54 protein-coding genes, 2 tRNA genes and 1 pseudogene (2 of these 57 running past the window's edge) are annotated in these 55,918 nt (G+C 62.6%); 26 read left to right on the plus strand and 31 right to left on the minus strand.

The window, feature by feature from the left end; genetic code table 11:
- Positions 1-473 carry the end of a murein L,D-transpeptidase gene (locus FJ428_RS16445; protein ID WP_140584421.1) on the plus strand. Its footprint begins 1,423 nt before the window's first position, so the window shows 473 of its 1,896 coding nt (coding positions 1,424-1,896); its start codon lies off the left edge, out of view; its stop codon occupies positions 471-473.
- Positions 474-477: 4 nt separating this feature from the next.
- On the opposite strand, the gene FJ428_RS16450 is transcribed toward FJ428_RS16445, so the two are convergent.
- On the minus strand, positions 478-954 hold the full coding sequence (locus FJ428_RS16450) for a hypothetical protein (protein ID WP_140584420.1): 477 nt from the start codon (positions 952-954) through the stop codon (positions 478-480).
- Positions 955-1,115: 161 nt separating this feature from the next.
- A complete protein-coding gene (locus FJ428_RS16455; RefSeq protein ID WP_140879794.1) occupies positions 1,116-1,373 on the minus strand; it encodes a PepSY domain-containing protein in 258 nt (85 codons plus the stop codon).
- 114 nt (positions 1,374-1,487) lie between these two features.
- Here FJ428_RS16455 and FJ428_RS16460 point away from each other — a divergent pair.
- Positions 1,488-1,648 (plus strand): annotated as a pseudogene (locus FJ428_RS16460) (glutathione S-transferase N-terminal domain-containing protein); the annotation flags it as partial.
- 30 nt (positions 1,649-1,678) lie between these two features.
- Here the strand turns inward: FJ428_RS16460 and FJ428_RS30290 are convergent.
- The 3 genes from FJ428_RS30290 to FJ428_RS16470 all read right to left on the minus strand — a co-directional run bounded on the left by FJ428_RS30290 (position 1,679) and on the right by FJ428_RS16470 (position 3,181).
- Positions 1,679-1,852, minus strand: a complete 174-nt coding sequence (locus FJ428_RS30290) for a hypothetical protein (protein ID WP_181165341.1) — start codon at positions 1,850-1,852, stop codon at positions 1,679-1,681.
- Positions 1,853-2,048: 196 nt separating this feature from the next.
- A tRNA-Val gene (locus tag FJ428_RS16465) sits at positions 2,049-2,123 on the minus strand.
- Between the two features lie 374 nt (positions 2,124-2,497).
- Positions 2,498-3,181, minus strand: a complete 684-nt coding sequence (locus FJ428_RS16470) for a phosphoglycolate phosphatase (protein ID WP_140498617.1) — start codon at positions 3,179-3,181, stop codon at positions 2,498-2,500.
- A 387-nt stretch (positions 3,182-3,568) separates the two neighbouring features.
- On the opposite strand from FJ428_RS16470, the gene rpiA reads away from it, so the two are divergent.
- The 3 genes from rpiA (at position 3,569) to gor (ending at position 6,393) form a co-directional block, all read left to right on the plus strand.
- Positions 3,569-4,264: a ribose-5-phosphate isomerase RpiA gene (gene rpiA, locus FJ428_RS16475; RefSeq protein ID WP_140879795.1), complete on the plus strand. Its 696-nt coding sequence runs from the start codon at positions 3,569-3,571 to the stop codon at positions 4,262-4,264.
- Positions 4,265-4,286: 22 nt separating this feature from the next.
- Positions 4,287-4,883, plus strand: coding sequence for a DUF2059 domain-containing protein (locus tag FJ428_RS16480; RefSeq protein WP_140515392.1), 597 nt, complete (start codon positions 4,287-4,289; stop codon positions 4,881-4,883).
- Positions 4,884-5,001: 118 nt separating this feature from the next.
- Positions 5,002-6,393 carry a glutathione-disulfide reductase gene (gene gor, locus FJ428_RS16485; protein WP_140879796.1) on the plus strand — a complete coding sequence of 464 codons (1,392 nt, stop codon included), beginning with the start codon at positions 5,002-5,004 and terminating at the stop codon, positions 6,391-6,393.
- Positions 6,394-6,445: 52 nt separating this feature from the next.
- Here gor and mgtE read toward each other — a convergent pair whose 3' ends face one another.
- The 4 genes from mgtE to FJ428_RS16505 form a co-directional block, all read right to left on the minus strand.
- Complete coding sequence (gene mgtE, locus FJ428_RS16490; protein WP_140879797.1) at positions 6,446-7,810, minus strand: magnesium transporter; 1,365 nt, start codon at positions 7,808-7,810, stop codon at positions 6,446-6,448.
- 290 nt (positions 7,811-8,100) lie between these two features.
- Positions 8,101-10,005, minus strand: coding sequence for an ABC transporter ATP-binding protein/permease (locus tag FJ428_RS16495; RefSeq protein WP_181167317.1), 1,905 nt, complete (start codon positions 10,003-10,005; stop codon positions 8,101-8,103).
- Positions 10,006-10,621: 616 nt separating this feature from the next.
- Positions 10,622-11,302, minus strand: coding sequence for a DsbA family protein (locus FJ428_RS16500; RefSeq protein ID WP_140879799.1), 681 nt, complete (start codon positions 11,300-11,302; stop codon positions 10,622-10,624).
- A gap of 71 nt (positions 11,303-11,373) precedes the next feature.
- The gene (locus FJ428_RS16505) at positions 11,374-13,194 is read right to left on the minus strand and encodes an extracellular solute-binding protein (RefSeq protein WP_140879800.1); all 1,821 of its coding nucleotides are present in this window, start codon (positions 13,192-13,194) and stop codon (positions 11,374-11,376) included.
- A gap of 225 nt (positions 13,195-13,419) precedes the next feature.
- On the opposite strand from FJ428_RS16505, the gene FJ428_RS16510 reads away from it, so the two are divergent.
- A complete protein-coding gene (locus FJ428_RS16510) occupies positions 13,420-14,049 on the plus strand; it encodes an invasion associated locus B family protein (protein WP_140498608.1) in 630 nt (209 codons plus the stop codon).
- A 92-nt stretch (positions 14,050-14,141) separates the two neighbouring features.
- Here the strand turns inward: FJ428_RS16510 and hspQ are convergent, their stop codons facing one another.
- Both hspQ and FJ428_RS16520 read right to left on the minus strand, forming a co-directional pair.
- Positions 14,142-14,465, minus strand: a complete 324-nt coding sequence (gene hspQ / locus FJ428_RS16515; RefSeq protein WP_181165343.1) for a heat shock protein HspQ — start codon at positions 14,463-14,465, stop codon at positions 14,142-14,144.
- 159 nt (positions 14,466-14,624) lie between these two features.
- The gene (locus FJ428_RS16520; RefSeq protein WP_140879801.1) at positions 14,625-15,839 is read right to left on the minus strand and encodes a UbiH/UbiF family hydroxylase; all 1,215 of its coding nucleotides are present in this window, start codon (positions 15,837-15,839) and stop codon (positions 14,625-14,627) included.
- Between the two features lie 112 nt (positions 15,840-15,951).
- Between FJ428_RS16520 and FJ428_RS16525 the strand changes: the two genes are divergently transcribed.
- The 8 genes from FJ428_RS16525 to FJ428_RS16560 all read left to right on the plus strand — a co-directional run bounded on the left by FJ428_RS16525 (position 15,952) and on the right by FJ428_RS16560 (position 24,256).
- Positions 15,952-16,848 carry a DUF2182 domain-containing protein gene (locus FJ428_RS16525; protein ID WP_181167318.1) on the plus strand — a complete coding sequence of 299 codons (897 nt, stop codon included), beginning with the start codon at positions 15,952-15,954 and terminating at the stop codon, positions 16,846-16,848.
- A gap of 14 nt (positions 16,849-16,862) precedes the next feature.
- Positions 16,863-17,477: a DUF1326 domain-containing protein gene (locus FJ428_RS16530; protein ID WP_140515399.1), complete on the plus strand. Its 615-nt coding sequence runs from the start codon at positions 16,863-16,865 to the stop codon at positions 17,475-17,477.
- Positions 17,474-18,292, plus strand: coding sequence for a phosphatidylcholine synthase (gene pcsA, locus FJ428_RS16535; protein WP_140498605.1), 819 nt, complete (start codon positions 17,474-17,476; stop codon positions 18,290-18,292). The genes FJ428_RS16530 and pcsA overlap by 4 nt, the downstream gene beginning before the upstream one ends.
- 27 nt (positions 18,293-18,319) lie before the next feature.
- Entirely contained in the window at positions 18,320-19,297 is a 978-nt protein-coding gene (locus FJ428_RS16540; RefSeq protein WP_140498604.1) for a quinone oxidoreductase, read from the plus strand.
- A 215-nt stretch (positions 19,298-19,512) separates the two neighbouring features.
- Positions 19,513-21,090, plus strand: coding sequence for an ABC transporter ATP-binding protein (locus tag FJ428_RS16545; protein WP_181165345.1), 1,578 nt, complete (start codon positions 19,513-19,515; stop codon positions 21,088-21,090).
- Positions 21,087-22,217: an ABC transporter permease gene (locus FJ428_RS16550; protein ID WP_140879802.1), complete on the plus strand. Its 1,131-nt coding sequence runs from the start codon at positions 21,087-21,089 to the stop codon at positions 22,215-22,217. Before FJ428_RS16545 ends, FJ428_RS16550 begins: the two co-directional genes overlap by 4 nt.
- Positions 22,217-23,137, plus strand: coding sequence for an ABC transporter permease (locus tag FJ428_RS16555; protein ID WP_140498601.1), 921 nt, complete (start codon positions 22,217-22,219; stop codon positions 23,135-23,137). The genes FJ428_RS16550 and FJ428_RS16555 overlap by 1 nt, the downstream gene beginning before the upstream one ends.
- 51 nt (positions 23,138-23,188) lie before the next feature.
- Positions 23,189-24,256 carry a BMP family ABC transporter substrate-binding protein gene (locus FJ428_RS16560; protein ID WP_140498600.1) on the plus strand — a complete coding sequence of 356 codons (1,068 nt, stop codon included), beginning with the start codon at positions 23,189-23,191 and terminating at the stop codon, positions 24,254-24,256.
- 45 nt (positions 24,257-24,301) lie between these two features.
- Here the strand turns inward: FJ428_RS16560 and FJ428_RS16565 are convergent, their stop codons facing one another.
- Positions 24,302-25,408, minus strand: a complete 1,107-nt coding sequence (locus FJ428_RS16565) for an acyltransferase (RefSeq protein WP_140498599.1) — start codon at positions 25,406-25,408, stop codon at positions 24,302-24,304.
- Positions 25,409-25,506: 98 nt separating this feature from the next.
- Entirely contained in the window at positions 25,507-26,820 is a 1,314-nt protein-coding gene (gene rimO / locus FJ428_RS16570; protein ID WP_140498598.1) for a 30S ribosomal protein S12 methylthiotransferase RimO, read from the minus strand.
- A gap of 311 nt (positions 26,821-27,131) precedes the next feature.
- On the opposite strand from rimO, the gene FJ428_RS16575 reads away from it, so the two are divergent.
- Complete coding sequence (locus FJ428_RS16575) at positions 27,132-27,557, plus strand: hypothetical protein (RefSeq protein WP_140658205.1); 426 nt, start codon at positions 27,132-27,134, stop codon at positions 27,555-27,557.
- A gap of 29 nt (positions 27,558-27,586) precedes the next feature.
- On the opposite strand, the gene FJ428_RS16580 is transcribed toward FJ428_RS16575, so the two are convergent.
- From FJ428_RS16580 to FJ428_RS16605, 6 genes are all read right to left on the minus strand, one after another.
- Entirely contained in the window at positions 27,587-28,273 is a 687-nt protein-coding gene (locus FJ428_RS16580) for a TerC family protein (RefSeq protein WP_140498596.1), read from the minus strand.
- A gap of 185 nt (positions 28,274-28,458) precedes the next feature.
- On the minus strand, positions 28,459-28,866 hold the full coding sequence (locus FJ428_RS16585) for a DUF930 domain-containing protein (protein WP_140498595.1): 408 nt from the start codon (positions 28,864-28,866) through the stop codon (positions 28,459-28,461).
- A gap of 45 nt (positions 28,867-28,911) precedes the next feature.
- Entirely contained in the window at positions 28,912-29,610 is a 699-nt protein-coding gene (locus tag FJ428_RS16590; protein ID WP_140557216.1) for a DUF2161 family putative PD-(D/E)XK-type phosphodiesterase, read from the minus strand.
- A 48-nt stretch (positions 29,611-29,658) separates the two neighbouring features.
- Positions 29,659-31,233, minus strand: coding sequence for an FAD-dependent monooxygenase (locus FJ428_RS16595; RefSeq protein ID WP_140879803.1), 1,575 nt, complete (start codon positions 31,231-31,233; stop codon positions 29,659-29,661).
- A 389-nt stretch (positions 31,234-31,622) separates the two neighbouring features.
- Positions 31,623-32,453: a glycosyltransferase family 25 protein gene (locus FJ428_RS16600; RefSeq protein ID WP_140879804.1), complete on the minus strand. Its 831-nt coding sequence runs from the start codon at positions 32,451-32,453 to the stop codon at positions 31,623-31,625.
- A gap of 499 nt (positions 32,454-32,952) precedes the next feature.
- Positions 32,953-33,042: transfer RNA gene (locus FJ428_RS16605), tRNA-Ser, on the minus strand.
- Between the two features lie 328 nt (positions 33,043-33,370).
- On the opposite strand from FJ428_RS16605, the gene FJ428_RS16610 reads away from it, so the two are divergent.
- From FJ428_RS16610 to FJ428_RS16645, 8 genes are all read left to right on the plus strand, one after another.
- Positions 33,371-34,588: a septal ring lytic transglycosylase RlpA family protein gene (locus FJ428_RS16610; protein WP_140625143.1), complete on the plus strand. Its 1,218-nt coding sequence runs from the start codon at positions 33,371-33,373 to the stop codon at positions 34,586-34,588.
- An 83-nt stretch (positions 34,589-34,671) separates the two neighbouring features.
- Positions 34,672-35,838, plus strand: coding sequence for a D-alanyl-D-alanine carboxypeptidase family protein (locus FJ428_RS16615; RefSeq protein WP_140879805.1), 1,167 nt, complete (start codon positions 34,672-34,674; stop codon positions 35,836-35,838).
- Positions 35,839-36,021: 183 nt separating this feature from the next.
- Positions 36,022-36,696 (plus strand): dTMP kinase, encoded by a 675-nt coding sequence (gene tmk, locus FJ428_RS16620; RefSeq protein WP_140561191.1) that lies wholly within the window; start codon positions 36,022-36,024, stop codon positions 36,694-36,696.
- A complete protein-coding gene (locus tag FJ428_RS16625) occupies positions 36,693-37,748 on the plus strand; it encodes a DNA polymerase III subunit delta' (RefSeq protein WP_140879806.1) in 1,056 nt (351 codons plus the stop codon). Before tmk ends, FJ428_RS16625 begins: the two co-directional genes overlap by 4 nt.
- Before the next feature lie 83 nt (positions 37,749-37,831).
- A complete protein-coding gene (metG, locus tag FJ428_RS16630; protein WP_140879807.1) occupies positions 37,832-39,385 on the plus strand; it encodes a methionine--tRNA ligase in 1,554 nt (517 codons plus the stop codon).
- The gene (locus FJ428_RS16635; RefSeq protein ID WP_140879808.1) at positions 39,385-40,185 is read left to right on the plus strand and encodes a TatD family hydrolase; all 801 of its coding nucleotides are present in this window, start codon (positions 39,385-39,387) and stop codon (positions 40,183-40,185) included. Before metG ends, FJ428_RS16635 begins: the two co-directional genes overlap by 1 nt.
- Positions 40,182-41,003 carry an MBL fold metallo-hydrolase gene (locus tag FJ428_RS16640; RefSeq protein ID WP_140632737.1) on the plus strand — a complete coding sequence of 274 codons (822 nt, stop codon included), beginning with the start codon at positions 40,182-40,184 and terminating at the stop codon, positions 41,001-41,003. Before FJ428_RS16635 ends, FJ428_RS16640 begins: the two co-directional genes overlap by 4 nt.
- A gap of 280 nt (positions 41,004-41,283) precedes the next feature.
- Complete coding sequence (locus FJ428_RS16645) at positions 41,284-41,769, plus strand: heme-binding protein (protein ID WP_140498580.1); 486 nt, start codon at positions 41,284-41,286, stop codon at positions 41,767-41,769.
- A 377-nt stretch (positions 41,770-42,146) separates the two neighbouring features.
- On the opposite strand, the gene FJ428_RS16650 is transcribed toward FJ428_RS16645, so the two are convergent.
- Together FJ428_RS16650 and FJ428_RS16655 are read right to left on the minus strand one after the other, a co-directional pair.
- Positions 42,147-42,914 carry a putative nucleotide-diphospho-sugar transferase gene (locus FJ428_RS16650; protein ID WP_210239466.1) on the minus strand — a complete coding sequence of 256 codons (768 nt, stop codon included), beginning with the start codon at positions 42,912-42,914 and terminating at the stop codon, positions 42,147-42,149.
- Between the two features lie 358 nt (positions 42,915-43,272).
- The gene (locus tag FJ428_RS16655; RefSeq protein WP_181167320.1) at positions 43,273-43,533 is read right to left on the minus strand and encodes a DUF1127 domain-containing protein; all 261 of its coding nucleotides are present in this window, start codon (positions 43,531-43,533) and stop codon (positions 43,273-43,275) included.
- Positions 43,534-43,668: 135 nt separating this feature from the next.
- Between FJ428_RS16655 and FJ428_RS16660 the strand changes: the two genes are divergently transcribed.
- On the plus strand, positions 43,669-45,186 hold the full coding sequence (locus tag FJ428_RS16660) for a winged helix-turn-helix domain-containing tetratricopeptide repeat protein (protein WP_181167321.1): 1,518 nt from the start codon (positions 43,669-43,671) through the stop codon (positions 45,184-45,186).
- Positions 45,187-45,234: 48 nt separating this feature from the next.
- Here FJ428_RS16660 and FJ428_RS16665 read toward each other — a convergent pair whose 3' ends face one another.
- The 5 genes from FJ428_RS16665 to FJ428_RS16685 form a co-directional block, all read right to left on the minus strand.
- Positions 45,235-45,627, minus strand: a complete 393-nt coding sequence (locus tag FJ428_RS16665; protein WP_140498579.1) for a GFA family protein — start codon at positions 45,625-45,627, stop codon at positions 45,235-45,237.
- A gap of 78 nt (positions 45,628-45,705) precedes the next feature.
- Positions 45,706-46,590, minus strand: coding sequence for an aldose 1-epimerase family protein (locus FJ428_RS16670; RefSeq protein WP_140879809.1), 885 nt, complete (start codon positions 46,588-46,590; stop codon positions 45,706-45,708).
- 205 nt (positions 46,591-46,795) lie between these two features.
- Entirely contained in the window at positions 46,796-47,512 is a 717-nt protein-coding gene (locus tag FJ428_RS16675) for a Bax inhibitor-1/YccA family protein (RefSeq protein WP_140498577.1), read from the minus strand.
- Positions 47,513-47,535: 23 nt separating this feature from the next.
- Complete coding sequence (locus FJ428_RS16680; protein ID WP_140818728.1) at positions 47,536-48,309, minus strand: anti-sigma factor; 774 nt, start codon at positions 48,307-48,309, stop codon at positions 47,536-47,538.
- A complete protein-coding gene (locus FJ428_RS16685; RefSeq protein WP_246675104.1) occupies positions 48,306-48,827 on the minus strand; it encodes a sigma-70 family RNA polymerase sigma factor in 522 nt (173 codons plus the stop codon). Before FJ428_RS16685 ends, FJ428_RS16680 begins: the two co-directional genes overlap by 4 nt.
- A 205-nt stretch (positions 48,828-49,032) precedes the next feature.
- On the opposite strand from FJ428_RS16685, the gene FJ428_RS16690 reads away from it, so the two are divergent.
- Together FJ428_RS16690 and mazG are read left to right on the plus strand one after the other, a co-directional pair.
- Complete coding sequence (locus tag FJ428_RS16690) at positions 49,033-50,217, plus strand: amino acid aminotransferase (protein WP_140879810.1); 1,185 nt, start codon at positions 49,033-49,035, stop codon at positions 50,215-50,217.
- An 89-nt stretch (positions 50,218-50,306) separates the two neighbouring features.
- Positions 50,307-51,131, plus strand: coding sequence for a nucleoside triphosphate pyrophosphohydrolase (mazG, locus tag FJ428_RS16695; RefSeq protein WP_140557241.1), 825 nt, complete (start codon positions 50,307-50,309; stop codon positions 51,129-51,131).
- Between the two features lie 6 nt (positions 51,132-51,137).
- On the opposite strand, the gene hflX is transcribed toward mazG, so the two are convergent.
- From hflX to FJ428_RS16720, 5 genes are all read right to left on the minus strand, one after another.
- The gene (hflX, locus tag FJ428_RS16700) at positions 51,138-52,526 is read right to left on the minus strand and encodes a GTPase HflX (RefSeq protein WP_140561174.1); all 1,389 of its coding nucleotides are present in this window, start codon (positions 52,524-52,526) and stop codon (positions 51,138-51,140) included.
- On the minus strand, positions 52,527-52,772 hold the full coding sequence (gene hfq / locus FJ428_RS16705; protein ID WP_006202172.1) for an RNA chaperone Hfq: 246 nt from the start codon (positions 52,770-52,772) through the stop codon (positions 52,527-52,529). It lies immediately after the preceding gene.
- Between the two features lie 145 nt (positions 52,773-52,917).
- Positions 52,918-53,781, minus strand: a complete 864-nt coding sequence (locus FJ428_RS16710; RefSeq protein ID WP_140686439.1) for a D-amino-acid transaminase — start codon at positions 53,779-53,781, stop codon at positions 52,918-52,920.
- A gap of 184 nt (positions 53,782-53,965) precedes the next feature.
- Positions 53,966-55,327 carry a sigma-54 dependent transcriptional regulator gene (locus FJ428_RS16715; RefSeq protein WP_140498569.1) on the minus strand — a complete coding sequence of 454 codons (1,362 nt, stop codon included), beginning with the start codon at positions 55,325-55,327 and terminating at the stop codon, positions 53,966-53,968.
- A protein-coding gene (locus FJ428_RS16720) for a PAS domain-containing sensor histidine kinase (protein WP_181167322.1) crosses the window boundary here: on the minus strand, positions 55,317-55,918 show its 3' portion. The gene runs 1,684 nt beyond the window's last position; 602 of the gene's 2,286 nt are visible here — the last part of the coding sequence; the start codon falls outside the window, past its right edge; its stop codon occupies positions 55,317-55,319. Before FJ428_RS16720 ends, FJ428_RS16715 begins: the two co-directional genes overlap by 11 nt.

Consider the following 55,918-nt stretch of genomic DNA (forward strand, 5'->3'; position numbering starts at 1 on the left):
ATGAGGTGACCGATTCGCGCGGCAAGCGCATTCCGTCCTCGGCGGTCAACTGGGGCGGCTATGGCGCGAACATCCCCTACAGCGTGCGCCAACTCCCGAGCGAGGCCAATGCGCTGGGCGAATTGAAGATCCTGTTCCCCAACAAGCACGCCATCTACATGCACGACACGCCGCAGAAGTCGTTCTTCCAGCGCGATATGCGTGCGCTCAGCCACGGCTGCGTGCGGTTGCAGGACCCGCGCGGCATGGCGGCTGCGGTGCTGGGCACGTCGGTCGACTACATCGCCGAGAAGCTGAAGCACGGGCACGCGACCGAGAATGTGACGCGCACGATTCCGGTCTATGTCGCCTATTTCACCGCATGGCCCGACATGTCCGGCAAGGTCGAATACTTCAACGACGTCTACGACCGGGACACGCGGTTGAAGCAAGCCCTGGACGCTACCGAAGCAGCACGCTCGCCGTCGAGCTGAGAATTCAGCGGGCCGAGAGCGGTCGCCGGAAACCGGCGTCGCGCCCTGCGATCAGCCAGTAGACAAGCCCGGCGACCAGGCCTGCAGCGGCGATGATGCCGATGTCGGCCCAGCGCTCCGGGGCCATGTCCTCGAGCGCGCTCGGCCAGATCAGGGCAAAGCCGCCGACCGCCGCCGCCCCGCCGAAGAGCATGTGGAGCCAGAAGCCGCGCAACGAGAAGCATTCGGCGATCAATGCGAACACCAATGTCTGCACCCCGGTCAGCACGATCGTCAGGAAATAGATGAACATGCCGACCGGCGGCACCACCAGCGCCGCGATCGGCGAGACGCCCATGAGGTCGAAATACCGGGGCGCATTGGGTAGGGAGCTCAGCACGGCATAGATCGCGACAACGGCGATCAGACCGACCAGCGCGGCGACGAGATAGCCGGCAAGCACCATCAAGATACGTTTCAACACATGCCTGGCCGTCGCCATGCATACCCCCCGTGAAGCTCCGCTGTAATCAGCCATCAAAGGTGCATTGGCGCAAGGGCGGGCTCACGCCGCAGGCTCGGCATTTTCAGATGGGAACCGGTGATCACCGCGGGAGGGATCGTAGAACGGGTTGCCCGCCCCGCAAGTTTCTCCTGACGAAGCTATCTGGGCTCGGCCGTCACCGGATCATAGGTGATTTCGACCTTCGCCTTGTCGGCGGTGTAGTAGGTGACGGTATAGGCGCCATCATCCCAGTCGACCTCCTGGACATAGCGGAAGCCATCGCGCTGCTCGACCTTGGCGATGATGTCAGACAATTTCTTGGCATTGGACGGCGGCAGCGGTTTTTCGTCGGCCGCCAGAACCGGGCCGGAGCCGAGAAGAACGGCGACGCTTGTCGCCACGAGAAATCTGGTCATGGTTTTCCCTCAAGTTTCGACAGGGGGAAACTCAGTGATGGGGAGGTTTGTTCCCCAGGCGGGATGGATGGCCAGGCTATGCATCGGCTTTGTGACTGCCCTCGAGCAATTCCCGATTTTCTTGCAATCAACCCCGCCGGCTTTGTCCCGGCGCTACAAGACGGCGAGATGATCATGGTCGAATCGATCGCGATTCTCGAATACCTGCTCGCCCGCACGGGCCGAGCCCGCTCGCCGTCGCCCCACATGATCCGGCTTTCGTCGCCTACCTGCAATCTTTCGGAGGGCTTCTCAACCCCCACGCGTCAGGCTGACCGCTTAAGCTCTGCCACCTGCACACCCAGCCGGAACGCCTGACCGTCGGCGTATGAGCGCGCATAACTTTCGGCTGAGAATGGGACGGTGGTGGTGACGCCATTGACGGTCACGCGAACCGACCACGACTTTTCCCTGACGATTTCAACGGCGTGTTCTGCCATGTTCTCCCCCGAGAATCTGACGTTGAGGAAGCTACCATAGCGTCGCCCAACTGATTTGCATACAAACAAACCGACAGATGGTGACGGAAACCCAAAATCAATAAGGGCGAGGCGCCAAGCTGTTTGGCCTACGCGCCAGTAGCTTTTTTGGACAAAGTGGAGGGGCCTAGTCATCCAACAAATCAGTTTAGTTGGATGGTGGGCGATGCAGGGATTGAACCTGCGACCCCACCCGTGTGAAGGGTGTGCTCTCCCGCTGAGCTAATCGCCCGCTCGTTGCCCGAAGGCCAAGCGAGCCGCGATATAAGGGAGGGCGGTGCGGGAAGTCAAGGCGGTGTCCGGCGTTCTCACAGGGGCAATCGCTTCAGGTTTCGTCATACTCTTTCAAGCGCCGGCGCCGCCCCTCACCTGCCTGCCGGCATCCTCTCCCCGTATAGACGGGGAGAGGGGGCTGTGTCGCCGTTTTCGCCAATTTTTAACGTTGCAATGGAGGCGCCAGCGTTCCGGCCAGACCCTTCTCCCCGTCTCTGTGCGGGGAGAAATGCCCGGCAGGGCGATGAGGGGCGGCGCCGACTTCGATCATTAGAGGCATCCGCCGCAAACAGGAAACTGTCATTGAACCTGTCCCGGCCGCCCGCTATCCGTTCAATGTTGCGCCGCGGCGATCAGCCGCTCAGCCAGGTCCAGCGTCAGCGCGTCGAAATGCGAGATTACCGCCGAGGGCTCGAATTCGCGCACGTGGCGGTCGGTGTAGCCGAAGTCGACGGCCACCACTGGGATGCCGGCGGCTTTCGCAGTGTCGATGTCGGTCTGCGAATCGCCGACCATCAAAGCTCGGTGCGGGTCGCCGCCGGCGCGCTTGATGGTTTCGGTGAGGTGACGCGGGTCGGGTTTGCGGAAGGCGAAGGTATCCTGTCCGGCAATCGCCGCGAAGTGTTTGGTCAGGCCGAGCGCCTCGATCAGCGCCAGCGAGTTGGCCTCGTATTTGTTGGTGCAGACGGCCAGGAGATAGCCTGCCTTCTCGAAGCGGGCGATCGCCTCGAGGACGCCGGGGTAGGGGCGGGACTTGCCGGGAATGTTGAGGGTGTAGTGGTCGAGGAACAGTTTCAGCAGCCGGTCGTGTTCGGCGACATCGAGCGACCGCTGCTGCGCGGCGTGCGCCCGCTCGATCATGACGCGGCCGCCATGGCCGACGAAGCGCCTGAAGCCGGCTTCGTCGACGGCCGCGAGCGCGCTGGCGGCAAGGCTGTGGTTAAGGCTGTCGAGCAGGTCCGGCGCTGTGTCGATCAGCGTACCGTCGAGGTCAAACACGATGATCGGGCGGGTCATGATCCATCCTGGGTAGTTTATGCAATGGGCAGGCGATAAAGGCTGCGGCGCGTCAAGGCAAGCGCCGGGCAGGCTCGTTCAGGCAAGCAAGCTCCCCGGACCGGGCATTCGCGACGAACCGCCAGCCATGAAAAAACCCGCCAGTGCGGCGGGTCCCGGCGCAAATCTGCACCATAGGCAAATATGTAGCATAACTGCCTTCACCCAGTCAATGGCATATAAGAAAAAATTCCTATTAACGTTGCCCGCGCATCGCTCGCTGACCGCGCGGGCACACCATTGACGGGAGGCCGACCGTCATCAACCTACGCCGCTGCAAGGGCTTTGACCGGACCGGCAAAAATGGTAGGAGCCGCAAACACCAGGTTCCGGGGCGGTAAAAGCGGCATGGATGCAAGACAGTTGAAGGTCGAAGCCGCGCGGGCGGCCCTTGCCCATGTCACCGACGGCATGCGGCTCGGCATCGGCACCGGCACCACCGCCGACGAGTTCGTGCGGCTGCTTGCCGACAAGGTGGCCACCGGCCTGACCATCATCGGCGTGCCGACGTCCGAGCGCACCGCCTCGCTGTGCCGCGAGCTTGGGGTGCCGCTGTCGACACTGAAGGACACGCCGGAACTCGATCTCACCGTGGACGGCGCCGACGAAGTCGACCCCGCACTAACGCTGATCAAGGGCGGCGGCGGCGCATTGCTGCGCGAGAAGATCGTCGCGGCGGCTTCCGCTCGCATGATCGTCATCGCCGATCGCTCCAAGATGGTCGAGACGCTCGGCCGTTTTCCATTGCCCATCGAGGTCAACCCGTTCGGCCTGCGCGCAACCGAAATCGCGATCGGGAAGGCGGCTGCAAGGCTCGGCCTTTCCGGTCCGGTTACATTGAGGATGACGGGCGGCCAGGCTTTTGTTACAGACGGCGGCCACTTTATCCTCGATGCATCTTTTGGCCGCATTCCGGATACAAGAGCGCTATCGAATGCTCTCCACGCCATTCCCGGCGTGGTCGAGCACGGTCTTTTCATCGGGCTGGCGTCAGCGGCCATCATCGCCGGGGGCGATGGCATCCAAACCGTCCATGCCGCCTGAAAAACAGGGAGTTCTATCGACCATGATGTTGCATAACCGGGTTCGCCGCTTGTCCGTCCTTCTGGCGGCATCGGCCGTCTTCGCCTTCTCTTCGCCGGCGTTCTCGCAGGACGTCACGGAAGCACACCTGAAGGCGGCGCGCGCCGCGGTCACCGCGATCCATGCGACCGACCCGTTCGACAACATCCTGCCGCAGGCCGCCGCCGCCCTCGAATCGCAGCTCATCCAAAAGAACCCCGACATGCAGGAGCTGATCGCCAAGACGATCAGCGAGAAGGCGCTGGCGCTTGCCTCGCGCCGGGCCGACCTGGAGAAGGAAGCGGCCCTTGCCTATGCGAAGGTGTTTTCCGAACAGGAACTCAACGACATCGCGACCTTCTACAATTCGGACTCCGGCAAGAAGCTCCTCGAGAGCGGCCCGGCCGTGACGCGCGACCTGGTGAAGGCCGCCGATATCTGGCAGAACGGGCTTGCTCGTGACCTCGCCCAGCAGGTCGGTGAAACGCTGGCCGCGGCGGCCAAGGCGAAAGCGCCGGCAGCGCCTGCTAATGCGGCCGCGCCCGCCGATGGCGCCGCGCCTGCCGATGGATCGGCCCCTGCCGACGACACGCAGAACTGATCCTGCCATTCCAAACGGCCCTGCGGCCATCTGTGAAGCCCGGCTCGTCCGGGCTTTTCTTTTGATGGTTTGCGGCCTACCTGTCACTCACATTTTCCGAAGCTCAAGGAGCCGCGCAATGGCCGGTTACGACTACGATCTTTTCGTTATCGGCGGCGGTTCGGGCGGGGTGAGGGCGGCGCGCGTCGCCGCAGCGCTCGGCAAGCGCGTCGGCATCGCCGAGGAATATCGCTTCGGCGGCACCTGCGTCATCAGAGGCTGCGTACCGAAGAAGCTCTATGTCTATGCTTCGCAATTTCCCGAGCATTTCGCCGATGCCGCCGGCTATGGCTGGACGGTGCCGGAAGCCAGTTTCGACTGGCCCACGCTGGTCGCCAACAAGGACCGCGAGATCAGCCGTCTGGAGGCGATCTACAAGAGGAACGTCGAGGGCGCCGGCGGCGAGGCCTTTCACACGCGCGCCATGATCGTCGACCCGCATGTGGTGCATCTTCTGGACCAGGACCGTACCGTCACCGCCGACCAGATCCTGATCGCCACCGGCGGCCGTCCGGCGCCGCACCCGGCATTGCCCGGCCACGAACACTGCATCTTCTCCAACGAGGCCTTCGACCTCAAGCAGTTGCCCAAGTCGATCATGATCGAAGGCGGCGGCTATATCGCGGTCGAATTCGCCAACATCTTCCATGGCCTGGGCGTCGACACCACGCTGGTCTATCGCGGCAAGGAGATCCTCAGCCGCTTCGATATGGACCTGCGGCGCATGCTGCACGAAACGATGGAGAAGAAGGGGATCAAGATCCTTTGCCATGCCGTCTCGGAATGGATCCGCAAACGGCCGGACGGCCGGCTCGACGCGTTGCTCACCGGCGGCCAGACGCTGACGGTCGACCAGGTGATGCTCGCCATCGGCCGCATCCCCAACACCGAGAATATGGGACTGGAAGGCATCGGCATCGAGATGACCGCGACCGGCGCGATCCAGGTCGACGCGTACTCCCGCACCAACGTCGAAAACATCTGGGCGATCGGCGACGTCACCAATCGCGTGCAACTGACGCCGGTGGCGATCCACGAGGCGATGTGCTTCGTCGAGACCGCCTTCAAGGGCAACCCGACCGCGCCCGACCACGACACGATCGCCACCGCCGTGTTCTCGCAGCCGGAGATCGGCACGGTCGGCCTGTCGGAAGACGAGGCGGTCAAGCGCTTCCCCGACATCGAGATCTATCGCGCGGCATTCCGTCCGATGCGGCACACCTTGTCCGGCCGCGACGAAAAGATGCTGATGAAGCTGGTGGTCGATGGCGCGTCTAAGAAGGTACTCGGCGCGCACATATTGGGGCCGGATGCCGGCGAGATGGCGCAGCTTCTCGCCATTCCGCTGAAGGCCGGGCTGGTCAAGGATGATTTCGACCGCACCATGGCCGTGCATCCGACGGCCGCGGAAGAGCTTGTGACCATGTACAAGCCGACTTACCGAGTGAAGGATGGCGAGCGCGTAGGCTGACGGACAAACGCGCCGCGGCAAGGTACTTGCCGCGACGCAGCTAGGAGAGCTGCTACAGCAACGTGCCGCGCAGGATCACCTGCGCCACCGAGAAATAGATGACAAGCCCGGTGACATCGACCAGCGTGGCGACAAACGGCGCCGACGCGCTGGCCGGGTCGAAGCCGACGCGTTTCAAGGCGAACGGCAACATCGAACCCGACAGCGAGCCGAAGGTGACGATGCCGACCAATGCCGCTCCGACCGTCGCGGCGATCAACGGCCAGTGCGGGCCGTAGTCGTAGAAGTCGAAATACTGCCAGAGCGCGATGCGGCAGATGCCGACGACGCCGAGTATCGCCCCGAGCAGGAGGCCGGTGGGCAGTTCGCGCAGCGCCACCCGCCACCAGTCGCCCAGGCCGATCTCGCGCAACGCCAGCGCGCGTATGACCAGCGAGGTCGCCTGCGAGCCGGAGTTGCCGCCGGAGCTCATGATCAGCGGAATGAAGAGCGTCAGCACGATCGCTTTTTCCAGCTCGCTCTCATAGCTCTGCATCGCATTGGCCGTCAGCATCTCGCTGATGAACAGCGCGCACAGCCAGCCGGCGCGCTTCTGGATCATGGCGAGGAAGCTCATCTTCATGTAGGGCTCGTCGAGAGCCTCCATGCCGCCGAAGCGATGCACGTCCTCCGTCGTCTCCTCGATCATCGTGTCGATGATATCGTCGATGGTGACGATGCCGAGGATCTTGCCATGGTCGACGACGGGAACGGCGAGCAGATCGTATTTGGAAATCGTCTGCGCCAGGGTTTCGCGATCGGTCAAAGGCGTGACGGTCACCGGCACGCGGTCCGGCGCCACCGACAGGATCGAATCGTCAGGCTCGCCGGTGATGAGCCGGCGCAGGCCGGTCGAGCGCATGAGCAGATGCGTCTCGGGATCGACGATGTAGATGGCGTAGACGGTTTCGCGCGTCCGCTCGACCTTTCGGATGTAGTCGAGCGTGCGGCCGACGGTCCAGTCCGAGGGCACGCTGACGAACTCCGTCGTCATGATCGAAGCGGCACTGCCTTCGGGGTAACCGAGAATCGAGAGCAGGGTTGCGCGCAGCGGGGGCGCCAGCACGCCGAGCAGCTCGGAACGGGCGGGTTCGTCAAGACCGCGCAGGATGTCGGCAGCGCGATCGACCGACATGGCGGTAAGCAGCTTGCCCGCCTTGGCGCGAGGCAAGGCCTCCGCCAGCTCTGGCGCGCCCTCGAGCTCCGGCTGGTCGAAGATATCGACCAGCCGTTCGAACGGCACTTCGCAAAGCAGCTCGGTCGCCGTTTCGCGCGACTCGCGGTTGAGCGCTTCGACCACGTCTGCGACATGGTCGTTTGCAAGGATGCGGGCGATGGCGACGGCCTCGTCGTCCGCTACGGGGGAAAAATCGTTCATGGTTCACTCCTTGCCGTCCGGCAAGACGTGAACGGTCGAGGTCACGTCAGGGCGGACGGCGGTTGCGTTCGACTGTGACTGTCGCCAGGCATGGCGCGGTGACCTTTCCGCTCGCGGGTTCGAGTTTGATGTCTGCGAGCGGGCGCAACATAGGAGCTCGCCTTGCCCTGTCAATCGAGGTGATCGAGGAAAATGCGGGCAACATGCCCCAGTCGCGAGACTGTGATCGCTGAAGCGTATCGCGCCGAAACGGTAAAATGGCTGGACGGCCTATGCCGCGGCGAGTCCGGCTACTTCTGCTTCAGCCGGCGCGGAAAACGCAGCCATTTGTCGTCGACCGGCCTTGGCACCGGCCCTGGCTGTGCGAGAATGGTGGTGAGCTCGGGAGGCAGGCTCGGCACCAGCGGCTTCTTGGTGGCGACGCCGTCCGCGATCGCGACGATCGAGTGGTAGAACTCGGCGCCGGTGACCGATCGCGGCGCCACCGCTTCATGCATGACGCTGATCACCGTTACATCGGGGCAGTTGTCCTTGATCGCCTGGTGGAAGGCAACCTTGCCCTCCGGATCGAGTGCGCCGGTCGCCTCGTCCAGGAATAGTAGCCCGGGTTGATGGAGCACGATGCGGGCCACCACCAGCTTCTGTTTCTGACCGCCGGACAGGACCTGATCCCAGCTTTTGCCTTCGCGGCTTTCGTCGCCCATATTCTCGATGAAGTCGCCCAGACCCGCCTTGTGCAGCGCGGACGCGACCTGCGCGTCGCCATGGTCGTGCTCGGAGCCCGGCAGGCAGACCAGCTGCTTCAGGGTCACCTGCTGCAGCTTGACCTCCTGGGCTGCATAGAAACTCTTCACCCCTTCGGGGAAGACGATGGTGCCGCGGCCGTAGGGCCACAGGCCGTTGATGGCCTTGATCAGCGAGGTCTTGCCGCAGCCGGATTCGCCTTTCAGGAAGGTCCATTCGCCGCGCCGGAAGCGCAGGTTCGCCGCTACGAGGAAAGGCGTTGCGTCCTCGCCCTGATGCGCCAGTTCAAGCTTCTGGATGGTCAAGCCAAAAACCGGGTTCTGGCTGGCGTAGCGGAAGTCGGAACGGCCGCTCTGGCTGTAGAATTCCTGGGGGTGCTGAACGTTCTCGATCGCATTGGCCAACTCGGTGACACGCTGGCTGTTGGCGCGCAGGGTGGCGATGGCGGGCATGACATGGATGAACCACGAACATTGGCCGATCAGCGAATTGACCAGTTCGGAGCCGGTTATGTAACCCTTCAGGTCGAAGCCGTTGTGGATGAACGGCACAAGACCCGGCCCATAGGCGACAATGCGGGCGCCGATGAAATTGTAGATCAGCTCGAACGACATGTAGATGGTGTTGACGATGTTGAGCCGCGTCCATGTGCCGTCTATATCGCCATAGAGGCGGCCATGCATGGTCCTCTGCACGCCTTCGCCGCGTGAAGCCGCGACATGGAAGCTGCGGCGCAGGAATGTCGTCAGCTCGCCACGGTAACTGCCTTCGGCCTGCTGCATCCTGACATTGAGACGCTCGAGCATGCCACCGAGCTTTACCGCGATCCAAGTGTTGAGCGGCACATAGATGGCGACGGCAAGGAGGGCGAGGATGGCGCTGCCATAGCTGCCGAGGAATTCGAGCCCCTTTACCTCGACGGAGGTCTCGAGCAGCTTCTGGCCGACGAAATAGAGCGAGGTGGCGACACCCAGCACGCCCATGGCCAGGCCGATGGCGCCGCCGGTCATGTCCTTGATCGATTCCTGGACGCGCTGGTCGATGTTGTCGGGGGCCGGCGCGCCATTGCCGGTCGAGGCATGCTGGGCGTGGAAATGGGTGTGGTTGCCGTCCAGCAGCGCCTCGTTGAAACGGCTGTCGAGCCAGCCGCGCCATTTGCGGTGCAAGGTTGCCGAGACAAGATTGCGGATGCCCGTGAAGCCGGCGTCCTTGAGCACGACCAGCAGCACCAAAATACCGGCATTGGCCAAAAGCGTCTGGAGAGGGGTGGTGTTGGCGGCGTCGTGGAAGAAGGCGATCGAGTTGACCAGTTCTCCGGACGCTTCTGCGAACCAGACGCCGGCCTTGCTGGACAGAGCGGTGAGCAGCGCGATCACCAGCGTCAGCGTCCAGGCCTCCTTCCACCGGTCCGAGACCCAGTAGGCGCGCATCAGGCCCCAGAAGCTGCGCATCGAGGAAACCGGGGTCAGAAGCGACCGCCTTGCGGCATCGCTGTGTAGTCCATCTGTTCCTGACAGTTGCGGTGGTCTGTCGACCCGAATCACAATCCCGCCCAAACCTTTTTTGTATTGTTACGGATGGTAACACCAATTGATCATTTTCCATTATTTTTTATAGGGGGGCAGCGGGATTGAGGTGGATGCCGTGGCTGCCGGGCAACAGGTTCGGCTTCCCGAGCGTCGCGCCAAAGCCGACGAAAAGCCGGTTTAAGCTAGTGATGTCAGGTAATTACGCGGCATCAGAGCGCGACGTTTCTACCTTCCCCTAGGGAAAGCGTTCGCACGAATTTGTGACCCGCTTGGGCTGCCCGGCAAGCCGGCTTTTCATTGCAGGCTAATCAAAATTCCGGAAAACACGTCGCCCTGGACGCCTGATTCCTCGCCGGCATGTCCCCGCCGGAAGTCCGGAAATGACCTGAGACGCTGTGCAACCCAGCGATCGACCGGACCGGCGGCGTCAAGGCAGGCCGCGACGTCGGCAAAGCCAATGATCGCGGAACCCACGGGGGCCAGGCGTTGCCTCACGCCCGGGGAGGGCTGCTTGAAAATCCTGCGTTTAAGATCGGGTTCAGTCGACTTTTTCCAGTTCGCCACGCGCCTTGGCGGCGGCTACCTGGCGGATGGCGTCAGCGAGCGTGTCGACGTCCTGCGCGCCCATCACCGCATATTTGCCCTCCAGCAGGAAGCATGGCACGCCTGATATGCCCATGCGCGACGCGGTGGCGATCTCGGTGCGAACTGCCTCGACATCGGCATCGGTCGGCAAGAGCGTCTCGACAACGGATGCGTCCATTCCGGTCTCGCGCGACGCCTCGACCAGCACGGCGTGATCGCCGATGTTGGCGCCCTCCTCGAAGTTCAGCTGGAACAGGCGGCGCACCAGCCGGTTCTGCACGTCCTCGCCGGCCGCACCGGCCCAGCGGATGACGCGATGGGCATCAAGCGTGTTGGGCGCGACCTTGATGGCGCCGAAAGCGAAGGAAATGCCTTCGGCTTCACCGAGCGGCTCGATATGGGCGTGGATCTGGCGAATGTGTTCGTCGCTGCCGAATTTGGCCAGCATGTACTCGCGGCGATCCTTGCCTTCCGGCGGAATGGTCGGGTCAAGCTGGAACGGCCGCCAGCGTATATGCACATCCACCTCGCCGGCGGCGGCGACTGCCTTGTCCAGCCGCTTCTGGCCGATGAAGCACCATGGGCACACGACGTCGGACACCACGTCTATGGTGATCGCATTCGCTTGGCTCATCTCGATCTCCTGAACGTCTTGGGTGCCGTGCACTTCACGGAGAACCCGGCTTCCACTCCTCGGGCCCATGCTCAGTTCGGCTTTCGCCACCAGGTCGGCAACTGGTAACCGAATATGGGCGTCTTTCGCGGATGGTCCAGATAATTCCAGTAAGAGATCCATTGCTGCGTGTTGTGCTGCATCGGCACCATGTAGTTGCCGGAGATCAGCAACCGGTCGAGAACGCGCACGGCGGCGATGTAATCCTCCTTGGTGCGGGCGCGCAACATGGCCTCGATCGCAGCGTCCACCGCGGGATCGGCGACGCCGGCGAGGTTGAACGAACCTTCAGCCTTGGCGGCGGAGGATGACCAACGCCCGATCTGCTCGATGCCGGGCGAGAGCGAATTGTTGAAGCCGCTCGAGCCGATCAGCACCTCGAAATCGAAACGCTGCTTGCGCGACTGGATCTGGTCGCCGTCGAGGCTGCGGATGGAGACACCGATGCCGATCTTTTCCAGCGTGCGCTGGTAGATGCCGGCGAGACGCTCCTCGTCCTGCGAGGCGGTCAGTATCTCGAAGCCGAAGGGCTTGCCCTCGGGGTCGAGCATCGTGCCGCCCTGCAGGTGGTAGCCGATGCTTTTCAGGAGATCGAAAGCCGCTTTCAGCACCTTTCGGTCCTGGCCCGAGCCATCGGTCACCGGCGGCCGCCAGGTTCCGTCCATGACGTCGGCCGGCACCCGGCCGGGGTAGGGCGCCAGCAACGCTTTTTCCCTGTCGTCGGCCGGATGGCCGAGCGCCGAAAGCTCGGAATTCTGCCAGTAGCTCATCGTTCGCGCGTATTTGCCGCCAAACAGGTTCTTGTTGGCCCATTCGAAGTCGTAGAGCATGCCGAGCGCCCGACGCACCACGGGGTTCGAGAATTTCGGCAGCCTCGTGTTGAACAGGAAACCGGTCACGACGGGTGGAATACCGGTGTCGAAAGTTTCGGCAACCACCTCTCCCCTATGGAAAGCGGGAAAATCCAGATCGCGTTCGCGCTTCACCGGATCGCTGTCGTCGTCGATGGCGCAAAGGCCTTTCTTGAACGCCTCGAGCTTGGCATTGGCATTGAGGAAATATTCGATGGTGATCTGGTCGTAATTGTCGAAGCCGCGCTTGGCCGGAATATCCTTGCCCCAATAGTCCGGGTTGCGCTTGAAAACGATGCGCTGGCCGGGCGTCACCTGTGCGATCCTGTAGGGGCCGCTGCCGATCAACGGCTTCAGCGTCGTCCTGTCGAAAGTCTCGATGTCGAAGGCGTGCTTGGGGATGATCGGCGTCAGCGCGATGATCAGCGGAAATTCGCGATCGGCCTTGTCGTTGAAGGTGAACCGCACGCTGTGGTCGCCGGTCTTCTCAAGCTTGGCAATCCTGGCCATGCGGTCGCTGTAGGGCGGACGGCCTTTCTGCGTATAGGCATCGTAGGTGAACAGCACGTCCTCCGGCGTCACCGGCTGGCCGTCCGACCATTTGGCATTCGGGTTGAGATGGAATTCGATGCTCTTGCGCTCGGAATCCATGTCGGCCGACTCGGCAAGCAAGCCATAGAGCGTGAAGGCCTCGTCGGCATTGCGCTGCATCAGCGGCTCGAAGACCAGATTGCCGAAGATCGTGTCCATCATACCGCGCGCCGTGGTGCGCAGGCTCTTCAGGATGAAGGGGTTGAGATTGTCGAAACTGCCGACGACGCAATAGGTAATGCTGCCGCCCTTCGGCGCGTCGGGATTGACGTAGTCGAAATGCGCATAGTCGGGCGGCAGGGCCGGCTCACCCTGCATGGCAATTGCATATCTGGGTTCCGACGCCGCCGGCAGGGGCGAAAGGGCGAAAAATGATGTCGCGGTGATCAGCCAAACGAGAACGCGGCCCATGACCGTCTCCTTACCGGGTCGGCTTGATGATTCGGTGCGCACACTAGCATGGGGCACCGCCAATGTTCGTTGCCAAGAATCGCAGATTGCGGGCTGGATTCGGCACCGCTTGCAGTGTAACACGCCGTCCGAAGTCATTCTGTTGCCTCATTTCGGCAACAGGTAGCTGGACCACACGGCGCGAAGAAGCGGGTCCCCGGGATCATTTGAGAGGAAGTGCACGACATGACGAGCCTGAACAGCAATGCGTACCGCCTGTCGGTCATGGCCGCTGGCGTGATCGGCTTTCTGGGCGCGGCAATTCCCGTTGCTTCCGCACAGCAGCAACAACAGATCCCGCAGGGCTGGTTCAAGGCTTGCACAAAGCAGGAAGACGTCGACATCTGCAACGTGCAGAACATCACCACCGCCGGCAACGGCCAGTTGGTCACCGGCGTGAGCCTGATCGAGCTGAAAGGCAAGGTGAACCGCAAGGTCTTCCAGGTGACGGTTCCGACCGGTCGTCTGGTTGGTGCCGGCATTGGCCTCCAGATCGATACCGGCAAAACGCAGAAGCTTGAATATGTGGTCTGCTTCCCCGACCGCTGCGTGGCGGAAGTGCCGCTGACCGACCAGCTCGTCGCCTCCTTCAAGAAGGGCCAGGCGCTCACCTTGACCTCGATCAATTTCCAGAACCAGCCCAATCCGATCAAGGTCGCGCTGCAGGGCTTCAGCGGCGCCTATGACGGCCCGCCGCTGCAGCAGTCGGACATCGAGGACCGGCAGAAGAAGCTCCAGGATTTCGTCGCCAAGAACAACCAGGACTTCGCCAAGAAGCTCAAGGAAGAGCAGGACAAGGCGAAGACCGCGAACTGATCGGTTCGGGCATTCTCAAAGCCACAAAAAAGCGGGGTCATGCCCCGCTTTTTTGCTTCTGCACCTGACTCACTGATCAGTGCCTGAGGTGATCAATGCCTGGACTGCCGTTTCGGCTCGTAGCGTCCGTCCGGCTTTTTGTCGAACATTTCCTTGATCTGCGGGTGGCGGACCGGTTCTCCCGATTGGTCCTCGAGCAGATTCTGCTCGGACACATAGGCGATGTACTCGGTTTCCGAATTCTCGGCGAGCAGATGGTAGAACGGCTGGTCCTTGCGCGGGCGCACGTCGACGGGGATCGCCTCGTACCATTCCTCCGTATTGGCGAATTGCGGATCGACATCGAAAATGATACCCCGGAACGGAAACAGCCGATGACGAACCACCTGTCCGATCGCGAATTTGGCTGTTCTCATCGTACTCACCACTGAATTCCTTAGCTTTATTTGGCGCAGACTCCGAATCAATTCAATCCCGAAGCTTTGAGCGTCCTCAAGCTGCGTGTGATACGGAGCAAAGATTGTGGGCGAGTTGCCGGCCATCGATGCCTGCCGGCAGCAAATGTGTTCGCAAGCTCACTGCTGGCGCGCTTGCTTTCCCAAGCCACCGCCAAGCGCCGCAAACCCGCTGCCGGGACGGAGCCCTTCGCGCATGAAGAAAGCGCGAAGCGGTGCAAAACCACCAAGCACGCCGAGCCCGGCACCGCGCGCCATCTGCGCCGGCAGCAGGTCGGAAAGCAGCGACATGTTCAGTAGATTGACCGCGCTGCTGCGCGCCAGAATATCGGGCCGGCGCTTGAAGTCATAGATGGCGAGGGCTTTCGCGGCCCCTGGGTCCTCATAATTTTCTTTCGCGATTCCAATAAGATCGTCGATATCCCTGATGCCAAGGTTGAGCCCTTGCGCGCCAATCGGCGGAAACACATGGGCGGCTTCGCCGACAAGTGCCACCCGGTCGCGCGCAAAACGCAGCGGCGTCGCCGTTGCGAGTGGGTAGACCTGCCGGCCTGGCTCGACCATCACCCGGCCCAGCATGGACTGCATCCGCTGCTCGACCCGCAGCGACAACGTCGCATCATCCAGCGCGGCGAGTTCCGTGGCGGTTTCCGGCTTGACCACCCAGACCAGGCTCGAGCGGTTGCCGGGCAGCGGAACCTGCGTGAACGGACCGGTTTCGGTATGGAACTCGGTCGAGGTGAAGGCATGATCGCGGCCGTGGGAGAAGTTGAGCACCAGCGCTGCCTGAGGATAAGTCCGCGCCGCGGTCGAGATTCCCGCCGCCTGGCGCGCCGGCGACAGGCGTCCGTCGGCGGCAACCGCCAGGGATGCTTCGATCACGCTGCCGTCGGCAAGGGCCGCGCGAGCCTTATCGGCGCCGAGATGCCAGGCATCGACCATGGATGTCAGCCACGCGATCCCGGAATGCGCGGCAACCCTGCCGGCGAGCGCGGGAATGAGGACGCTATTGGGCAGGTTGAGCCCGAACTGATCCTCGTCGATCTCGCTGGCGCGGAAGGTGACGACCGGACTGCGGATCAACCGGTTGGTCGCGTCGACGATGCGCATCACCTTGAGGGGCGCGGCCTGCGGCTTGATGTCGGCGAGGACGCCCAGCCGCTCAAGCACCTTCAAGGCAGGGTTCATCAGTGCCGTCGTGCGGCCATCGCGGGCGGATGCCTCCGGCCCGACGAGCGTCACCGGAAAGCCGGCATCGGCGAAACCGAGCGCGGCGATCAGCCCTGCCGGCCCCGTGCCGGCGATGAGTATCCGTGCTGTTTTCTGATGCTCCAAGATCGACTTCCGGCTTGCGATGCGGGGCAGCGCACGCGCCCCGCCACTCGATGAGCATATAGGTCAGGTCATACGGCTTGATCAACGGGGCGATTCGGCCCATTCGAAGGTCATGACCGGCCGCCAGGACGACTTCAGCCATCTCGACAGCGCAGGCCGTGCGACGGCCGATATCGCACGCAACCCGCGTTTGACGGTGAACCTCGTTGTCGGCGCCGGCATCCTGCTTGCCTGGCTGTCCCTGGCCGCAATGGCGGTCCGCGCCGCGGAGGGACGCGCCGCGGGTATCGGCGCGCCCGGCGACGCCTTGTTGAAAACCCTGCCGCAGCTGCCGTTGCCCGATTCGCTGGCCCGGTTCTTCGCCCTCTGCCTCTCGGCCGCGCCCCTGGACGGAGATATCGGCCCGCGCGCCGGTGCGCTGACGGCAATGTGGTTCCTGATGGCGACCGCGACGATGCTGGCCTCGGCGGCGCCGATGATCCGAACCTATTGCGAGATCGCCGATACGGCCAGGATCAGGCATGAGCCGGTCGTCCATCCGCTGGTGCTGGTCGCCGGCTATCTCTCGACATGGCTGGCCGCGTCGGCTGGGTTTGCGGCGCTGACGCTCGCCATCGATGCGTTCGCCTCGTCAGGCCAGATGTTCGATCCGGTTCTGGGCATTGCCGGCGCTGTCGCCTTGCTGGTCGCCGGCCTCTACCAGTTCAGTGGCCTGAAGGAGGCCTGCCTGAAGAAATGCAGGAACCCCTTCGCGATTCTGTTTTCCAACTGGAGCGCGCGGCCTGCAGCCATTTTCCGGCTCGGCGTCGCGCAAGGCATCTGGTGCCTTGGCTGTTGCTGGGCACTGATGCTGGTGATGTTCGCCGTGGGCGTGATGAACGTCTTCTGGATGGCGCTGATCGGCCTGTTCACCCTGATCGAAAAACAAGCCGCGGGCAGGCTTCCAACCCGGCTGGCCGGTGCGATACTGCTTGTCTGGGCAGCCGCGCTGCTAGTAGTCTCGCTATGAGTGGGGGAAACTCGATGACGGATCCGAGCTGGGCAATGAAGGGGGAGCTCGTACTCTCCTGCAATTGCACGGTTTTTTGCCCTTGCGTGCTGTCGCTGGGCAGCCATCCTCCGACCGAAGGCTATTGCCAGACCTGGGCGGGTTTCCGTATCGATGCCGGTCATTTCGGAGAGGTCGACCTGTCAGGCCTTAATCTCGGGCTGATCATGGAAATTCCCGGCTATATGAGCCGCGGCAACTGGACCGCCGGCCTGTTCATCGACGTCAGAGCCTCGATCTACGCCGTCAAGGCGTTGACGAAGATCTTCACCGGCAAGGCGGGCGGGACGACGTCGCTGCTTTCGATCCTCGTCGGCAAATTCCTCGGTGTCGAACAAGTGCCGATTACCTATGAGACACGCGACAAGACGCGTATCTTCCAGATACCGAAGATCATCGATGGGGCGGTCACGCCAATTGCCGGCAAGGACCGCGACAAGGACACGGTGATCAGCAATTCCGAATATTGGATCGCGCCGGAGATCATCGTGGCCAAGTCCGACAAGAGCAAGATGCGAGCCTTTGGTCGCAACTGGAATTTCGGCGGCCGTTCAGCCGAAATCTGCAAGCTGGACTGGCAGGGCCCGTGAGCAAGAACACAACGGCCAGGAAAGCCGCCAAGAAAATCGCCGACCGGATTCCGCGGCCGAAGAAGAAAGTCACCTGGCCGCAGGCGCGCGCCTTTTCGGTGCATCTCCTGACCGCCTCCGGTTCGTTCCTGGCCTTCCTGTCGCTGGTGGCGGCGAGCGAGGAGCGCTGGACGGCCATGTTCTGGTGGCTGGGGCTGGCGCTGTTCGTCGACGGCATAGACGGGCCGATCGCGCGCAAGCTCGAGGTCAAGGAAATCCTGCCAACATGGTCGGGAGAGCTCCTCGACAACATCATCGACTATGTCACCTATGTGCTGATCCCGGCCTTCGCGCTCTATCAGCGCGGCTTCATGGGCGAGGGCCTGTCGTTCCTGTCGGCGGCCATCATCGTAGTGTCCAGCGCGATCTACTATGCAGACACAGGCATGAAGACGAAGGAGAATTTCTTCAAGGGATTCCCCGTTGTCTGGAACATGGTGGTGTTCACGCTGTTCGTCATCGAGCCGGGACAATGGGTCTCGTTCGCGGTGGTCGTGGTGGCGGGCATCCTGACATTCGTTCCGATCAACTTCATCCATCCGGTTAGGGTGGTGCGGCTGCGGCGCATCAATCTCGCAATGACTCTTTTGTGGTGCGCTTTCGGCGCGCTTGCGCTTGCGCAAGCGGCACTCGCCGCCTTCTATGACCAGATCGGCGTGCTGGGCGCGCAGGTCAGCACCTTCATAAAGATTGGCATTACCGTTACCGGGCTCTATCTCGCCTGTATCGGCGGCATCATGCAGTTCTTTCCAAATCTCGGTGCCAAAAAAGCCTGATCGGCAAATTTCTCAAGGAAGCCCACCATGCCCAAAGCAGTCCGCATCCACGCCCATGGCGGTCCGGAAGTCCTGACCTATGAGGACACCGATCCCGGCCAACCGGGATCAGGGCAGATCCTGGTCAGGCACACGGCAATCGGCCTCAATTTCATCGACGTCTATCATCGCTCCGGTCTCTATCCGCCGCCCGGCGGGTTTCCGCTCATTCCCGGCAGCGAGGCCGCCGGTTTGGTCCTGACTGTGGGCGAGGGCGTTGACTGGCTGAAGCCCGGCGACCGGATCGCCTATGCCGTCACCACAGGCGCCTATGCGCAAGAGCGCGTCATCGATGCCAGCAAGGTCGTCAAGGTGCCGGACGGCATCAGCGACGAGCAGGCGGCAGCAATGATGCTGAAAGGCATGACCGCCGAATATCTCTTGCGCCGGACCTTCAAGGTCAAGGCAGGCGACACCATCCTGTTCCATGCGGCAGCCGGCGGCGTGGGGCTCATTCTCGGCCAATGGGCGAAGCATCTGGGCGCGACCGTTATCGGCACGGCAAGTTCGAACGACAAGATCGAACTCGCCAAGGCACACGGCTTCGACCATGTCATCAACTACAAGGAGCAGGATTTCGTCGCCGGCGTCGCGGCCATAACCGGCGGCAAAAAATGCGACGTCGTCTACGACTCCGTCGGCAACGACACATTCCCGGCCTCGCTCGACTGCCTGAAGCCGCTCGGCATGTTCGTCAGCTTCGGCCAATCGTCGGGACCGATCCCGCCATTCTCGATGTCGCTGCTGGCGCAGAAAGGCTCCTTGTTCGCTACAAGGCCGACGTTGTTCGTCTACAATGCAAAACGCGAGGATCTGGACGCCTCGGCCGCGGCCTTGTTCGAAGTCGTGCTTAGCGGCGCCGTCGAGATCAAGATCAACCAGCGTTATGCACTCAAGGACGCGGGCAAAGCCCATGCGGATCTTGAAGGCCGCCGGACCACGGGCACGACCATACTGGTTCCCTGACGGGAACTGCCCTGGTTTTGAGCTCTCTGCCGCAGGTGCGGGCACGGTTTGCGCGAAAAGGCGGCCCGCCGCGTGGTTGCGCGAAGAAGACTGATCTTTGCCCTTGAGTTTCCGCTGAAATTCTTGAAGCTCTTTCAAGTCGAGTGCTGCTTTCGCATGAGAGCTGGCCGCGCATACGATGCTTGCGGGAACACAGAACATATCCGGGAACCCGGATGGGAGGCACTGTGAGTGCAAATCATAACGGAGCGAATCTGCTTGAGGTTCGCGGCCTGACCAAGATTTTCGGCACGCTGACGGCGTGCGATCATGTCGACCTCGACATAGCCAAGGGTGAGATCCACGCGCTGCTCGGCGAGAACGGCGCCGGCAAATCGACGCTGGTCAAGATGCTGTTCGGCTCGCTGGAGCCCAATTCCGGCGAAATATTCTGGAATGGCCAGGCCGTCAGAATTACCAGCCCGGGCGTCGCGAAAAAGCTCGGCATCGGCATGGTGTTCCAGCACTTCTCGCTGTTCGAGGCGCTGACGGCGGCCGAGAACATCGCGCTTTCCCTGGATGACGGCTCCCCGATCAGCAGCATCGCGGCCAAGGCGAGGGCGCTTTCCTACAGCTACGGCCTGCCGCTCGATCCTGAATCGCTGGTAGGGGACCTGTCGGTGGGCGAGCGCCAGCGCATCGAGATCATCCGCTGCCTGCTGCAGACGCCGCAACTCATCATCCTGGACGAGCCGACCTCGGTGCTGACGCCGCAGGAGGCCGACAAGCTGTTCGAGACGCTCGAACGTCTGCGCTCGGAAGGCAAATCGATCCTGTACATCTCGCACCGGCTGGAGGAGGTCAAACGCATCTGCGACCGCGCCACCGTGCTGCGGCACGGCAAGGTGGTCGGCCACTGCAATCCGCGCGAGGAGACCGCCGCGTCCTTGGCCCGCATGATGGTCGGCAACGAAGTGCAGGCCGTGGTGCGCGCGCCGGTCGCGGGCATCGAAACGGCACAGTCCCTGCTCGAAATCCGCGGCCTCAGCCGCAAGCCGGCGACGCCGTTTTCGATCCCGCTCAAGAATATCAATCTCACCGTCCGCGCCGGCGAGGTGATCGGCATCGCCGGTGTCGCGGGCAACGGCCAGGGCGAGTTCTTCGAATCCGTTTCCGGTGAAGTCCTGCAGCCGGATGCCGCCTCGGTGCGCATTCGCGGCAAGGATGCGGGCAGCCTCAGCATCACCGGGCGCCGACTGCTGGGTGCAGCCTTCGTGCCGGAGGAGCGCCTCGGCCATGGTGCCGCCCCGCGCATGCGGCTTTCGGAAAACCTGCTCCTGTCGCGCCATGCCACCGACGGCAAGACCTTCGTCGGGACGGGCGGAATGGTCAAGAGCGGCACCGTCTATGCCGCCGCCCAGCGCATCATCGAGGCGATGGACGTGCGCAAGAGCGCGCCCGATCCGGAGGCGGCAGCGCTGTCCGGCGGCAATCTGCAGAAATTCATCGTCGGCCGCGAACTCGACCGCAGGCCTGACGTCATGGTGGTCAACCAGCCGACCTGGGGTGTCGATGCAGGCGCAGCCGCCCATATCCGCCAGGCACTCATCGAACTGTCCCGCAGCGGATCGGCGGTGTTGGTCATCAGCCAGGATCTCGACGAGCTGTTCGAGATATCGGATGCGATCGCGGTGATGCACAATGGCGAACTGTCCAGGCCGCTGGCGATCGCCGAGGCGACCTTCGAAAAAATCGGCCTGCTGATGGGCGGCGCCGAACCAGGCCACGCCGAACACACGCTGGAGACGGCATGATGCGCCTCGAACTCGTCAAACGGTCGCAGCGCTCGGCGCTGTTTTCCATGCTGTCGCCATTCATCGCCTTCGCGCTGACGATCATCGCGGGCGGCATCATGTTCGCGCTGCTCGGGGTCAATCCGTTCAGCGCGTTCAACATCTATTTCATCGAGCCGGTCAGCCAGGTCTGGCAGTTGCACGAGCTGGCGATCAAGGCGGCGCCGCTGATCCTGATCGCGGTCGGCCTGTCGGTCTGCTACAAGGCCAACATCTGGAACATCGGCGCCGAAGGCCAGTTCATCTTCGGCGCCATCTTCGGCTCGGCCGTTCCGGTGCTGTTTCCTGGGTTCGAGGGCCCATTGGTGCTGCCGCTGATGCTTCTGCTGGGCATGGTCGGCGGTGCCGCCTACGCGGCTATCCCCGCATTTCTGAAAACCCGCTTCAGCACCAACGAGATCCTGACCAGCCTGATGCTGGTTTACGTCGCACAGCTCTTCCTCGACTGGCTGGTGCGCGGACCCTGGCGCGACCCGCAGGGCCATGGCTTCCCGCAGACCATCCAATTCGGCGATTCCGCCATCCTGCCGGAACTGATGCCGGATGCCGGCCGCGCCAATTGGGGCTTCGTGTTCGCGCTGGTCGCGGCGGTGCTGGTGTGGCTGATGATGAGCCGCATGCTCAAGGGTTTCGAGGTTCGCGTGCTCGGCTCCAGCCCGAGGGCAGGGCGCTTCGCCGGCTTCGGCCTCAACCGCATGGTCTTCTTCGCCTTCCTGTTGTCGGGCGCCTTGGCCGGGCTTGCCGGGATATCGGAAGTTTCCGGCGCCATCGGGCAACTTCAGCCCGTCATTTCGCCCGGCTACGGCTTCACCGCCATCATCGTGGCGTTCCTTGGCCGGCTCAATCCCCTCGGCATCGTCGCGGCGGGCCTGGTGCTGGCCCTGACCTATCTCGGCGGCGAGGCGGTGCAAAGCGCGCTCGGCATCTCCGACAAGGTGGCGCGCGTGTTCCAGGGCATGCTGCTGTTCTTCGTGCTCGGCTGCGACACGCTCATCCATTACCGCATCCGGTTGATCGGTCTGGCGCTGACCAAATCGGAGAGTGCCGCGAAGCTCGAGGCCGCGCCAAAGTTGAAGGAAGCCCGCTGATGGACATCACCGTCAACATCCTCCTGACCATCGCCACGGCGGCGACGCCGCTGCTCATTGCGGCGATCGGGGAACTGGTGGTCGAACGCTCCGGCGTGCTCAACCTTGGCGTCGAAGGCATGATGATCATGGGCGCCGTCGGCGGTTTCGGCGCAGGCTATCTGACCGGCTCGCCCTGGATCGGGCTCTTGGCGGCCATCGCCATGGGCGCGCTGTTCTCGCTGCTGTTTGCCGTCATGACGCTGTCGCTGGCCACCAACCAGGTGGCGACCGGCCTGTCGCTGACACTGCTCGGCCTCGGCCTCTCCGGCATGATGGGAACCAGTTTCGTCGGCCAGCCCGGCGTCAGGTTGCCCAATCTCGATATTCCCGGGCTCAGCTCCATCCCGGTGGTGGGCAGACTGCTGTTCGGCCAGGATCCGTTGTTCTACATCTCGATCGCGCTGACGGCGGCGGTGATGTGGTTCCTGTTCCGGACGCGCACCGGGCTGACGCTGCGCTCGATCGGCGACAGCCACGCCTCGGCGCATGCGCTCGGCATCAGGGTCATCCGCTACCGCTATCTCTCGGTGATCTTCGGCGGCGCCTGCGCCGGTCTTGCCGGCGGCCATCTCTCGCTGGTCTACACCCCGCAATGGGTCGAGAACATGAGCGCGGGCCGCGGCTGGATCGCGCTTGCGTTGGTGGTGTTCGCGTCCTGGCGGCCGTGGCGGGTGCTGGCGGGCGCCTATATCTTCGGCGCGGTGTGGATCGGCCAGCTTCATGCACAGGCTTTTGGCATTCCAGTGCCTTCGCAACTGCTTTCTTCGTTGCCCTATCTGGCGACCGTCGTGGTTCTCGTTCTAATCTCGCGCAACAAGCGTCTGACGATGATGAACACACCGGCTTCCTTGGGGCAGCCATTCGTTCCGGATCGTTGACAACAATAACAAGACGGGAAGCTCCAAGGCTTAACTCAGAGAGGTAACACGATGAAAAAACTGCTTATTGCCCTGATGACGACGACAGCGGCATTTTCGCTGGTCGCGTCCGCGGAGGCCGCCGACAAGCTGAAGGCATGCTGGGTCTATACCGGCCCGATCGGCGACTTCGGCTATTCCTACCAGCACGACCAAGGCCGCCTCGAAGTCGAAAAGGCGCTCGGCGACAAGGTCGAGACCGCCTATCTGGAAAACGTCTCCGAAGGCCCCGATGCCGACCGCGCTTTCGAGCGCTTGGCGCGCGAGGGCTGCAAGATCATCTTCGGCACGTCCTTCGGCTTCATGGATGCAGAAGTGAAGGTCGCCAAGAAGTTCCCCAAGGTGATGTTCGAGCACGCCACCGGCTACAAGACGGCGGACAATCTCGGCATCTACAACGCGCGCTTCTATGAGGGCCGCTATGTGCTCGGTCAGATCGCGGCCAAGGAATCGAAGTCCGGCGTCGCCGGCTACATCGTCTCCTTCCCGATCCCGGAAGTGGTGATGGGCATCAACTCCTTCATGCTCGGCGCGCAGTCGATCAATCCGAATTTCAAGGCTAAGATCGTCTGGGTGAATTCCTGGTTCGATCCGGGCAAGGAAGCCGATGCGGCCAAGGCCCTGTTCGACCAGGGAGCCGACATCATCGTCCAGCACACGGATTCGACCGCGGCCCTGCAAGTGGCCGAGGAGCGCAAGCTGCACGGCTTCGGCCAGTCCTCCGACATGATCAAGTTCGCGCCGAACGCGCAGTTGACTTCGCTGACCGACGAATGGGGACCCTATTACATCAGCCGGGTTCAGGCAGCCATCGACGGCACCTGGAAGCCCGACAATGTCTGGCTCGGCATCAAGGACGGCGCGGTGAAGCTCGCGCCCTACACCAATATGCCCGACGACGTGAAGGCGATGGCCGAGGCGACCGAGAAGAAGATCGCCGGCGGCTGGAACCCCTTCACCGGACCGATCGCCAAGCAGGACGGCTCGCCATGGCTGAAGGACGGCGAGGTCGCCGATGACGGCACGCTGCTCGGCATGAATTTCTACGTCAAGGGCGTCGACGACAAGCTGCCGCAATAAGCTCTACGTACGTTCGTCAGGGAAGGGCGCCGCGAGGCGCCCTTTTCATTCGGCGGCTTGCGCTACCGCCGGGACATGGCGAAACCGCACCAGGCCGGCGTCCACCACGAGGCTGAGCCGGATCCTGAGCCAACGCTGCACCGGCCGCTCGAAATAGCGCCAGATCGCCCACGACACCAAAACCATGAGCGCCACGCAGGTCCACGCTGCAACCCATTTGCCGGCCAGCGGCGTCAAGGCGCTGATGAAGAGATAGCCGGCATTCTGGTGAATGAGATAAAGCGGGTAAGTCAGCCCGCCGAGAGCCAGCGTGAACGCCGACGGCCTGATCCGGTGGCGCAGCAGGACAGCGCCGATCAGCGCCGCGTGCATCGCGAGGTTGGCGGCCACGAGATGGGCGGACGAGACCGCAATGCCATAATGCCCGATCATCCACTGTTGCGTCACCGATAGCGTATAGCTGGAGAGCACGAAGGCGGCCGCCAGCAACAGCAAGGCCGGCACTGAGCGACCATGCGCGTGGAGATGATGGACCAGCATGCCGGCGGCGAAGAACGGCCCGAACTCGGTGAGAAACAGAAGCCGCGCCGCGCCGCTGCCGAGGAAGAGTTCGTTGATGGCCGAGATCGCCAGCCAGCCGAGGATCAGCCCCAATTTCCATCGCTGGAAAACGCCGGCAATCAGGGCCAGCGTCACCCAGCCGTAGAAAACCACTTCAAGCACGACCGACCAGTAGACGCCGTCCATGAAAGGCTGACCGAAGGCCGGCGCGAACATTGTGAGATTGGCGAGATATTGGCTGAGAGAGGCCGGGAGCAGCGGCGTGCCGGAAAAGGCGATAACCGCGAAGCTTATCGTCATGCAGAGCAGAAAGCCCGGATATAGACGCGCGAAACGTGCGACGGCGAATTCTTCCCAGCCGCCGCCTTCCGCCGACCATGCGATGACGAAACCGCTGATCAGAAAGAAAAGATTGACGCCGAGATAGCCGTACAGAGCGAGTGGCGCGGCATGAGGATAGCCCGTCGTGAGAAAGCCGTCGGCAGCCGCGCCGCGGAAGAAATAGTGAAACAGCACAACGGCCAGCGCAGCCGCCAGCCTCAACAGGTCGAGCGTCGCGATATAATCCTGGCGGACAGGTCTGGGGTCCATCCTGAGTTCCTGCGTTTACGGTCCGGAAACCATAAGGCAGGCGGCGGCCAAACAGGGTAAATGGCCGGAACTATCGCGAAATGTGGTAAATCGCAGTCTCAGACGGCCGAGCCGTAGAGGTCATAGGCGTCGGCGCGATCGACCTTGACGGTGACGATGTCGCCGGCGCGCAGCGGGCGGCGCGACTGGATGTGGACGGAGCCATCAATCTCCGGCGCATCGTATTTGGTGCGGCCCTTGGCTGATGTGCCATGCGCTTCGTCGATCAGCACCGGCAGGCGCTTGCCGACCTTCTTGGCCAATTGCGTCGCCGAGATCTTCTGCTGGCGCTGCATGAAGCGGTGCCAGCGCGCCTCCTTGATTTCCTGCGGCACCTGCTCAAGGCCGAGTTCGTTGGAGCGCGCGCCCCGTACAGGTTCATATTTGAAGCAGCCGGCGCGATCGATCTTCGCTTCGTCCAGCCAGTCGAGCAGCATCTCGAAATCCTCGTCGGTCTCGCCGGGAAAGCCGACGATGAAGGTCGAGCGGATGGCGAGGTCGGGACACACATCGCGCCAGCCGCGAATGCGCTCGAGCGTCTTTTCGCCATGTGCCGGTCGGCGCATGTTCTTCAACACCTGCGGCGACGCATGCTGGAAGGGGATGTCGAGGTAGGGAAGGATTTTTCCCTCGGCCATCAGCGGGATGACGTCGGCCACGTGCGGGTAGGGGTAGACATAGTGCATGCGCACCCAGATGCCGAGCTTGCCCAGTTCCTCGGACAGATCGAGGAATTTCGCCCGCACTTCACGATCACCGAACATGCTGGCCTGGTATTTGATGTCGATGCCGTAGGCGCTGGTGTCCTGCGAGATGACGAGGAGTTCCTTGACGCCGGCCTTGGCCAGTTTCTCGGCTTCACGCAGCACATCGGCCGCTGGCCGCGAGACAAGGTCGCCGCGCAGCGCCGGGATGATGCAGAAGGTGCAGCGATTGTTGCAGCCTTCCGAAATCTTGAGATAGGCATAGTGGCGCGGCGTGAGCTTGACGCCTTGAGGCGGCAGCAGATCGATATAGGGATCATGGCTCGGCGGCGCAGCCTCGTGCACGGCCGCCATGACGCTCTCATAGGCCTGCGGACCGGTGATGGCGAGAACGTTGGGATGCTTCTCGCGAATGACATCGGGCTCGGCGCCCAGGCAGCCGGTGACGATGACCCTGCCGTTCTCCGAAAGCGCCGAACCAATGGCGTTGAGCGATTCATCACGGGCGGAATCGAGGAAGCCGCAGGTGTTGACCACGACGAGATCGGCACCGTCATGCTTGCGCGCGATCTCATAGCCCTCGGCGCGCAGGCGCGTGATGATGCGTTCGGAATCCACCAGGGCTTTGGGGCATCCGAGACTGACGAAGCTGACGCGCGGGGCGGACATGGGCAAGGTTCCAATGGACATGAACCGGAAACGCTGATCCGGCTCGAAGTCTCGACATATAACGGTTTGCACGGCTCTGGCGGGAGCTCAATTCGGGCGGCGCAATAGCACGGCTCGCCCGATCAGGCAAACAGGCAAGCTCTGCGACATCGGCGATCTCGTTGTGCGGATCGAAGCGAAGAAGCCGAAAGCCGTTGGTTCGCGGCTCTTAAAGCGAATTGCCGGGTAATGGCAGCCAGTCAACGCGACTTTCAGCGCTATGATTAGGACTCACTAATATGCTATAGGCAGAATGGTGAGGGGCTAGTCCCATGAAACAGTTGCTAGGACATATTGCATTGGCGTGGCTTGTGCTGCCCGGCGATGCGGACGCACACGGTTGGTATACGGGCAAGACCGATCCCGTTCTTCACTATGACTGCTGCGGAAACAAGGATTGCCGCCCCATCGATTCCAACGATGTCAGGATGACCAAAGACGGCTATTTTGTCAGGCTGCACCCTACCTACTTGAATGAGCCACAAGAAGCAGAGTGGTTTATCCCGAGAGAACGTGTCCAGGCTGCGCCCGATGATCGATACCACATCTGCGAGCGTCTAATGACGTTTTATCGAACGATCATTCCCCATATGAAGTTTGATCCTTACCAGCGATATAGGTGGACGTGCTTCTTCGCGCCTATGGGCACCGGTTCAATCCCAATTAGAATGAACCACTATGCTGCAACTTCAAACTGACCAACATCGGCGGGCGCAAGGGTTCCAGCTCAGTGGCCGCTCGACCCGAACCATGGCGCCAGGAAAGCGAATTGGTCGGGAAACTGCTGCACGGCGCCGTCAAGAAGCATCTTCACGGCGACGTAAAGGATGATCAGCAGGCCGATATAGGCGATCCAGCGGTATTTGTGCAGCAGGCGCGCGACGAAGGACGCGGCGAAGCCCATCAGCGCAATCGACAGAGCGAGGCCGATGATCAGCACCGTCGGATGGTTCATGGCCGCTCCCGCCACGGCCAGGACATTGTCGAGCGACATGGATACGTCGGCAATGACGATCTGCCAGGCGGCCTGCGAGAAGGTCTTGCGCGGCGACTTGCCGGCAATGGTCCCATCCTTGTCGAAATCGCCATTCGACAGCGCTTCGGTCGCGTCGCGCTCCTGCTCGTGGCTGACACCCAGCTCCCGCCACATCTTCCAGCACACCCAAAGCAGCAGCAGGCCGCCGGCGATGAGGAGCATGGGGCCAATTGTCAGCAGCCATTGCGTGATCAGGGCGAAGAAAATGCGAAGGACGGTGGCCGCGATGATGCCGACCAGAATGGCCCGTTTGCGCTGACTGGCCGGCAAGCCGGCCGCCGCAAGGCCGATGACGATGGCGTTGTCCCCAGCCAGCGCAAGATCGATCGCGATTACCTGAAAAAGGGCCGATAAGCCTGCGGCAGTAAATATTTCCATCGACCTGGAAGCCCTTGCCTGTTCGCCGAGTGTTCGTTGTCGATCGCCCAGCCCGCCCTAAAGGCATGGTTCCTTGCCGTCAAGACATCGCTTCGGGCAACGCCGCAAAACCGCTTTCGTTGCAGCGGCGCCATTGAGGGGATTCGACAATCGCGGCCGAGCGAGTCGAAACGGCAGTGAAAAACCTAATCGTAGAGATTGTATTTTGCCCAGTCGGTCTCTGGAATCTCGTCGCCGATGCGGTAGCGGAGCTGTAAAACCTCCATATGGTCCGGCGCCGTCTCGCACTTGAATTTCAGCCGGTACCATTGCCCCTTGCTGCGGAAGGCGGCTCCTGGGCTCTTAATGGCGTCGTCGCTCATGACCGGCGTGGCAAAGGCGTAAGCGACCACCCGATCCGCCTTGTACTTGCGGTCGTCATGGGTGATCCGGTCGAGGACTTCAGCATCACAGCGCTGTTCGAGGCGGGTTTGCGGGTCGAGTTTCAGGAGGCCTGCGCGCAAGGCGCTGTCCATGGCGTTGGCCGGAAAAGCCAGGGTCAAGAACGCCATGACCGTCGTGCAGAGTGTCTTCATGGGCGGGACAAGCAGCATATTTTGTCTGAAAAATCAACCAAAGGGCCGGGCGTTGTCCCGCGCTCAGCCACTCGGCGCGTTCAAAATCCCGTGTCGGGATTCATCGTGCGACGGCTGCGGCCAACGCATCAGCGAGGCACGGCCGGCGTCGGTCAGATCGTAGACGCCGCGGTCGACGCGCGCGAACCAGCCATAGACATTGTGCAGCAGGATTTTCGGCGCAAGCGGCGTCAGCGCCTTGAGATCGCGCGGGCGCTTGGGCCCGTCGGCCAATGCCGCGGCGCAGGCGAGGGCGCTTTGGCGGTATGCTGTCATGATGGGATTGCGCGATCCCCCGCCCGCGACCGGATCGCCGCGGCGCCGGCGATGTTCGTCGACCAGCCGCGAGCGGCGCCGTGGGTTCTTGCGCGGCGTGACGGTGACCGGGCTCAGAAGCACCTCGACCCGGTCGCTCGCCGTTACGCCGAGCAGGCCGAAGCCAAGCCGGCGGCAAAGATTGCGGAACCGGGCGTCGCTCTCGCGTCCCTTGCCCCTGGCCGACATGCGCGCGGCCAGCCACACCTCGTCGCAGGCGGTCGCGCGGTCGACGCCTTGCAGCACCAGTTCGAGATTGAACGCCAGCTTCAACTCGCAAATGACGACGACGGGCGGCTCCCCCTCACGCAGCGCGACAATGTCGCAGCCGCCGATCTCGCCCTTCACGGCAAAATCCAGGCTTTCGAGAAACCGCTTCACCGGCGCGTAGAGTGAGGTTTCGTTCATAGGCCCCAAGGCTTAGCCGATTCGGCACGAAAAGCCTCGGGAGCAGGCCTACATGCCTTTCCGGGGTCCGCCGAACCATCGTGATGCGGCTTGAGCGGCTTCCTCCGGGTTGGGGTCATCCCCAGCGGCCCAGGCCACGAAGCCATCGGGGCGCACGAGCACGGCGCTCAGGCCCAGTTGATCCTTGGCCTTACCGGCGACGTAGGTGATCCGGTCGCCCCAGCGGCCTGCAAGCGCTTCAAGCGATGGGCGAGCGTCAAAGTCAAGGAACAGGCCCTTGCCCGGGCTGAGGAGCCCGCCGATTTTTCTTCCTTGGATCAGCTCGAAATCGGGAACACTGCGCCCGACCAGCCGGTGGCCGCTGCCAGGATCGTAGCGAAGAGAAATACCCCATACCCGTTCGGCGAAGTATGTCGCGCCGTCGCGCGTGTCGATCAGGTCACGGATGATGGTTTCGAGCGCGCGCGTTGCCGGGCTTGGCCGCATGAGCGCGACCTGGGCGCGCGACCAGTCGAGGATTTGCGCCCCGACCGGATGGCGTTCGCTGACATAGCTGTCGAGCAGACCGTCCGGCGCGTCGCCGCGGATGGTGGCGGCCAGCTTCCAGCCAAGGTTCATCGCGTCGCCGAGCCCGAGGTTGAGACCCTGGCCGCCCAAGGGGGAATGGATATGCGCGGCGTCGCCGGCAAGCAGCACTCGTCCCTTGCGGTAGGTCGTTGCCTGATAGGCGCGATCCGTCCAGGTGGCGGCGAGTTTGAGGGCCGTCAGCGTGATGTCCGCGCCGGATACTCGGCGCAAAACCGCCTGCACGTGGTCGCAGGTGATTGGCCGGATTCGGTGGAAAGCCCCGCCATCGAACTCGACCATCGCGACGGTACCGGGTCTTTGATAAGTGTACATGCCGGTCGGCGTGTAGTGGCGGCCCGGCGTGAGCCTGTCCGGCTCGGCCATTTCGATCTGAACGGAATAGCCTGTGAATTCCGGATCGGTACCGACGAACGCGAAGTCGCCGGCCTTGCGCACCGTGCTGCGCCCGCCGTCACAGCCGACAAGCCAGCATCCCCGAAAAATCTCACCGCCGGCGCAAACGGTCACGCCTTCATGCGTCTGATCGAAATCCTCGACACCGAAGCCGCGCCTGATCTCGACTCCCATTGCGATTGCGCGCGCGGCCAAGACTGATTCGAGATGCGCCATTTCGACCGCGATTGCGGCGGTGGCCGAACCTGGCAGGCGGTAGGGCCATTTCGCGGCGTCGATGGCATCGTGGAAGAACTGGATACCTGCGAAATGGCCGCCCGGACGGCGCGGTTGATTCAGCCAGTGCGCGCCAGTCGCAGCGCCACCGTTGCCCGTCCCATCCCTCGCATTTGGTGGAGCGGCGATGTCGTCCCGCAGACCGCGACGGTAGAGGGCTTCGATGGTGGGCACCGAGAGGCCGCGCAGCCCGAACGGAAGCTGCTTCAACGGGGAGTGCGGGTCTTCGGCTTGCTCCAGCACCAGCACCGAGAGGCCGGCGAGGCGCAACTCACAGGCGAGGAACAGACCGACAGGGCCTGCACCAGCGATTATTACGTCATGGGATCGAGATGGCGGCTGTGCATGAACTGCTCCTTTGTCGATGTTCGACCGGAGCGTTCCTCGGATTTGAGAACCACACGGACGAACGATTGGACGCGAGAGAAGCGTCCGATGTTCGTCGTGGGGATCTCCTGCAGGAGGCCAAAGACCAGAGCTTTCGTTACCGAAAGGACTTGGGCTTACCGAACCAAGTCTGCCTTTTCCGACGCCGGCTCTATAGCGTTGCGGTGAGCAATCCGCAACGGACGGGATTGCGGCCGATGCAGAACGGAATCATGGGCGCTCAGGCTTGAACCGATGAAACGCCCGATGTTGTCCGATTCGCTCGTCTAGTGGCAATTTCGCCGTCGGTCGGTTTGAATGGAATGCCATTCCGACTCCGGCCGTATTGCCGCAGCGAACAGCCCATATTTGCGTTTCGGCCGTCGGGGTCACGCCCTGTTTAGGTCGTCGGCGAAGGGAATTTCGGTTCTCCAATATCGGCGCAGAAAGCGCCAAGTGCGCCGGAGCGCCGATATTGTTTTCCGTTTCAACCAGGGCATGTTTTCCAAATTGTCCGGGAATCGCACAGCGCTGTGCTGTGTAAGCGCGCGCGAGTCGACCAGATCAGATCCTTTCGGATACAGATGGAACGACTGGATGCAGAGCGCAGGTAGTATTTGATACGTCTTCAGACCTCTGGCGACGCCACAGGCAGGATTAAACATCACGTGGTCTACGGGATCGGAGAATCGCTCGGTCAGCTTTAACAGCCGTTCTGCCGCCGCTTTCGAGATTATGTATCCACCCGTCCCGAAGTGAAGGCTACGCAGGAGGCTAAGGCGGAAATCGCCGGGTAGCATAGAAACCACGCGGTCCAGCCACACCCTTCCCAGGACCGTCTCTAGTTTAACGATATCGGCGTCGACGGGAATCCAACTGGTGTCGTTGCCAACGAATCTAGGTAAATGCGAGGAGATGATCACATCGTCCTCGAAAACGCAGCCAAACGGCTCGAGGCCCGAAGCAATTTCCTCCCAGCATCGTCGGTGGCTGAGAAAACAGCCCACCTCTTCTTTGGTTAGTGAAACTGCGCCGGGCACCGGCTGGTAAACGTCCGACATCCCTTTCTCGCTAAGCAACTTTCCATCAACCGCTGGAATTCTTTCAAATTCCAAACCAATCGACGCGAAGCGTTCATACATCCGTCCTGACCTAGCCGGACTCCGGTCTAGGTTAATTACATAGGAATTCACGAAAAGCCCCCCGGCTTTTGCAGTCACTGCTGGGCGGTTATTTCATTGCTGATACAAAATCAAGGTATTCGGTTTGGTCCAGAGGCGTTGGCAGCGCGAGCCGCACTGGTGCTTGCTGCTCCTACGCAGCTCCGGTAAGAAATACCGTCGTAATCAAGGTGCTACCGGTGAATTCGCAGACCTGATGAAGATCACGGAAAGACGTTCTCTCTGAGTGAAATTTTCATTGACTACGAACTGCTGCGCTGCTTTGGCGCTGACACCTCAAAAAGCAGGGCGCCGTTCCCGTGGCGCAACCCTAAGGGCTTCCTTACGGCGGACGGCTTTCGCGCGCTCTGTGACGACTTCCCGAAGCTTGAACTGTTCGAGTACCGCAGTAACATCCGTCGCCTCCACAGCCTACGTCCGCACAACAGCCGGACTTTTGCGGTCGCAGGCTGGCCGCCCATCTGTGAACAGCAGCGCAGGAACAGCGCATTGAACCATTACGCGGTGGCGTTGCACGCGGCGGAAATTTTTATGCAAATGGCGGAGGGAGTGGGATTCGAACCCACGGTGAACTTGCGCCCACGCCGGTTTTCAAGACCGGTGCCTTAAACCGCTCGGCCATCCCTCCAGCGACATCTCTTCGCCCAGCGTCACTCGATCAGATATTCGAGCCTGGCGGCGAATGAAGAGAGCCATCTTGCTGATGCTCTAGTGTGCCCGGCAAAGATCTGTCAACCGGCATGCGCGGACCGCATGTTTCCCGGCAGCCGACGCCGGGCAGGGTGGCGTCACAATCTTGCCCGGTTCCGGCCACAATCGATTAATAGCGTGATAAACAATTCCTGCGCACAAAGGACAGGGGTTCGAGGCGTCGTTGGTCTTAGTCAGGTAAGCTTTGGCTCCTGCGACGTTCAAGCCGCGGCGTTTTTGGTCGAGACTGTAGGGGACATCAGGAAATGCAAACTACGGCGCGCCCGCGTCTACGCCGTGCTTGCGCTTTCGCGCTATTCACCATGTCGGCAGCCTTGCTTGCCGCCTGCGCGTCGCAGCCTGAACCAAAAGGGATGGTCCACAAGAAGACCCGTTCCAAGGAATATTTCGCCGAAACCGAATATGGCGTGAAGGCCAGCCCTCGCGTCGCCTTCATGCGGCGTGGCGGCGGCCGCGACCAGCTCGGAAAACCCTACCAGGTTCGCGGCAAGTGGTACTATCCGAAGGAAGACAAACACTATGCCAAGGTCGGCCTGGCGTCCTGGTACGGCGATGCCTTTCATGGACGGCTGACCGCCAACGGCGAAGTCTACGACATGAGCCATCTGACGGCGGCGCACCCGACCATGCCGCTGCCGAGCTACGCTCGCGTCACCAATCTCAAGACCGGCAGTTCGGTCATCGTGCGCGTCAATGACCGCGGTCCCTACCACCAGGGCCGCATCATCGATGTCTCGGAACGCGCCGCCCAGATGCTCGACTATGCCAATGTCGGCACGGCCGAGGTGAAGGTGGAATATGTTGGCCGCGCGCCGCTCGACGGCAATGACGACCAGTATCTGATGGCCTCCTACCATCCAGGCAACAGGATACCCGACCCGTCGGACGGCCTGCCGACCGGCGTCATGGTGGCCATGAACGGACCGTCGCCCAGCCTGCCGGTGGGCGCTGCCGCCGTGCCGTTTCCGGGTCAGCTGACGAATTCCGATATGATTCCGCAAGGGCAGGTGCCGGCACAATCGCCGGCCTTGGGTGACCTGGCGCTGCCCGACTTCGGTCCGATCGTGCCGGAGCGTCCGGATATCGGCCTGCCGCCGCAATCGCCGTTTTCGGTGGCCTCGCTCTCCTATGCCGACGAGCGCGTGCGGAGCGCCGATGTCTTTGCCGCACTTGGCGACGACGGCATGTCGCCCGCCGACATCCTGCGCTCATGGAAGAGCGCCAATCCCCAGGCGCCATCGCCGGCCTATGTCGCGGCCGGCACCTTCGACGACGCCACCGAGGCAAAACGCGTGGCGGCCGCGCTCGAGCCCTTCGGCAGGATAGAGATCCAGCGTTCCGAATTCGACGGCAAGGACTGGTATGCGGTGAACCTCTATCCGGACGGCCATGGCGGCGTCGACGATCTGCTGCAGGCGGCCTGGTCGCATGGTGCGCCGGACGCCCTGGCCGTGCGCAACTGATCTATTTTTCCCGCACGGTTGATCCTGCGGAAAAAACCCTGATAGCTTGGCTGCGCCAGAACCGGCAAACGGGTCGAGATTTCATGCAGTTGCGCGTCTTTCCGCCTTTGGCCGAATTTCTGGGATTGGCCCTGCTGCTGTTTTGCATCGCGCCCGCCAGCGCGCAGCTTTTCGAGACCAAGGCAGCCCAGGCCTTCATGATAGACGCCGACACAGGGACGGTGTTGTTTTCCAAGGACGCCGACAAGCCGATACAGCCGGCCTCGATGGCCAAGCTGATGACGATGGAAGTGGTGTTCAACGCCATCAAGTCCGGGCGCCTGACCCTCGACGACACGTTCGTGGTGAGTGAAAACGCCTGGCGCAAGGGCGGCGCCCCTTCGGGAACGTCGACGATGTTTGCCAAGCTCAAATCGGCGGTCCGGGTCGAGGACCTGATCCAGGGCGTGACGGTGCAGGCGGCCAATGACGGCTGTATCGTGCTGGCCGAAGGCTTGGCCGGGTCCGAGGACAATTTCGCCGCGCAGATGACCGAACGCGCCCGCCAGATCGGCCTGGCCAAATCGACTTTCGTCAATTCGACCGGGCTGCCGGCGGACGGCCAGCAGACGAGCGTGCGCGAACTGGCAATGCTGGCTTTGCATCTGTGGCGCGACTATCCGGACCTCTATCGCTACTACGGCCTGAAGGATTTTACCTGGAACAAGATTTCGCAGAGGAATCGCAACCCGCTGCTGGCGATGGACATCGGCGCCGACGGCCTGGCGGTCGGCAGCAGTGAGGTGTCCGGTTTCGGCATAGTCGGCTCGGTCAGCCACAATGGCGCGCGGGTGATCGCGGCGATGAGCGGGCTCGCCAGCGACAAGGAACGCGCCGAGGAGGCGCGCAAGCTGCTCGAATGGGGTGCCCGTTCCTTCGAGAAGACGCAAATCTTCGCCAAGGACGAGGTGGTGGGCCAAGCTCAGGTTTTCGGCGGCATTAAAGCCGGCGTGACGCTGAAGGCGAAAGGGCCGATCGCCATCTTCCTGCCGGTAGCCAACCGCGACAAACTGACGGCGAGCATCGTCTATGACGGACCGGTTGCCGCACCTGTGGAGGAGGGGCAGCCGGTAGGCGTGCTGCGGGTCTGGATCGGCGATACGCTGAGCCAGGAGACGCCGCTGTTCGCCGCCGAATCGATCGGCATCGGCACGCTGCCGCAACGCGCCCTCGACGCCGTCAAGGAACTGGCCGTCGGCTGGCTCCGCTAAAGCGCGTCGCGCTGAACCGGATTCACGCGATGCGCTTTAGCGTGTTTGTTTATGCATGTCGTTCTCTCAAAGCCGAGCTCACTTTTGAGCGACTGCGATAACTCCGGCGGCATGGACGTTTCCCCGAACGCGGACTATCTAGAGCGCTAGAATCCATTCAAATAAGGGATAAAGGCCTTTCGATTGGCACGCGGATTTTTCATCACCTTCGAAGGCGGCGAAGGAGCAGGCAAGTCGACGCAGATCGAGCGGCTGGCGGGAAAGATGCGCGCCAAGAAGTACGACGTCCTCGTCACCCGGGAACCGGGCGGCTCGCCGGGCGCGGAAGCGGTCCGGCATGTGCTGCTCTCGGGCGCCGCCGAGCCGTTCGGGCCGAAGATGGAAGCGCTGCTTTTCGCGGCGGCGCGCTCCGACCATGTCGAGCAGGTCATCCGCCCGGCGGTCGAGCGCGGCTCCATTGTCCTATGCGACCGCTTCCTGGATTCCTCGCGCGTCTACCAGGGCGTCACCGGCGGCCTCGACCCGGTGTTCATGGAGACGCTGGAGCAGGTCGCCATCAATGGCATGATGCCCGACATGACGCTGATCTTCGACATCGATCCCACGGAAGGCCTGAGACGCGCAACAGTGCGTCGCGGCGCCGGCGCCGGCCCCGATCGCTTCGAAAAGGAAACGCTTGCCATCCACCAGGCGCGCCGCGAGGCGTTCCTGGCGATCGCCGCGGCCGAGCCGGAGCGCTGCGTTGTGATCGACGCATCCGCCGCTCCCGATGCGGTAGAAAATGTCGTCACCGCCACGGTGTTCGCGGCGCTGGAGGCGAGGGCGCCCATGCGCAACAGACAGACCGCACCCGCATGATCTTCGAACGCATCGCGCCGGAACAGCATGACACGCTGGACGGCGTCCCTGAACCGTCCGAAACGCCACGCCTGGTCGGGCACGGGCAGGCCGCCGCCATGCTCGCCGCCGCCTATCGCGCTGGAAAGCTGCCGCACGCGCTGATCTTCACCGGACCGCTCGGCATCGGCAAGGCGACGCTCGCGTTCCATCTGGCGCATCATCTCCTGAAGCATCCGGCCTTCGAGCAGGCGCCGGAGACGCTCGCCGTTCCCGATCCGGCGTCCTCGCTGTTTCGCCAGATCGCCACCGGCGCGCATCCCGGCGTGCTGCACCTGACGCGGCCGCTGAACGACAAGACGAAGAGCTTCAAGACGGTCGTCACCGTCGACGAGATCCGCAAGGTCAATCGCTTCCTGTCGATGACTTCGCATGACGGCAGCTACCGGGTGGTGATCGTGGACCCGGCCGACGACATGAACACCAATGCAGCCAATGCCTTGCTGAAGAATCTTGAGGAGCCGCCGGCGCGAACGCTGTTCATCCTCATCGTCCATGCACCGGGCAGCCTGCTGCCGACGATCCGCTCGCGCTGCCAATTGGTTCGGCTGTCGCCGCTCGATGCCGACGAGCTGATGGCGGTGCTGGAAACTGCCGAGCCGCCTCCGCCGGGCGATCCGGCCGCGCGGACAGCCCTTGCCGCGCGGGCAGGGGGCAGCGCCCGCAATGCGATCCTCCTGACGCAGTATGGCGGGTTGGAGATCGCCGAAACGCTGGACGCCCTGGTGAGCGCCGGCAAGAGCGACATCGCCGGCGCCTATCGCCTTGCCGAAGTCGTGGCCGGGCGCGACCAGGCGATCCAGTTCGATATCTTCAACCGCCGCGCGCTCGATCTGTTGTCCGATGCGGCGAGCCGGGCGGCGCTGGCCGGCGATCTCGCACGAGCCAAAACGCTGTCGGACACTTGGCATGAGGCGCTGGACGCTATATCTGAGACTGATACCTACAATCTCGACAAGAAGCAGCACGCCTTGACCATGATCGACCGCCTGAAGTCTGCAATGCGAATGTGATGGTTCCCTCGGGATGGCAATCGCCACCCCGATGCGATATCCACCGCCACGCCTTCCATTCAGACATTCATGACGGTTCATTCATGTCACGCGATACATTCTACATCACGACCGCGATCTCTTACCCCAATGGCAAGCCGCATATCGGCCATGCCTACGAATTGATCGCCACCGATGCGCTGGCCCGCTTTCAACGGCTCGACGGCAAGCAGGTCTTCTTTCTCACCGGCACCGACGAACACGGCATCAAGATGCTGCAGACGGCGAAGAAGGAAGACATTTCTGCGCGCGAACTGGCCGACCGCAATTCGGCTGAGTTCAAGCGCATGGCGACCGCGCTCAACGCCTCCAACGACGATTTCATCCGCACCACCGAAGAGCGGCACTACGCGGCCTCTCAGGCGATCTGGAAGGCGATGGCTGCCAATGGAGACATCTACAAGGGCGGCTATGCCGGCTGGTACTCGGTGCGTGACGAAGCTTATTACGGCGAGGAGGAAACCGAGGTTCGTCCCGACAATATCCGCTATGGCCCGCAAGGAACGCCGGTCGAATGGGTCGAGGAGGAAAGCTATTTCTTCCGGCTTTCGGCCTATCAGGACAAACTGCTGGCGCTCTATGAGGGCCAGCCGGATTTCATCGGCCCGGCCGAGCGGCGCAACGAAGTGATGAGCTTCGTCAGATCGGGACTGAAAGACCTGTCGATCTCGCGCACGACGTTCGACTGGGGCGTGCCGGTGCCCGGCGACGAAAAGCACGTGATGTATGTCTGGGTCGACGCGCTGACAAACTACATTACCGGCGTCGGCTATCCCGATGAAAAAGCAGATAATTGGAAATTCTGGCCGGCCGATGCGCACATCATCGGCAAGGACATCGTGCGTTTTCACGCCGTCTACTGGCCGGCCTTCCTGATGTCGGCAGGCATTCCGCTGCCGAAGCGCGTCTTTGGCCACGGCTTCCTGTTCAACCGCGGCGAGAAGATGTCGAAATCGGTCGGCAACGTCATCGACCCCTTCACCATGGTAGAGCACTACGGGCTCGACCAGGTGCGCTATTTCTTCCTGCGCGAGGTGCCGTTCGGCCAGGACGGCAGCTACAGCCACGAAGCGATCGTCAACCGCACCAATGCCGACCTCGCCAACGGCATCGGCAATCTGGCGCAGCGCTCGCTGTCGATGATCGCCAAGAACTGCGGCGGCGTGGTGCCGACGCGCGGCGAGCTGACGGATGCCGACAAGGCAATCCTCGATCAGGCGGCGGCCGCTCTTGCCGCCGCGCGCAAGGCAATGGCCGAGCAGGGCATCCATCTGGCGCTGGCGTCGATCTTCGGCGTGGTGGCCGAAGCCGACCGGTATTTCGCCGGACAAGAACCCTGGGCACTGAAGAAGACCAACCCCGAGCGCATGCAAACGGTGCTGTGGACAACGGCCGAGGTGGTCCGGCGCGTGGCGATTCTGTGCCAACCCTTTATTCCAGGATCGGCCGCGAAGCTACTTGACCTGCTGGCGGTGCCGGCAGACGAGCGCAATTTCGTGCATCTCCACGCCGATCATGCGCTTGTGCCGGGCAGAGCGTTGCCTGTACCAGAAGGCGTGTTTCCGCGTTATGTCGATCAGCCGGACGCGAACGGCTGATGCTCGTCGACAGCCACTGCCATCTGGATTTTCCGGACTTCGCCGAGGAGCGGGCGGCCATCGTCGCCCGTGCCCTGGCCGCCGGGATCGGCCGCATGGTGACGATTTCGACGCGCGTGAAGCGATTTCAGCAAATACTTGAAATCGCTGACGCTTTCGACGAAGTGTACTGTTCCGTCGGAACCCATCCGCACAATGCCGCCGAAGAGCTTGACGTGACGACGGCGGATCTCGTGCGCCTGTCCGCCCATCCCAAGGTGGTGGCGATCGGCGAAGCCGGGCTCGACTATTTCTATGACAAAGCGCCCCGCGATGCGCAGGCGCAGGGTTTGCGCAACCACATCGCCGCTGCTCGCGAGACGGGCCTGCCGCTGGTCATCCATTCGCGCGACGCCGACGACGACATGGCTCATATCCTTGAGGAAGAAACGGGGAAGGGCGCCTTCCCGTTCGTCCTGCACTGTTTTTCGTCGGGACGCAGGCTGGCCGAGGTCGGCGTCTCGCTGGGCGGCTATGTTTCGTTTTCCGGCATCCTGACCTTCAAGAATTCGGCCGAAATACGCGCCATAGCCGCCGACCTGCCGCACGACCGGCTGCTGGTGGAGACCGATGCGCCATATCTCGCGCCGATCCCATTTCGCGGCAAGCGCAACGAACCCGCTTATGTCGCGCACACGGCCAGGGTTCTGGCCGAGACGATCGGCGTCAGCGAAGGTGAAATCGCAGCTTTGACGACCGATAATTTCTTCCGGCTGTTCGGCAAGATGCCGCCCCCGCAGAGCAAAGCGCCTGAACGATGACAGACCGGCTGCGCCTCACCATTCTCGGCTGCGGCTCGTCACCGGGCACGCCGCGCATCACCGGCGACTGGGGCAATTGCGATCCGCAAAATCCGAAAAATCGGCGCATGCGCACGGCAGCCCTTGTCGAGCGGATTGCCGAGAGCGGCGCCCGCACCACCGTCGTCATCGACACAGGACCGGATTTCCGCCAGCAGATGCTGATGGCCTCGGTCAAACGCATCGATGCCGTCGTCTACACCCATCCACATGCCGACCACATCCACGGCATCGACGACCTGCGCGGCTTCGTGCTCGACCAGCGGCAGCGGATCGATATCCATGCCGATCAGCCAACGATGCTGCGGCTGCGCCAGGCCTTCGGCTACTGTTTCGAGACGCCGCCAGGCAGTTCCTATCCGCCGATCGTCGACGCCCATATCATCGATCACGCAAAGCCCGTCGTGATCGAAGGCGAGGGCGGTGCCCTCACCCTCGAGCCGCTGCCGCAGGTCCATGGCGACATCATATCGCTCGGCTTCCGTATCGGCGGACTAGCCTATTGCCCCGACATCAGCGATTTTCCGGCTGCCACTGCCGAACGGCTGCGTAATCTCGATGTCCTGATCATCGACGCGCTGCAGTACAGGACGCACCCGAGCCATCTGTCGCTTGGCGAGGCGCTTGAGTGGATCGAGCGGCTGGCCCCGAAACAGGCTGTGCTGACCCATATGCATGGGCCGCTGGACTACGCTACCGTGATGGCTGAGACTCCGGCAAATGTCGAGCCGGCATTTGATGGCATGGCGCTTGAAATTCCTTATAGATCAGACGGATAGAATATTCTCTTCATAGCTGATGGCACTGATCGCCTGGCAGCGAGCCGCCGATACAGGTCCGATGTCGAGATCTTGCACCTGGGATCGCCACACGGCCGCCGCCAGTTCGCTGTCGCTTCAAGATTGCAAAATGCCAAAAGAGGATTGCATTGTCAGGCCGGTGGATGCTTGTCGATCTGCATTGCAGGCCTGACAGGCAGTCTATGTGATGGCTTCCTAAAATATACATTGAGAGCAAGAGGCGCTAACCTTTGCCCGTTAGTTGGAAAGGAGAGGCCCGATGATTCGCAAACTCATACTTACAGTGACGCTTCTTGCTCCTATCGCTGCCACAGCGCAGGAATTGCCAACCGCCCCTTACTTGCCGCTTGAGCGGGCAACCAAGGCAGCACAAGCCGCGCTGGAGGCCTGCGCTGCCGAAGGCAGCAATGTCAGCGTCGCCATCGTGGCGCGGAGCGGCGCGACGCAAGTGCTGCTCAAGGCCGATAATTCCGGCGCACACACCGCATCCAGCGCCGAAGGCAAGGCCTTCACCGCGGCAGCCTTGGGTCGCGACACTGCGGGGCTCGCCGAATTCATAGCCTCCAAGCCGGCAAATGACGGCATGCGTGACATGGATCCTCGCATGGTGATCCAGGCTGGCGGCTTGCCGGTCAAGTTCGGCGATGCCTTGGTGGCCGGCATTGGCGTCGGCGGTGCTCCTTCGGGCGATATCGACGCCAAATGCGCCGCCGCCGGGCTCAAGGCGATCGGCGCCGCCGAGTAAACTTGCCTAGGATGTGCCAACGCAGCCCGCCCAAGGCGGGCTGCTCCGTTGAACGGGGTTCAGTCTGTGAACCCTGTCTCCACACCGGAACCGGCGGACGTAAGATCGCATTCGACCGGCAACCGACGGCCGATCCTGAGACCCGAGCTGGAAGCTTAGTTCCATAATCTATCTTATGCGACTTTCGGCAAGGTAGGAATGTCGCTCCTGCTTGTGCGCAGCCAATCTCCCCACCTCAACTCTCCTGACACGGTTTTTGGTGCCCGTTCTGCTAAACTGGTGAATTGGAATGAACGCTTTGCAGATCACGGGCCACATGGCAGCCGCTTCGTCGCCGCCCGCGAGGGCGTCGAAGCTGCAGCAATGGCTGTCGTCGGCTACCTGCGTAGCCGCTCTCTGTGTTCGTCAAGAATGCGCTCAATGGTCCGGACTCGGTCCTGCCGACGGTTGAGACCTCTGCGTGCTTTGCCGCGAGCGTGCCGCTCATAGATTTCCCGGCTCGCCTGGAGCTGCTCGATATACACCTTATCGGGCTTCCCATTCTCAAGGCGGTCGAACACCCAGCAGAACGGCGCCGGGAGCTGGCCTTCGCGATAGCGCGGGCTTGCCGAGGCCTGATCTTCGTCGAGGATTTCCTGCAGCACGACCTGATCCCAGACTTCCGGGTTTTCATCGCTGCGCTTCTTCCACAAGGCGAGGATCTCGCGAGCAGCCGGCGTATCGTTGATGAGGATGGTTCCAGCCATCAGCCGGCCACTTTCGCGATAGACCGCGATGTCGCAATCAAAACCGGCGAGCTCCGGCCAGGGATCATGATGGAAGACCGTGTCGACGTCCACATACAGCAGCGGTCCCTGAAGCCTCCTACGCATATTGACAAGGAATGTCGGCTTCAGGCTCGCGTTGCGCACCCAGGATCCAGCGTCGGCGAATGGCCGGGCTTGGACAGAAAGGCCAAGACGCCACGCTGACGCGGTCATGCGAGCGGCTTCTGTCTCATAGAAGGAGTTGATCGTAAAGAACGCCACGATTTCACCGGCCTTGTCCGGGTTGCCGGACGGCTGTGGGTTTATCGGGAAGGGAGCGAGCATTTCCCGGTGCCTGTGTTTGGTGGCCCGGAACAAATCAAGAATGTGGGTGAGCAACGCGAAGCCTTATTAGGATATGAATATTTAGACGCCAAGCATATAGCAATAAGTCCGAATAGCCTCGCAATGCGATAAAGTCATCGGTAGCGGCGCAGAAAACATTGGGCCACAACCATTTTGTTGACGAGGGGCGCCAGCTGGGCCGAGGCCGCGGTCTGGAACTCCTGTCCTTGCGCTCAACCAGATCATTTCGCCGGCCATGATGCAGCCGTAAGGATCCACCTGGTCGATGACCTCGGCGAGTTCGTGCTTTGGATCTGGCGACGCGCTGCTGGTTTGCCCCCGGCTTCTCGAGGCAACCTCCCTACCCCAGAACTTTCAATGAGCTCCGCTCGCTCTGGTTGCAGCATTCGGCCTACCGTTGCCAGAAGGGCTTTGCCAGCTCTGCCTCGACCTGTCGTCTCGTCAATCCGATGTCGTCGATCAGATGGGGATTGTCCTTCGACATTCGCTCAAGCTCCCAGCGAAAGCGTATCCGCTCGCGCCAGGTCCGATCGTGCCAGGCCGCGACAATGCTTCGCAGGGTCGCCAAGTACCGACGCGACGCTTCCGCCAGCACTACAGGCATTCTCGGCCGCACGGTCGGACACCGCGTCCATGCAAGAGTATCGTTCATGGCAACCTCCTATGGTTTGAGGGTGGGTCCTCGACTTGGGACCTCGACCTGAAAGAGGTTGAATTGTGCCGGATGCGAACAGTGCCGTAATTAAGCTCTCCCAAATAGTTCTCAAAAGTTCCAAACGGGCTATAGATGCGCCTTATGCAGGGATCGCGCTTTGCCTTCGGTCCGTTCGTGCTTGATCCGGATGCGGGAACGCTGCTTCGGAACGATGATCCTGTTGCCGTCGGCTACCGCGGGCTGAAGCTGTTGGCGGCGCTCGTCGGGCGGCCTGGCGAAATCCTCGACAAGGCCAAGCTGATGGATGCGGCGTGGCCGGGTACGGCCGTCGAGGAAGGCAATCTCACCGTCCAGATCGCGCAGCTGCGCAAGCTGCTTGGTCCGTCCGCCGACGGCGGTGAATGGATCACCACTGTTCCGCGCGTCGGCTACCGCTTCACGGGGATCGTCGAACCCCTCGATGGCGCGAACCGAAAAGCTTTGCCGCTGCCCGACAAACCGTCGATAGCCGTGCTCCCCTTCGTCAATCTCAGCAACGACCCCGAACAGGAGCCCTTCGCCGACGGATTGACCGAAGACCTGATCACCGACCTGTCCAGGGCCTCGGGTCTGTTCGTCATCGCGCGCAATTCGACCTTCGCCTACAAGGGAAAGGCGGCGGACGTGCGCGAGATCGCCCGGGAGCTTGGCGTGCGCTACCTCCTGGAGGGCAGCGCAAGACGTGCCGCGGGGCGCGTGCGCATCAACGCCCAGCTGGTCGACGCGGCGAGCGGCGATCACCTGTGGGCGGAACGCTTCGATCGCGGCCTGGACGATATCTTTGCCGTTCAGGACGAGGTGACGGCCAAGATCGTGGAGGCGCTGCTTGGCCGGCTGCGCGCGCCGCCGCCGCGCAATCGGCCCAAGACTCTCGAGGCCTACGATCTGTGCGTGCGGGCGCGCAAGCTGATCGACGATTCGCCGCAGACGGCGCGGGAGGCGCATCTGATGCTGACGCGCGCGGTCGCGCTCGATCCGGACTATGCCGAGGCCTATCGCTGGCTTGCCATGAACCACTGGATGGGATGGGTGCATTGGGGCGAACCGGTGGAACCCAACCGCCACATTGCCCTGGAGCTGGCGCGCAAGGCGGTGGCGATCGATCCCAACGACGCCGGCTGCCGCTGGGTGCTCGGCAACCTGCTTGCCTATGAGCGCGACTTCGCCGAAGCGGATGCCGAGTTCGCCAGGGCGTTCGAGCTCGACCCCAACGAGGCCGATGCCTGGGCGACACTGTCTGACATCTCCGTGCTGGCCGGGCGGGTCGAGGAAGGACTCGAACAGATCCGCAAGGCGTTCCGGCTCAACCCGTTTCCGGCAAGCTGGTACTATCTGACGCTCGGCGCGGCGCAATATGCGGCGCGCGACTACAAAGCCGCCGTCAAGACACTGCGCCGGGACGAGACTTACCGCACCAGCTCACGCCGCTTCCTGGCGGCCAGCCTCGCGCAGCTCGGCCGGCTCGACGAGGCGCGCGCGGAAGTCGAACTGTTCCTCGTCGGCAATCCGCATTTCACCACCAGCCATTGGGTCTGGACGGAGCCCTTCCGCGATCCGGCGATGCTGGACCATTTCGTCGATGGCTTCCGCAAGGCCGGCCTTCCGGATTGAAGCGCCGCCGGTCCCTTGGTCATGGCGCCTTCCCGCCGTTCGTGCCGCCTACTCTTCGAACCGACCCGTGGCGTCACGATCGCGCTCATATCGTCTCGTGAGCGGAAACGGCGGCAACCAGGTTTCGCGACGGACGATCCAGCTTTCGTACGTTGGCGTCAGTTGGTCCGGGGCATCCAGGGATCCCAGGTTCACTTCGATTTCGTCGGCGGTGCGACCAAAAATGGTCGAGCCGCAACGGGGACAGAAGAACCGCCCGGCGTAGTCACGGGTTTCGCCATCGATCGTCACCGCATCCTGAGGGAAAATCGCGGAAGCATGAAAAAGCGCCCCGTGATGCTTGCGGCAGTCGAGACAGTGACAAAGGCCCACCCGGTATGGGCGTCCAGTCGCCACAATTCGGACGTTGCCGCACAGGCAACCGCCGGTGAATCGGTCCATGCTGCATTCCTCCAAATCAAGCGAGCTGGATGTTTACGAACAACTCCACCATCCATGAACGCGACGCCAGCCTTTCAGCTAATGCGTCTGCGGTTGAAGTTCGATCCGATAGCCGAGCACGCGCCTTCCGGCCGGCTCGATCAGCATCACTCCTGGCTTGTCGGCGAATTCGCCATCGAAATCCACCGGGCTGGCGAGGCCGTGCCAGGGTTCGATGCAGAGGAATGGCGCGCCGCCCGGCTTTGACCAGACGCCCAATTCCCGGAATCCGTTCCAATGCATCTCGATCGCCGGACCACGATCGGCACCGTAACGCACAGCGGTGCTGGAAGGCTGGTCCAGGATCACGGCATCCTCGTCAAACAGCCGATCCGACAAAGCGAGAATGTTGCCCTCGATGGGCGTCGGCTGCCTTGCCGCCAGCAGTAACCCGTCCTTGAGACGGCGGATCGGCGCATGCTCGGGCTTTGCAAAGGTCAGGCGGTAGGCCTCCTTGGGCAGGTCCGGCAGCAGCGGCCAGTTGAATGCCGGGTGCGCCCCGATCGACGCCGGTAGCGGCTCGTCGCCGGTGTTGGTGATCTCGAACGTGACGCCAAGCTGCCGGCCGTCGAGAGTGTAGGTTACCGCCAGACGGAAGGCGAAGGGGTAGTGCGTTCGGGTCTCCGCGTCGTCGGTGAGCACCAGCATGCAGGACCGAGAACCCCTCTCCGCCCAGGCAAACGACTTATCGCGGGCGAAGCCGTGCTGCGTCATCGGATAGGTCTGGCCGCGATGGCGCAGTTGGTCGCCCTTCAGCCGGCCGACGATCGGAAACAACACCGGGGAATGACGGCGCCAGGCCGGTCCGGCCTGCCACACAAGCTCCAGCTCATCCGCATCCCGCAGCGAGACCAGTTCGGCCCCCTGCCCGACTATAACGGCCGAGATGTCGTCGCCATGAAGTGTCTGGCTGTCCTGTGCCATATGTTCTCGCGGTTTGTCTTTGCTTGGCCGGCAGGCTAGCAAATGGCCAGGCGTGAACTCAAGGCGGCGGTTTGCATTGCGTTTCACACAGTCACGATGAACGTGCGATGGCACAAGTGGGCCAGGCGCCGTCTCAAATGAAGAGTGGCCGGAGATTTCCCTCCGGCCACGGCAAGATGCAGGGTGTTGCCTGCTACAGTTCGGACTATTCCCGCTCGCCGGTGAAGTTCAGCAACAGCTGAAAGATGTTGACGAAGTTGAGGTAGAGCGAGAAGGCGCCGAAAACGGCCAGCTTCTGCCGCGACTCCGCGTCGAAGTTCTCCGCATACTGTTCCTTGATCGACTGCGTGTCCCAGGCGGTCAGGCCGATGAACACGGCGATGCCGATCACCGAGATGGCGAACTGCAAAGCGGTCGAGCCGAGAAAGATGTTGACGATGCTGGCAATCACCACGCCGATCAGGCCCATGATCAGAAAGGACGAGAACTGGGTCAGGTCACGCCGGGTCGTGTAGCCGTAGAGGCTGGTGGCGCCGAACATGGTGGCGGCGATGAAGAAGGTGCGCGCGATGCTGGTTCCGGTGAAAACCAGGAAGACGGAGGCCAACGACAGACCCATGACCGCACAGAAGGCCCAGAACATCGCCTGCGCGCTTGCCGCCGACATCGTCTGCATCTTGAACGAGAACAGCAGGACGAAGGCGAGCGGCGCCAGCATCACCACCCATTTCAGCGGGCTGGAAAAGATTGGCACGTAGAGCGCGGGCGTCGACGACACCATGAACGCGACGAGGCCGGTGACCACGAGGCCGAGGCCCATATAGTTGTAGACGCGCAGCATGTGCTGGCGCAGGCCCTCGTCGTAGAGGGCGCCGCTTTGGGCGCCGGCGCCGACGCGGTATCCCAGATTGGGCGTGTTCATTTGCATTCTCCTTTGTGAACGGATCAGTAAAGCGTTCTGGCAAGCGTCTCGGCGGCGCGGTCGAGGTCCCGCACCTCGCCCTGCGCGACCACCGCATAAGCGACCTCGCCGATCTGGAAATAGGCCGAGGAAATGTCGCCCGAGGGCGCGACGGTCGGCTTGACCACGTCGAAGGTTCCCGGCCGTATCGCGAACAGCGACACCAGGCCCATCTCCTTGGTCTCGACCGCCATCTCGACGCTGGGGCCGAAGCGCGATGGATAGACCTGCACGTCGCGGACCTTCCAGTCCTTGGGCAAGGACGGCATGACGATGGCCGTCGCCGCGCGGATTTCGCCGGCATTGTAGTTTGGCGCCTCGGCCTGCGAAGACATGCTTTCGCGCACAAGGGTCGTCCTGTGTGCGCGCACCGCCTCGTCGACATAGGCGGGCGGCTGCGGCGAGGCGACGACCCTGGTCACCGACATCGGCCCGACAATGCCGTTGGCCAGCCAGCCGGCGGCGACGAAAGCGGCCACCGCCGCGGCACGTTGCAAGACGCCGAAGATGCGGCCCCGGGCAAGCCCCCTCTCCAGGCGCCGCGCGGCATCGGTCGTCACCGGCCTCGCCATGCCGCCTGATCCGGCCAGCGCCACGCGCAGTTCGTCCCGCATCCTGAGATCCGACATCACACGCGCGGCCGCTTCCGGCCGGGCGGAGAGGAAGGCCTCGACTTCGATACGGCGCGAGACGTCGAGCTGATCGTCGACATAGGCGTCGAGATCGGCGTCCGTCACGGGGTCGATAGTTCCTGTCATGACGGGCCTCCAACAATCCTGAGGTGATTTTTCGCCTTCGTCGGAGTCCCCTCCTCCATCTCCCGAAGCGCGGCGCGCGCCCTACCGATGCGCGACATCAGTGTTCCGAGTGGCACGCCGCTGGCATCGGCCGCCTGGCTGTAGGAAAGGCCCTCAATGGCGACGAGATGCAGGGCCGAGCGCTGTTCTTCGGGCAGGCTGAAAAAAGCATCGCGCACCTGGCCTAGGCGCACCGAATGCTCCTGCGGCGCCGGCGCGCTGCCGTCCGCAAGGTATCCCGCCTGTTCGAGGCGCGCTGCCTCCGAGCGGCGCGAGCGCATGCGGTCGACGAACGTGTTGTGGACGATGGACAGCAGCCAGGCTCGCAGGTTCCCGCCCGAGCGGAAGGTGCCGCGCCGCTCATAGGCGCGCACAAGAGCGTCATGCACGAGATCCTCGGCATCGGCACCGTCGCGCGTCAGCGAGCGCGCGTAACGCCTGAGCGAACCGAGTTGTCCGACGATATCGAAGCGTGGCATCGACCGTTTCATGCCCTGTTTACGGAACATGTGGGGGTTTTAATCCCGGCCCCGCAGATTTTTTCGCGAAACGCCGCAGATATGCAGCCGCCGAGGTAGCTCGCAGCGATGCCAGGCTATGCGATTCAGGCTGGCGCGAGTTAAAACCGCTGGTGCAAGGGGGTCGATTTGCGTATCACTCCGCCGCGCCAACGGAACCATGCAGATGTTTGAAAACCTTCAGCCGGCTGCCGCCGACAAGATCCTTGCCCTGATCGGCCTCTATCGTGCCGATCCTCGACCCGACAAAGTCGACCTCGGTGTCGGCGTCTACAAGGATCGCGACGGCAAGACGCCGGTCATGCGGGCCGTGCGCGAGGCGGAGAAGCGGCTGCTGCAGGGTCAGGACACCAAGACTTATCTCGGCCTCGCCGGCGACACCGGGTTCAATACCGTGATGGCCAGGCTGGCCTTCGGTGCGGATGCAGACATGACGCGGATCCGTGCTGCGCAGGCGCCGGGCGGCTCCGGCGCGCTGCGGCTGGTAGCCGAGCTTTTGAAGCGAACCTGTGCCGACGCGACGGTCTGGTTGTCCGACCCCACCTGGCCGAACCACATGCCAGTGATGCGCGCCGCCGGGCTGCGAATCCGTGAATATCCCTATTTCGACGCGACATCGGGCGCCGTTCGCTTCGACGACATGCTGGCAGCACTGCGCACGGCGAAGGGCGGCGACGTGGTGCTGCTGCATGGCTGCTGCCACAACCCGACCGGCGCCAATCTGGACATCGCGCAGTGGGCCGCTGTCACAGATCTCGTCGTCGAGCGCGGCCTGCTGCCGTTTGTCGACATTGCCTATCAGGGCTTTGGCGATGGCCTCGAGGCCGATGCCGCCGGACTGCGGCTGCTGGCCGAAAAAGTTCCGGAAATGGTCGTCGCGTCCAGCTGCTCGAAGAACTTCGCCGTCTACCGCGACCGTGTCGGCGCGGCGATGATCCTGGCCAGGGACAGCGCGCAGGCCGACGTGGCGCTGGGCCAGATGCTGTCGGCGGCTCGTGCCATGTATTCGATGCCGCCGGACCACGGCGCGGCGGCGGTGCGCATCGTGCTCGAGGACGCGGTCTTGCGCGCGGACTGGGAAGCCGAGCTCGAGGAGATGCGCCTGCGCATGCTCCGGCTTCGGGTGCAATTCGCCGAGGCGCTGCGCCGGCAGTCCAATTCCGACCGCTTCGATTTCGTCGCCAGCCATCGCGGCATGTTTTCCCGGCTTGGGCTCACGGAAGCGCAGGTCGAACGGCTGCGCGCGGAATATGGCGTCTACATGGTCGGCGACAGCCGCATCAATGTCGCCGGCCTGCCGGAAGACGGCATGGACAAGCTCGCCAAGGCGATCGTTTCCGTGCTCGACTGACCGGACTTGTTCGGCGCAACTGTGGACAAGCCCGCTTCGCTCGCCGACAGCATTGGCCGCGCGGCGGACCGCGCGATAGCATCCGCCGCATGAAGCCATCGAAAGACATTTCGCGCCTGATCGAAATCATGGCGGCGCTGCGTGCGCCAAAGACCGGCTGTCCCTGGGATATCGAACAGGATTTCTCGACCATCGCGCCTTACACGATCGAGGAGGCCTATGAGGTGGCCGACGCCATCGCGCGCGACGATCTCGACGATCTGCGCGACGAACTCGGCGATCTCCTTTTGCAGGTCGTGTACCACGCGCGGATGGCTGAGGAAGCCGGCGAGTTCGCTTTCGGCGACGTGGTCCAGGCCATCACCACGAAGATGATCCGCCGCCATCCACACGTCTTCGGCGACGAACAGGCCCGCAGTGCCGGCATGGCCAAGGGCATGTGGGAGAAGATCAAGGCACAAGAGAAGGCCGAGAAGCGTAGCGCCCGTCTCGCGCGCGGACTCGACCCGGAAGACAACGGCAAGGGGTTTCTGGACAGCGTGCCGGTCGCCCTGCCCGCACTGACGCGGGCATTGAAGCTTCAGGAGAAGGCCGCCCGCGTCGGTTTCGACTGGAGCGAGGCAGCCCCCATCCTCGATAAGATCGAGGAAGAGATCCGCGAATTGCGCGAGGCGCTGGCCAAAGGCCAAACCGCGGAGATCAAGGATGAATTCGGCGATATGCTGTTTGCCGTCGTGAATCTCGGCCGTCACCTGAGGCTCGATTCGGAAGCAGCGCTAAGCGGCACCAACGAGAAATTCCGTTCGCGCTTCCACTATGTCGAGCAGGCCCTGGAGAATTCCGGCAGCTCGCTGGAAAAGGCTGATCTGGACGAAATGGAAGCGCTCTGGCAGGAAGCGAAGAGCGCGAAATAACTGGCGTTAGCCGTTATTCTTGCGACGCAATCTGCTTTCGATCTCTTCGCGGGCACTTTGCGTGGCCTTGAGGGAGATGGTGGCGCTGCCGTCGTCATTGTCGGTTCGCGAAACGACATCGCCATTGCGGTAAAGCCAGTCGACAAGGCCGAACTGCGCCGGCCCGATCGTCACCGTCAGATCTTCAAGCTCGCCGGACATGCGTGTCTCGATGATCGCGTTCAGCGCGTCGATGCCTTCGCCCGTGACAGCCGATATGGCGACGGGAGGCGCCTTGGCATCCGTACTCTCGGCAAGCAGCCGTGCGCGATTGCCTTCATCGAGCAGGTCGACCTTGTTCCAGACCTCGATGACCCGCTTGGTATCGCCGGCGTCGACGCCGAGATCGGCCAGGATGCGCTCGACGTCCTCGGCCTGGGCGGATGTGTCAGGATCGGAGATGTCGCGCAAATGGATGATGAGATCCGCCTCGACCACCTCTTCAAGCGTGGCGCGGAAAGCCGCGATGAGATGCGTCGGCAGGTCCGAGATGAAGCCGACCGTATCCGAGAGGATGATCGGCGTGCCGTGCGGCAGCCGCACGCGGCGCAGCGTCGGATCGAGCGTGGCGAACAGCATGTCCTGCGCCAGCACCCCTGCCCCGGTCAGCTTGTTGAACAGCGTCGATTTTCCGGCATTGGTGTAGCCGACGATGGCCACCACCGGAAACGGCACCTTCTTGCGTTTGGCACGATGCAGGTCGCGGGTGCGGCGCACCGTCTCCAACTCGTGCTTCAGCTTGACGATCTTGTCCTGCAGGACGCGCCGGTCCGATTCGATCTGGGTTTCGCCGGGGCCGCCGAGGAAGCCGGCGCCGCCGCGCTGGCGCTCTAGGTGGGTCCAGCTGCGCACCAGCCGGCCCTTCTGGTAGTTGAGATGGGCAAGCTCGACCTGCAGCGTGCCTTCCTTGGTGCGGGCGCGCTCGCCGAAGATCTCGAGGATCAGCCCGGTGCGGTCCAGCACCTTGGCGTTGAATTCCTTCTCGAGGTTGCGTTGCTGCACCGGCGTCAGCGGATGATCGACGATGACCACCTCCGCGTGCCCTTCCTTGACGATCTCCGCCAACTCCTCGACCTTGCCGCTGCCGAGCAAGGTCGCCGGACGTGGATCGTTGATGGTAACCACGGCCGTGTGGATCAGATCAAGATCGATGGCGCGGGCAAGGCCGACCGCCTCATCATGACGGGCCTCTGCCGAGCGCGTCAACCGCGGACGGCTGGTGTCGTCCTCGCCGCGCGGCTGGCGGGTAAGCACCGGCACGATGACAACTGCCCGGGTCGGACCCTCGGCCTCCGTCCCCGGCTGATGTGCTGATTTTCCGCGAACGCTGCGGTCCGGGTCCTTCTCACGTGCCAATCAGGCGCCCTGGCTTTCCTCGCCATCGAACATCTGAACCGGCTGGCTCGGCATGATCGTGGAAATGGCGTGCTTGTAGACGAGCTGGGAGTGGCCGTCGCGGCGCAGCAGGACGCAGAAATTGTCGAATGAAGTGACGACGCCGGTCAGCTTCACGCCGTTGATGAGAAAGATGGTGAGCGGGTTCTTGCTCTTGCGAACAGAGTTCAGGAACAGGTCCTGAAGGTTTTGCGATCGTTCCGCCATTGTTCTTGTCTTTCGCCGATCCCCTTCGGTTTGCAGGCCAATGCGCCAAATTAACCAGCACATGTCAAGCGCGCAAACACCGTCTTGTCGTCAGTAACGACAAGCAGAACGAGATATATTGATGTTCATTCCACCTGTGCGGTTATCAGGCTGGACTTTTTTCCGCAATGTCAAAAAAGGCTTGCCGCAACGAAAGTGTTATCGAGCCGGGGTGGCCGTTGGCGATCGGGTCGCCGTCTATGGCCACGACCGGCATGGCGATCGTGGTCGCGGAACTGATGAAAGCCTCCCTCGCCGCCTTGGCCTCGGCGACGGAAAAGCCGCGTTCCTCGATCTTGAGTCCGAGCTTGGCCGCCACTTCAAACATGGTGGTGCGGGTTATGCCGCGCAGAATACCGTGCTCGGCGGGCCTGGTGACCAGAACGCCGTCCCTGGTGACGATCCAGGCATTCGACGACCCGCCTTCCTTGACGTTGCCGTCCGTATCCACGAACCAGGCTTCCTGCGCGCCAGCTTCCTTGGCCTTCTGCTTGGCTAATACATTGGCTAGCAGGCCGGTGCTCTTGATGTCGACGCGATCCCAGCGATTCTCGGGCACGGTGATGACGGCGATACCGGTCTCGGCCCGCTTGGCTCCAGCAGCGGGATCCAGCTTCCTGGCGGTGATCACCAGCGACGGCCTGGTATCAGCCGAGGGGAAGGCGAAGTCGCGGCTGGCGACGCCGCGTGTGACCTGGACGTAAACTAGGCCGTTGACGACATGGTTGCGATTGACCACTTCGCGCATGATGAGCGGCAGGACGCCTGGGGTGACCGGCCAGCCGATCGACAGCTCGCTCAGCGAACGGTCCAGCCGGGCAAGGTGACGCGGCATGTCCACGATGAAGCCGCGCGCCACTTCGCAGACCTCGTAAACGCCGTCGGCGAACTGGTAGCCACGGTCTTCGATATGCACAGCGGCATCGGCATGAGCGGTGTAGCGCCCGTTCACATAGGCAATACGCGGCATTTGTCACCTCGGGGGATCTGCTTCGGCTTGTTTAGGCGATTCCGCCTCAACAGTGATGGATAATCGCGTGGGCCACTGAAGCAATTCCAGAAAGCGTGTAACGGTTTTCCGGCCGGAACTGCTTGAGCAAGGTATCGAACCGGGCCGGCAATGCATAAAACGCCGAACCGCTCAACCTCTCAGGTCAGACGCCGAGCGACTTCAGCTTGCGGTGCAGCGCGGAACGCTCCATGCCGATGAACTCGGCCGTTTTCGAAATGTTGCCGCCGAACCGGTTGATCTGGGCGATCAGATAGTCCTTCTCGAATTGTTCGCGCGCCTCGCGCAGCGGCAGCGCCATGATGTGCTGGTCCGACTGGTTCGGCGTGCGGGGCATGACATCGCCGATTTCGGACGGCAACAGGTCGGCGGTGATCGGCGCATCGACATTGTCGCCGCGCGCCAGAATCATCAGCCGTTCGACATTGTTGCGCAATTGGCGAACATTGCCTGGCCAATTGTGCGCCTGCAGCACCGCCATGGCGTCATCGCCGATGCGGCGCGGCTTGATTCCGGCCTGACGGGCGATCTGCTTCATGAAATTGTCAACGAGATAAGGAATGTCCTCGCGCCGCTCGGCAAGTCCCGGCACCGTCACCGGTACCACCGCAAGGCGATGGTAAAGATCCTCGCGGAAACGGCCATCGGCGATCATCGCCTCCAGGTTCTGCGACGTCGAGGAGATGATGCGGACATCGACCTTGACCCGTTTGGTGCCGCCGACGCGCTCGAACTGCTGTTCGACCAGCACACGCAGGATCTTGTTCTGCGTCTCGCGCGGCATGTCGGCCACCTCATCGATGTAGAGGATGCCGCGATGGGCTTCCTCCAGGGCGCCGACCTTGCGCTCGACGCCGTTCGATTCGGTGCCGAACAGTTCGATCTCCATGCGTTCGGGCGTGATGTTGGCGGCGCTCAGCGTCACGAAAGGCGCGCTCTTGCGCGCCGACAGCGTGTGGATGGCACGCGCGGCCAGCTCCTTGCCAGATCCGGAGGGGCCAATGATCATGACGCGGCTGTTGGTCGGCGCGACGCGCTCGATGGTCTGGCGCAACTGGCTCATCGCCGACGACATGCCGATCAGGTCGAAGGTCTCGCCGCTGCGCAGCTTGAGATCGGAAACCTCGCGCCTCAGCTTGGAGGTTTCCAGCGCACGCTCGGCAATCAGAATCAGCCTGTCCGCCTTGAAGGGCTTCTCGATGAAGTCATAAGCGCCGCGTCTGATGGCGGAGACCGCGGTTTCGATGTTGCCATGGCCCGAAATCATCACCACCGGCAGGTTGGGGTGCATGGTCTTGATCTCGTCCAGCAAAGCCAGGCCGTCCAGGCGCGAACCCTGCAACCAGATGTCGAGGAAAATCAGCCGCGGCGCTCGGTCGGCGATGGCCGCCAGCGCGGTGTCGGCATCGGATGCCGTGCGGGTTTCGTGACCTTCGTCGCTCAGTATGCCTGCGACGAGCTCACGGATGTCTTCCTCGTCATCGACGATCAGAATATCAGACGCCATTACCGACCTTTTCAGTTTCTCTTTCGTGTTCCGTCCTGCTTTCGCCGCGCGCTGGCGCCACGGCCGCAGGTGGCAGGATGATGCTGATCATCGCGCCGCGCCCGCCATGAAAATCCGCAGGCGCATCGTGGAGCTCCAGCCTGCCGCCATGGTCCTCCACGATCTTCTTGACGATGGCGAGACCGAGGCCCGTGCCCTTCTCACGCGTGGTCATGTAGGGCTCCAACAGCCGCTGACGATTCTCCCGCGGCAGGCCTTTGCCATTGTCGATGACATCGATGCGAATCGCGCCATTCTGACGTCCGGCTTGAATCCGGATTATGCCGTGCGAACCGTCCTTCTGTTCCAGCCCGTCGATCGCTTCGGCAGCGTTCTTGATCACGTTGCCGAAAGCCTGCGCCAACAAGCGGCTGTCGAAAGTACCCTTGAGCGGTTCGTTGCCGAATATGCGCTCGAACGTGATGTCGGAACGGCTCACCTCGACCAGGAAGGAGGCCTCGCGCAGGGATTCACGCAGGTCTATGGACTTCATCTCGGGCTTCGGCATGCGCGCGAAAGCGGAGAATTCGTCGACCATGCGACCAATATCCT

The organism is Mesorhizobium sp. B2-8-1, assembly GCF_006440955.1.
In the GTDB taxonomy this organism is placed as follows: Bacteria; Pseudomonadota; Alphaproteobacteria; order Rhizobiales; family Rhizobiaceae; genus Mesorhizobium.

What these genes read in the sequence shown, in the direction of transcription:
- gor (WP_140879796.1), top strand. Translation starts at nt 5,002, where the DNA reads ATGGCCGGTTACGACTACGATCTTTTCGTTATCGGCGGCGGTTCGGGC.
- hspQ (WP_181165343.1), bottom strand. Translation starts at nt 14,465, where the DNA reads ATGAGAACAGCCAAATTCGCGATCGGACAGGTGGTTCGTCATCGGCTG.
- FJ428_RS16665 (WP_140498579.1), bottom strand. Translation starts at nt 45,627, where the DNA reads ATGGACCGATTCACCGGCGGTTGCCTGTGCGGCAACGTCCGAATTGTG.
- FJ428_RS16675 (WP_140498577.1), bottom strand. Translation starts at nt 47,512, where the DNA reads ATGAACACGCCCAATCTGGGATACCGCGTCGGCGCCGGCGCCCAAAGC.
- FJ428_RS16550 (WP_140879802.1), top strand. Translation starts at nt 21,087, where the DNA reads ATGATGCGCCTCGAACTCGTCAAACGGTCGCAGCGCTCGGCGCTGTTT.
- FJ428_RS16715 (WP_140498569.1), bottom strand. Translation starts at nt 55,327, where the DNA reads ATGGCGTCTGATATTCTGATCGTCGATGACGAGGAAGACATCCGTGAG.
- mgtE (WP_140879797.1), bottom strand. Translation starts at nt 7,810, where the DNA reads ATGAACGATTTTTCCCCCGTAGCGGACGACGAGGCCGTCGCCATCGCC.
- FJ428_RS16480 (WP_140515392.1), top strand. Translation starts at nt 4,287, where the DNA reads ATGATGTTGCATAACCGGGTTCGCCGCTTGTCCGTCCTTCTGGCGGCA.
- FJ428_RS16690 (WP_140879810.1), top strand. Translation starts at nt 49,033, where the DNA reads ATGTTTGAAAACCTTCAGCCGGCTGCCGCCGACAAGATCCTTGCCCTG.
- FJ428_RS16525 (WP_181167318.1), top strand. Translation starts at nt 15,952, where the DNA reads ATGACCGGCCGCCAGGACGACTTCAGCCATCTCGACAGCGCAGGCCGT.
- FJ428_RS16470 (WP_140498617.1), bottom strand. Translation starts at nt 3,181, where the DNA reads ATGACCCGCCCGATCATCGTGTTTGACCTCGACGGTACGCTGATCGAC.
- FJ428_RS16655 (WP_181167320.1), bottom strand. Translation starts at nt 43,533, where the DNA reads ATGAACGATACTCTTGCATGGACGCGGTGTCCGACCGTGCGGCCGAGA.
- FJ428_RS16555 (WP_140498601.1), top strand. Translation starts at nt 22,217, where the DNA reads ATGGACATCACCGTCAACATCCTCCTGACCATCGCCACGGCGGCGACG.
- rimO (WP_140498598.1), bottom strand. Translation starts at nt 26,820, where the DNA reads ATGTCCGCCCCGCGCGTCAGCTTCGTCAGTCTCGGATGCCCCAAAGCC.
- FJ428_RS16685 (WP_246675104.1), bottom strand. Translation starts at nt 48,827, where the DNA reads ATGCCACGCTTCGATATCGTCGGACAACTCGGTTCGCTCAGGCGTTAC.
- FJ428_RS16660 (WP_181167321.1), top strand. Translation starts at nt 43,669, where the DNA reads ATGCGCCTTATGCAGGGATCGCGCTTTGCCTTCGGTCCGTTCGTGCTT.
- FJ428_RS16610 (WP_140625143.1), top strand. Translation starts at nt 33,371, where the DNA reads ATGCAAACTACGGCGCGCCCGCGTCTACGCCGTGCTTGCGCTTTCGCG.
- FJ428_RS16450 (WP_140584420.1), bottom strand. Translation starts at nt 954, where the DNA reads ATGGCGACGGCCAGGCATGTGTTGAAACGTATCTTGATGGTGCTTGCC.
- FJ428_RS16560 (WP_140498600.1), top strand. Translation starts at nt 23,189, where the DNA reads ATGAAAAAACTGCTTATTGCCCTGATGACGACGACAGCGGCATTTTCG.
- FJ428_RS16680 (WP_140818728.1), bottom strand. Translation starts at nt 48,309, where the DNA reads ATGACAGGAACTATCGACCCCGTGACGGACGCCGATCTCGACGCCTAT.
- FJ428_RS16545 (WP_181165345.1), top strand. Translation starts at nt 19,513, where the DNA reads ATGGGAGGCACTGTGAGTGCAAATCATAACGGAGCGAATCTGCTTGAG.
- FJ428_RS16495 (WP_181167317.1), bottom strand. Translation starts at nt 10,005, where the DNA reads ATGCGCAGCTTCTGGGGCCTGATGCGCGCCTACTGGGTCTCGGACCGG.
- FJ428_RS30290 (WP_181165341.1), bottom strand. Translation starts at nt 1,852, where the DNA reads ATGGCAGAACACGCCGTTGAAATCGTCAGGGAAAAGTCGTGGTCGGTT.
- FJ428_RS16585 (WP_140498595.1), bottom strand. Translation starts at nt 28,866, where the DNA reads ATGCTGCTTGTCCCGCCCATGAAGACACTCTGCACGACGGTCATGGCG.
- FJ428_RS16625 (WP_140879806.1), top strand. Translation starts at nt 36,693, where the DNA reads ATGATCTTCGAACGCATCGCGCCGGAACAGCATGACACGCTGGACGGC.
- FJ428_RS16565 (WP_140498599.1), bottom strand. Translation starts at nt 25,408, where the DNA reads ATGGACCCCAGACCTGTCCGCCAGGATTATATCGCGACGCTCGACCTG.
- FJ428_RS16540 (WP_140498604.1), top strand. Translation starts at nt 18,320, where the DNA reads ATGCCCAAAGCAGTCCGCATCCACGCCCATGGCGGTCCGGAAGTCCTG.
- mazG (WP_140557241.1), top strand. Translation starts at nt 50,307, where the DNA reads ATGAAGCCATCGAAAGACATTTCGCGCCTGATCGAAATCATGGCGGCG.
- FJ428_RS16710 (WP_140686439.1), bottom strand. Translation starts at nt 53,781, where the DNA reads ATGCCGCGTATTGCCTATGTGAACGGGCGCTACACCGCTCATGCCGAT.
- FJ428_RS16500 (WP_140879799.1), bottom strand. Translation starts at nt 11,302, where the DNA reads ATGAGCCAAGCGAATGCGATCACCATAGACGTGGTGTCCGACGTCGTG.
- rpiA (WP_140879795.1), top strand. Translation starts at nt 3,569, where the DNA reads ATGGATGCAAGACAGTTGAAGGTCGAAGCCGCGCGGGCGGCCCTTGCC.
- FJ428_RS16645 (WP_140498580.1), top strand. Translation starts at nt 41,284, where the DNA reads ATGATTCGCAAACTCATACTTACAGTGACGCTTCTTGCTCCTATCGCT.
- FJ428_RS16455 (WP_140879794.1), bottom strand. Translation starts at nt 1,373, where the DNA reads ATGACCAGATTTCTCGTGGCGACAAGCGTCGCCGTTCTTCTCGGCTCC.
- FJ428_RS16575 (WP_140658205.1), top strand. Translation starts at nt 27,132, where the DNA reads ATGAAACAGTTGCTAGGACATATTGCATTGGCGTGGCTTGTGCTGCCC.
- FJ428_RS16505 (WP_140879800.1), bottom strand. Translation starts at nt 13,194, where the DNA reads ATGGGCCGCGTTCTCGTTTGGCTGATCACCGCGACATCATTTTTCGCC.
- FJ428_RS16670 (WP_140879809.1), bottom strand. Translation starts at nt 46,590, where the DNA reads ATGGCACAGGACAGCCAGACACTTCATGGCGACGACATCTCGGCCGTT.
- FJ428_RS16615 (WP_140879805.1), top strand. Translation starts at nt 34,672, where the DNA reads ATGCAGTTGCGCGTCTTTCCGCCTTTGGCCGAATTTCTGGGATTGGCC.
- FJ428_RS16530 (WP_140515399.1), top strand. Translation starts at nt 16,863, where the DNA reads ATGACGGATCCGAGCTGGGCAATGAAGGGGGAGCTCGTACTCTCCTGC.
- FJ428_RS16510 (WP_140498608.1), top strand. Translation starts at nt 13,420, where the DNA reads ATGACGAGCCTGAACAGCAATGCGTACCGCCTGTCGGTCATGGCCGCT.
- FJ428_RS16640 (WP_140632737.1), top strand. Translation starts at nt 40,182, where the DNA reads ATGACAGACCGGCTGCGCCTCACCATTCTCGGCTGCGGCTCGTCACCG.
- hfq (WP_006202172.1), bottom strand. Translation starts at nt 52,772, where the DNA reads ATGGCGGAACGATCGCAAAACCTTCAGGACCTGTTCCTGAACTCTGTT.
- FJ428_RS16590 (WP_140557216.1), bottom strand. Translation starts at nt 29,610, where the DNA reads ATGAACGAAACCTCACTCTACGCGCCGGTGAAGCGGTTTCTCGAAAGC.
- metG (WP_140879807.1), top strand. Translation starts at nt 37,832, where the DNA reads ATGTCACGCGATACATTCTACATCACGACCGCGATCTCTTACCCCAAT.
- FJ428_RS16580 (WP_140498596.1), bottom strand. Translation starts at nt 28,273, where the DNA reads ATGGAAATATTTACTGCCGCAGGCTTATCGGCCCTTTTTCAGGTAATC.
- FJ428_RS16635 (WP_140879808.1), top strand. Translation starts at nt 39,385, where the DNA reads ATGCTCGTCGACAGCCACTGCCATCTGGATTTTCCGGACTTCGCCGAG.